Annotated in this window: 48 protein-coding genes, 1 other RNA gene and 1 pseudogene (1 of these 50 running past the window's edge); 25 read left to right on the top strand and 25 right to left on the bottom strand. The window is 65.5% G+C overall.

The genetic code is table 11. The features are described from left to right. Positions 1–155 precede the first annotated feature (155 nt). Positions 156–704 (bottom strand): hypothetical protein, encoded by a 549-nt coding sequence (locus NTV05_15775; protein MCX6545859.1) that lies wholly within the window; start codon positions 702–704, stop codon positions 156–158. A 21-nt stretch (positions 705–725) separates the two neighbouring features. Here NTV05_15775 and NTV05_15780 point away from each other — a divergent pair. Then, positions 726–1071: pseudogene (locus tag NTV05_15780) on the top strand (type II toxin-antitoxin system RelE/ParE family toxin). A 5-nt stretch (positions 1072–1076) separates the two neighbouring features. Further along, entirely contained in the window at positions 1077–1406 is a 330-nt protein-coding gene (locus tag NTV05_15785; protein MCX6545860.1) for a helix-turn-helix domain-containing protein, read from the top strand. Between the two features lie 559 nt (positions 1407–1965). Here the strand turns inward: NTV05_15785 and NTV05_15790 are convergent. The 3 genes from NTV05_15790 to NTV05_15800 are packed head-to-tail and all read right to left on the bottom strand — an operon-like array spanning position 1966 to position 3382. Beyond that, complete coding sequence (locus tag NTV05_15790) at positions 1966–2412, bottom strand: hypothetical protein (protein MCX6545861.1); 447 nt, start codon at positions 2410–2412, stop codon at positions 1966–1968. Further along, on the bottom strand, positions 2409–3044 hold the full coding sequence (locus NTV05_15795) for an RNA polymerase sigma factor (protein ID MCX6545862.1): 636 nt from the start codon (positions 3042–3044) through the stop codon (positions 2409–2411). The genes NTV05_15790 and NTV05_15795 overlap by 4 nt, the downstream gene beginning before the upstream one ends. Further along, positions 3041–3382, bottom strand: a complete 342-nt coding sequence (locus tag NTV05_15800) for a hypothetical protein (protein MCX6545863.1) — start codon at positions 3380–3382, stop codon at positions 3041–3043. Before NTV05_15800 ends, NTV05_15795 begins: the two co-directional genes overlap by 4 nt. 300 nt (positions 3383–3682) lie before the next feature. On the opposite strand from NTV05_15800, the gene NTV05_15805 reads away from it, so the two are divergent. Then, positions 3683–3919 carry a DUF433 domain-containing protein gene (locus NTV05_15805; protein MCX6545864.1) on the top strand — a complete coding sequence of 79 codons (237 nt, stop codon included), beginning with the start codon at positions 3683–3685 and terminating at the stop codon, positions 3917–3919. Continuing rightward, positions 3916–4293: a DUF5615 family PIN-like protein gene (locus tag NTV05_15810; GenBank protein ID MCX6545865.1), complete on the top strand. Its 378-nt coding sequence runs from the start codon at positions 3916–3918 to the stop codon at positions 4291–4293. The genes NTV05_15805 and NTV05_15810 overlap by 4 nt, the downstream gene beginning before the upstream one ends. A 293-nt stretch (positions 4294–4586) precedes the next feature. On the opposite strand, the gene NTV05_15815 is transcribed toward NTV05_15810, so the two are convergent. From NTV05_15815 to NTV05_15835, 5 genes are all read right to left on the bottom strand, one after another. Further along, positions 4587–5972 carry a permease prefix domain 1-containing protein gene (locus NTV05_15815; protein ID MCX6545866.1) on the bottom strand — a complete coding sequence of 462 codons (1386 nt, stop codon included), beginning with the start codon at positions 5970–5972 and terminating at the stop codon, positions 4587–4589. Next, positions 5969–6307, bottom strand: a complete 339-nt coding sequence (locus tag NTV05_15820; protein MCX6545867.1) for a helix-turn-helix transcriptional regulator — start codon at positions 6305–6307, stop codon at positions 5969–5971. The genes NTV05_15815 and NTV05_15820 overlap by 4 nt, the downstream gene beginning before the upstream one ends. 109 nt (positions 6308–6416) lie before the next feature. Then, entirely contained in the window at positions 6417–6995 is a 579-nt protein-coding gene (locus tag NTV05_15825; protein MCX6545868.1) for a hypothetical protein, read from the bottom strand. A 2-nt stretch (positions 6996–6997) separates the two neighbouring features. Beyond that, the gene (locus tag NTV05_15830) at positions 6998–7264 is read right to left on the bottom strand and encodes a hypothetical protein (GenBank protein MCX6545869.1); all 267 of its coding nucleotides are present in this window, start codon (positions 7262–7264) and stop codon (positions 6998–7000) included. Between the two features lie 152 nt (positions 7265–7416). Further along, positions 7417–8622, bottom strand: a complete 1206-nt coding sequence (locus NTV05_15835; GenBank protein ID MCX6545870.1) for a hypothetical protein — start codon at positions 8620–8622, stop codon at positions 7417–7419. Positions 8623–8731: 109 nt separating this feature from the next. On the opposite strand from NTV05_15835, the gene NTV05_15840 reads away from it, so the two are divergent. Continuing rightward, positions 8732–9100, top strand: a complete 369-nt coding sequence (locus NTV05_15840) for a hypothetical protein (protein MCX6545871.1) — start codon at positions 8732–8734, stop codon at positions 9098–9100. Positions 9101–9212: 112 nt separating this feature from the next. Here the strand turns inward: NTV05_15840 and NTV05_15845 are convergent, their stop codons facing one another. Next, entirely contained in the window at positions 9213–10358 is a 1146-nt protein-coding gene (locus NTV05_15845) for a 4Fe-4S binding protein (GenBank protein ID MCX6545872.1), read from the bottom strand. A 226-nt stretch (positions 10359–10584) separates the two neighbouring features. On the opposite strand from NTV05_15845, the gene NTV05_15850 reads away from it, so the two are divergent. From NTV05_15850 to NTV05_15880, 7 genes are all read left to right on the top strand, one after another. Next, a complete protein-coding gene (locus NTV05_15850) occupies positions 10585–11181 on the top strand; it encodes a TetR/AcrR family transcriptional regulator (GenBank protein MCX6545873.1) in 597 nt (198 codons plus the stop codon). Between the two features lie 318 nt (positions 11182–11499). After that, positions 11500–12528, top strand: a complete 1029-nt coding sequence (locus tag NTV05_15855) for an efflux RND transporter periplasmic adaptor subunit (protein MCX6545874.1) — start codon at positions 11500–11502, stop codon at positions 12526–12528. Further along, positions 12528–13484, top strand: coding sequence for an ABC transporter ATP-binding protein (locus NTV05_15860; protein MCX6545875.1), 957 nt, complete (start codon positions 12528–12530; stop codon positions 13482–13484). Before NTV05_15855 ends, NTV05_15860 begins: the two co-directional genes overlap by 1 nt. After that, on the top strand, positions 13471–14496 hold the full coding sequence (locus tag NTV05_15865; protein ID MCX6545876.1) for an ABC transporter ATP-binding protein: 1026 nt from the start codon (positions 13471–13473) through the stop codon (positions 14494–14496). The genes NTV05_15860 and NTV05_15865 overlap by 14 nt, the downstream gene beginning before the upstream one ends. Continuing rightward, the gene (locus NTV05_15870; GenBank protein MCX6545877.1) at positions 14493–15626 is read left to right on the top strand and encodes an ABC transporter permease; all 1134 of its coding nucleotides are present in this window, start codon (positions 14493–14495) and stop codon (positions 15624–15626) included. Before NTV05_15865 ends, NTV05_15870 begins: the two co-directional genes overlap by 4 nt. A gap of 2 nt (positions 15627–15628) precedes the next feature. Continuing rightward, on the top strand, positions 15629–16759 hold the full coding sequence (locus NTV05_15875; protein ID MCX6545878.1) for an ABC transporter permease: 1131 nt from the start codon (positions 15629–15631) through the stop codon (positions 16757–16759). Positions 16760–16804: 45 nt separating this feature from the next. Then, on the top strand, positions 16805–18211 hold the full coding sequence (locus NTV05_15880; protein ID MCX6545879.1) for a TolC family protein: 1407 nt from the start codon (positions 16805–16807) through the stop codon (positions 18209–18211). Between the two features lie 54 nt (positions 18212–18265). Here NTV05_15880 and NTV05_15885 read toward each other — a convergent pair whose 3' ends face one another. Both NTV05_15885 and NTV05_15890 read right to left on the bottom strand, forming a co-directional pair. Further along, positions 18266–19885, bottom strand: coding sequence for a cbb3-type cytochrome c oxidase subunit I (locus NTV05_15885; protein MCX6545880.1), 1620 nt, complete (start codon positions 19883–19885; stop codon positions 18266–18268). 30 nt (positions 19886–19915) lie between these two features. Further along, positions 19916–20482 carry a cytochrome C oxidase subunit II gene (locus NTV05_15890; GenBank protein ID MCX6545881.1) on the bottom strand — a complete coding sequence of 189 codons (567 nt, stop codon included), beginning with the start codon at positions 20480–20482 and terminating at the stop codon, positions 19916–19918. Positions 20483–20669: 187 nt separating this feature from the next. Between NTV05_15890 and NTV05_15895 the strand changes: the two genes are divergently transcribed. The 6 genes from NTV05_15895 to NTV05_15920 all read left to right on the top strand — a co-directional run bounded on the left by NTV05_15895 (position 20670) and on the right by NTV05_15920 (position 30420). Then, positions 20670–22253, top strand: a complete 1584-nt coding sequence (locus tag NTV05_15895) for an L-serine ammonia-lyase, iron-sulfur-dependent, subunit alpha (protein ID MCX6545882.1) — start codon at positions 20670–20672, stop codon at positions 22251–22253. A 126-nt stretch (positions 22254–22379) separates the two neighbouring features. Next, entirely contained in the window at positions 22380–24767 is a 2388-nt protein-coding gene (locus NTV05_15900) for a PAS domain S-box protein (GenBank protein MCX6545883.1), read from the top strand. Between the two features lie 68 nt (positions 24768–24835). Beyond that, complete coding sequence (locus tag NTV05_15905; protein ID MCX6545884.1) at positions 24836–26137, top strand: 4Fe-4S binding protein; 1302 nt, start codon at positions 24836–24838, stop codon at positions 26135–26137. Between the two features lie 198 nt (positions 26138–26335). Beyond that, the gene (locus tag NTV05_15910; protein ID MCX6545885.1) at positions 26336–26950 is read left to right on the top strand and encodes a thioredoxin family protein; all 615 of its coding nucleotides are present in this window, start codon (positions 26336–26338) and stop codon (positions 26948–26950) included. A gap of 27 nt (positions 26951–26977) precedes the next feature. Next, complete coding sequence (locus NTV05_15915) at positions 26978–27295, top strand: hypothetical protein (GenBank protein ID MCX6545886.1); 318 nt, start codon at positions 26978–26980, stop codon at positions 27293–27295. Between the two features lie 62 nt (positions 27296–27357). Continuing rightward, a complete protein-coding gene (locus NTV05_15920) occupies positions 27358–30420 on the top strand; it encodes a M14 family zinc carboxypeptidase (protein ID MCX6545887.1) in 3063 nt (1020 codons plus the stop codon). A gap of 24 nt (positions 30421–30444) precedes the next feature. Here NTV05_15920 and NTV05_15925 read toward each other — a convergent pair whose 3' ends face one another. Continuing rightward, complete coding sequence (locus NTV05_15925; protein MCX6545888.1) at positions 30445–32457, bottom strand: hypothetical protein; 2013 nt, start codon at positions 32455–32457, stop codon at positions 30445–30447. Between the two features lie 238 nt (positions 32458–32695). On the opposite strand from NTV05_15925, the gene ltaE reads away from it, so the two are divergent. Further along, complete coding sequence (ltaE, locus tag NTV05_15930; GenBank protein MCX6545889.1) at positions 32696–33745, top strand: low-specificity L-threonine aldolase; 1050 nt, start codon at positions 32696–32698, stop codon at positions 33743–33745. A 23-nt stretch (positions 33746–33768) separates the two neighbouring features. Here the strand turns inward: ltaE and NTV05_15935 are convergent, their stop codons facing one another. The 8 genes from NTV05_15935 to NTV05_15970 all read right to left on the bottom strand — a co-directional run bounded on the left by NTV05_15935 (position 33769) and on the right by NTV05_15970 (position 44232). Further along, entirely contained in the window at positions 33769–35706 is a 1938-nt protein-coding gene (locus NTV05_15935) for a heavy metal translocating P-type ATPase (protein MCX6545890.1), read from the bottom strand. 62 nt (positions 35707–35768) lie between these two features. Beyond that, entirely contained in the window at positions 35769–38873 is a 3105-nt protein-coding gene (locus NTV05_15940; GenBank protein MCX6545891.1) for a CusA/CzcA family heavy metal efflux RND transporter, read from the bottom strand. A gap of 28 nt (positions 38874–38901) precedes the next feature. Beyond that, entirely contained in the window at positions 38902–40119 is a 1218-nt protein-coding gene (locus NTV05_15945; GenBank protein MCX6545892.1) for an efflux RND transporter periplasmic adaptor subunit, read from the bottom strand. Continuing rightward, positions 40116–41411 carry a TolC family protein gene (locus NTV05_15950; GenBank protein ID MCX6545893.1) on the bottom strand — a complete coding sequence of 432 codons (1296 nt, stop codon included), beginning with the start codon at positions 41409–41411 and terminating at the stop codon, positions 40116–40118. The genes NTV05_15945 and NTV05_15950 overlap by 4 nt, the downstream gene beginning before the upstream one ends. A 70-nt stretch (positions 41412–41481) precedes the next feature. Continuing rightward, on the bottom strand, positions 41482–41820 hold the full coding sequence (locus NTV05_15955; protein MCX6545894.1) for a hypothetical protein: 339 nt from the start codon (positions 41818–41820) through the stop codon (positions 41482–41484). A 259-nt stretch (positions 41821–42079) separates the two neighbouring features. Beyond that, the gene (locus NTV05_15960) at positions 42080–42976 is read right to left on the bottom strand and encodes a hypothetical protein (GenBank protein MCX6545895.1); all 897 of its coding nucleotides are present in this window, start codon (positions 42974–42976) and stop codon (positions 42080–42082) included. Between the two features lie 112 nt (positions 42977–43088). Next, complete coding sequence (locus NTV05_15965) at positions 43089–43664, bottom strand: hypothetical protein (GenBank protein MCX6545896.1); 576 nt, start codon at positions 43662–43664, stop codon at positions 43089–43091. Then, the gene (locus NTV05_15970) at positions 43657–44232 is read right to left on the bottom strand and encodes an RNA polymerase sigma factor (GenBank protein ID MCX6545897.1); all 576 of its coding nucleotides are present in this window, start codon (positions 44230–44232) and stop codon (positions 43657–43659) included. Before NTV05_15970 ends, NTV05_15965 begins: the two co-directional genes overlap by 8 nt. A 204-nt stretch (positions 44233–44436) precedes the next feature. Between NTV05_15970 and ffs the strand changes: the two genes are divergently transcribed. From ffs to NTV05_16000, 6 genes are all read left to right on the top strand, one after another. Continuing rightward, positions 44437–44536, top strand: an RNA gene (ffs, locus tag NTV05_15975) — signal recognition particle sRNA small type. Between the two features lie 129 nt (positions 44537–44665). After that, a complete protein-coding gene (gene dnaX, locus NTV05_15980) occupies positions 44666–46471 on the top strand; it encodes a DNA polymerase III subunit gamma/tau (protein ID MCX6545898.1) in 1806 nt (601 codons plus the stop codon). Continuing rightward, positions 46468–46767: a YbaB/EbfC family nucleoid-associated protein gene (locus tag NTV05_15985; protein MCX6545899.1), complete on the top strand. Its 300-nt coding sequence runs from the start codon at positions 46468–46470 to the stop codon at positions 46765–46767. Before dnaX ends, NTV05_15985 begins: the two co-directional genes overlap by 4 nt. 177 nt (positions 46768–46944) lie before the next feature. Further along, the gene (gene recR / locus NTV05_15990; GenBank protein ID MCX6545900.1) at positions 46945–47541 is read left to right on the top strand and encodes a recombination mediator RecR; all 597 of its coding nucleotides are present in this window, start codon (positions 46945–46947) and stop codon (positions 47539–47541) included. Between the two features lies 1 nt (position 47542). After that, entirely contained in the window at positions 47543–48157 is a 615-nt protein-coding gene (locus NTV05_15995; GenBank protein MCX6545901.1) for a DUF4203 domain-containing protein, read from the top strand. Positions 48158–48165: 8 nt separating this feature from the next. Next, complete coding sequence (locus NTV05_16000; GenBank protein ID MCX6545902.1) at positions 48166–51789, top strand: glycosyl hydrolase-related protein; 3624 nt, start codon at positions 48166–48168, stop codon at positions 51787–51789. An 82-nt stretch (positions 51790–51871) separates the two neighbouring features. Here NTV05_16000 and NTV05_16005 read toward each other — a convergent pair whose 3' ends face one another. The 4 genes from NTV05_16005 to NTV05_16020 all read right to left on the bottom strand — a co-directional run. Next, positions 51872–52879 (bottom strand): response regulator, encoded by a 1008-nt coding sequence (locus tag NTV05_16005; GenBank protein MCX6545903.1) that lies wholly within the window; start codon positions 52877–52879, stop codon positions 51872–51874. A gap of 5 nt (positions 52880–52884) precedes the next feature. Then, complete coding sequence (locus tag NTV05_16010) at positions 52885–54366, bottom strand: sigma-54 dependent transcriptional regulator (GenBank protein ID MCX6545904.1); 1482 nt, start codon at positions 54364–54366, stop codon at positions 52885–52887. Beyond that, on the bottom strand, positions 54363–56054 hold the full coding sequence (locus NTV05_16015; GenBank protein MCX6545905.1) for a PAS domain S-box protein: 1692 nt from the start codon (positions 56052–56054) through the stop codon (positions 54363–54365). The genes NTV05_16010 and NTV05_16015 overlap by 4 nt, the downstream gene beginning before the upstream one ends. 97 nt (positions 56055–56151) lie before the next feature. Beyond that, positions 56152–57671: the 3' portion of a PAS domain S-box protein gene (locus tag NTV05_16020; protein MCX6545906.1), read on the bottom strand. Its footprint extends 1084 nt past the window's final position; only the last 1520 of its 2604 coding nucleotides appear in the window; the start codon falls outside the window, past its right edge — the gene reads right to left on this strand; it ends in the stop codon at positions 56152–56154.

Here is a 57671-nt window from a genome sequence, read left to right on the forward strand (position 1 = left end):
CAACCATGACGAGGACGGTCCGGAGGGTCCGAACGGTGGCTGCGGTGCAAGGTATGGGATGGAAAGAGAAACGATGGCTATTCATCGGCGCTCCCGGGTACGCTCGGAATCCTGACCAAGGGGGCACTATGGGGGGCGGCGATACTGTGCATCGATTAGCCCTTCCTGTGCAAGAGCGCAGCCACGCTGTGACGGAACTGCGCTCGAAATATTCTCTGTGCAAGAACGCTTGACACGCGCGACAGGATCCGATTGCCCACCCCCAGATCGCGCGCATGTCCGCCACGCTCGTTGTCATAGACCTTGATCTGAAAGCTCTCTTTCAAACCCTTGCCGTCGGCCGTGGCCTCCTGGGTCACCAGGTCCACCGAGAACCGCGCCCGGAAGCACACCGACAGCAACTCGCTTGTGAAGTTGCTCACCGTCGGCCCCGCCGCATCGATTTCCAACGTCTGGAGTCCGTCGCGGCCGAGTGCCTTGGCGACCAAGGTCCATTCGATCTGCTCGTCGGTCAACGTTTCGATGCGCACCGTGAGACCGTCCAGTTCCATCCGGCGGGCTTCAAACGCCAACCGCTGGCGGGTCACGTCCTGCTGTTCGGTCTGCAACGTCGCCAGTTGAGCGGTCGACTCGTCCCACCGTCGGCGGTCGACCGCGAGTTCGCCATGAAGTGCCGTGCCCTCCCAGTGTTGACAATATGTCATATATGACATAGTCTGATTACGATGCGTGAGTCTGAGAAACCTCTCGCGTGGCTGCACGGCGAAATCAAGACGCCGCCGCTGTCGACGGAGGCGAGAGTTCAGACGGGCCTGCTGCTGCGGCGACTCCAGTGCGGTGAACGGCTCGAGATGCCGCACTCTCGGCCGATGCCGACTGTCGGGTCCCGCTGTCACGAACTGCGGATCCAGGACGGGGACCTTACCTGGCGCGTTATATAGGGTCGACCCCGACGCGGTCATCATCTGCGACGTCTTCGCCAAGAAGACGCAGGCGACGCCGCGATCGGTGATTGAATCGTGCCGGCGTCGTTTGACGGTCTACGATGCCATCGCAAGCGGCAAGAGGTGAACGGGATGCACAAGAACAAGCGCGCACGGCTGGAAACACACGGCTGGCGCTTCGGCGACGCGGCGGACTTTCTCGCCCTCACGTCGGAGGAAGCGGCACTCGTCGAAACCAAGCTCGCGCTTAGCGGCAGCGTTCGCGACAGGCGGATGGCGCAGGGACTTTCTCAGGCTGAACTCGCCAAGCGGTTGAAGTCCAGCCAGTCTCGCATCGCAAAGGTCGAAGCCGCCGACCCGACGGTGTCTGCGGATCTATTGCTGCGAGCGCTCTTTGCATTGGGCGCCACGCCGGGCGATGTCGCCTCGGCCATTCGGAAGAGAAGGAAAGTGGCAGCCTGACCGCCGTCTCCAAAATGTCTCCACGACCGGGGGAGAATGCTGAGGACTGGCGGTGACTGCCGTGCACAAGTCGACGCCTGTAACTGCCTGAGACTCGAACCCTTAGAGCCAGAAGTCGCGCGCCGTCAACCATTTAGAGAGACGCATTATTAGGGTTCGAATCCCTCTCTCTCCGCCATTCGACTCGCCTGGCTTCACCAGCTCGCGAGCCGCCAGGCTCGCTCATGGCAGGCCAGCCCATGGAGAATGCCCTGAGCGAACGAAGTGCGTCGAAGGGCACCTTCGCTCACCTCCGGCTTGCCACTCTCCTCGGTGAGCTTCGGCTGGCGAGCCGACTTCTTGCGAAGGTTGTCCGCCGAAGCCCGAAGGGCGGAGGTGGACCTCCAAGCCCGGCCCCCGCGAGGATTGTCCCGCCGTAGCCCTTCGATAAACTCAGGGCGAAGGCGGACCGTTAGTATTCGTCCTGCGCAGACACGGGCGGCAGACGCTTGCGGGTGGGGTGGCGAGCTTCACGCAGAGTGGGTCTTACCTCCACACCCGCGGTACATCTACGTCGTTCTCACTCTCTCCCGGCACGTCTCGTGTTCATTCTCGCCCGATGTGCTGATTCCCGGTCGCGGAGTGGGGAGAAGAGACCTGCCAGGTAGAGCAGCAGGCCCAGGGCGAGCCACAGCACGGCGGATCCGTTGGGCGACATTCTCAGCAGGTTCGGAGGCCCGATTCGCGACGACATGAGATCGAGCAACGAACCAGCCTCTTGCCCGCCGGTGATCCACGACACGACGACGATGGCGAGGCCGGCGAATGCCGCCACCCAGACTGGCAGGTCGTTCAGATCACGGACACCACCCTCGCGCGAGTTCTCCTTCGAGGCCCGGTAGGCAAGCGAAGCAGACGCCGGCTCTTCGTCCAGGAGCGACACCCGCGCCATCACGGTCGTTACGAGTGTAGCCGGCGGCACCGGCTCCGGCAGGTGCGTCAGCTCGGATTCGACGTGCGTGTTCATTGCCCGTCCTTTCGTTGTGGCGCGGAGCCCGCCGATCGCCGCAGTCGTTGCCGCGCACGGAACAGGTACGTCTTCACCGTCCCGTTCGTCACGCCGAACGCACGCGCAATGTCGCCCACGCTCATCTCCTGCCGGTAATAGAGGATGACCGCCGCGCGCTCGCCCGACGGCAGCGCAGCGACCAATCGCCACAGCCGCCGGTCGCGCTCATCCGTGATGAGCGCCGACAGCGGATCGGTGGCGGTGGCGCTGTCGAGATCCGGAACGGGCGTGTGGCCCTCGTGCGCGACCACGCGAGCGCGCTGGGCCAGCCAGTTCTGCGCCAGCCGGACCGCGATAGTCGCGAGCCAGGGATAGAACGGACGGTGTTCATCGTAGGCGCCCAGGTGAGTGAAGGCGCGGACGAATGCGTCCTGCGCCACTTCCTCTGCCGCGGGAGGTTGGCGAGTCAGCATCAGCGCCAGGCTGAACAGCCGGCGTTGATACCGTTCCACCACAAGCGCGTAGGCCTGAGCGTCGCCCTGTCGAACTGCGCGGACTGCGTCCCGCACGGCGTTTGCATCGCGGTCGGCGTTGGTCGCCGGCTCGTCGTGTTCGAGTCGCTCGCGATCGGGAGTGTCCCGGAGACTCACCGGCCCTGTTGATCCGGGTCGTCGGCGAGCCCGAGGCCCATCGACGCATAGATGACCTTTCGGGTTCCGTAGAAGAACGGGATCAACCCGATCAGCAGCAGCGGTGGAAACAGCAGACCGAGCAGGCAGAGAACCAGTCCCTTGAGCGCGAGGTCGGCCGCATCCCGCTTTTCCTTATCGGTCTGCGGGGCCGCACGCAAATACACGGTCATTGATGGGTAACCCGCCTCCCGTGCTTTCCGTAGCCAGCTGCGAAAGAGCAGCGCGATCGTGACGCTGGCGGCGAGAACAAGTCCGACCAGAAAACCGCTGACCGGAAGGAACGGCATGATCTTCACTACACACTCCCTTTCTTCGGGTGTTCGCGCGCGACGACAGTATGCCGGCCGTCGCTACCATATATACAAGCCGAGTCTCGTGTCGGTTGACAGTCTCGCCAGTTCATTCTGATCCCAATGAACGAACGGGGGACAGGCAAAGCGCGCTCGTCACCGCGGGCGAGACTATCCGCGTCGGTGACATTGGTGCCAGGCGACGGCACTCACTGGACGAGATTCACCATATTGTGTGAGCGCGCGGCTGCGGTTTGAAAGGTCGTCGGGCAGAGCCCTGATATACTCGGCGTGGAGCACAGTCTCATGCCTGAAGCGCTCACACGTATCACACGCGACCCCGAGGTTATGGGCGGCAAGCCCTGCCTGCGTGGCCTCCGCGTCACCGTCGGCACAATCGTGGGGTTGGTCGCCGCCGGACGGTCCACCGCCGAAATCCTCGCGCTCTATCCGTACCTCGAAGAGGACGACATCCGCGAGGCGTTGGCCTACGCGGCATGGCGAGTGGAAGAAGTCGAGGTTCCGCTCCGTCGGCCGGCATGAGCTTCCCCATCCTGATCGACATGAACTTGTCCCCGGCCTGGGGGAAGTGGTTCAAGACGCACGGTTGGCCGGCTGAGCATTGGTCCGCAGTTGGCGACCCTCGCGCGACCGACCGAGTAATCCTGGCTTGGGCACGCGACCACGGCCATGTGCTATTTACCCACGACCTCGACTTCAGCGCTATTCTCGCCTCGTCGCACGCCAGCACACCGAGCGTAATTCAGCTCCGCGCCAGGGACGTGACACCGGATGGATCCGGGGCGTTGATCCTCGAGGCTTTGACGTCCTGGGAGACCGAGTTGCGGCAGGGCGCGCTCGTCACTGTGGACGAGACGAGTCGCCGCGCCCGCATTCTGCCGTTGCGGGTCGGCTGACCTCCGGCGAGCAAGCACAAGGGCCGCCGGTCTCGGTCTGCCGTCTCCAGCATGTCTCCACGACCTGGGTGGATTTGAGAGGACTCGGGGTCACCGCCGTGAACGACGGCGACCCCGCAACCGATTGAACTGGCGGGTGTTGTTCCCAGAAGTCGCGCGCCATCAACCAGTTAATAACACGCGTCATTCGGGTTCGAATCCCTCTTCTCTCTCCGCCACCCTCCTTCGCTCGCAGGTCCGCTCGGGCGAGCATAGTCAAGACTATCCGCCGATGCTCTGCCCGCCGGGGTGCATCAACGGTAGCCGAACAGGGGCGGGAACATGACAACCACCAGTGCCGCCCATACGAAGTACACGGGCAAGTAGGCGATCTGCCATCGCTCCAGGACGGCATACGACCCCCGGTGACGCACGAAGCGCGCATAGAGCCACGCCGTCCACGCCAGGTTGACGAGCAGAATGAGATTCTCGCCAAGAGCCGCCACTCGGTTGGGAGTGAAGCCAAACTCGGAGATGCGACCTGCGATGGCCGCGAGCGCCACCCCATCGACGACGAGCGCGCTGACCACGAGCATCAGTTGCAGGCCGTCGAACAAGTCGGGCGGTGCCTGCGGGTCGCGCGCGGAGGCGGCGTAGAGTACCAACCCGACGACGACCGCGAGCAGCAGATCGAAGCCGATCAGCACCTCCCGCTTCACGTTAATGGGGCTGCCTGTCCACGCCATCGTTGCCAGAAACACCAGGAGCAGAATAGTGAACAGCGGCGTGAACAGCCTGGTCAATACCGGGGCCATGTTCTCGATGACACTTTGTTTCGCCTCCACCAGCCAGGATCCGATGATGACGGCGCCCGCCGCCCCGCACGGGACCAGCCAACCCCCGATGAACCACTCAGGCTTCATCCCGATGGCGGTGAACATCATGGCCGTGAAGCCGGTGAGGACGCCCCCGCCGAGCGCGATGAGCACGTAGTAGATCGCCAACTCGCCTGAGAACCTGACGAAGTTCATGCGCCCACCATCGTCGAACCAGCGGCCCCGGACGTACGCAAAGCCGATGGCCATCCACAGGGCGATTGGCAGGTGCAGGATGGTCAGCACCTCGGTGTTACTGCTGCAGCACCCTTTGGCGCCCATGGGGAAGGGGAAGACGTTGGCGAATATGGCCCCGGCTGCGAAGGGCAGCGCGAGCCAGAGGCCGCCGGCAACGCCCCACCCACGCTTCCACACGAGATACGCCGCGAGCAGCGGGAACACGAATAGGCTGGCGTTCCTGAGGTAGAACGACTCTTCCCCAGCGTCGATCCGAAGACCGAACAGCGCCGGCACCTTGACGGCCAACGCCGCGGCGACGGCAAGGCCTAGGACGACGAGGATCTCGGCGCGTGCGGTGTTCGCCGGCTTTTCAGCGTCGGGCGCCATGACCAACTGCTTCCACAGCCGCTCGGAATGCGCGCGTGCGAACTCGCGTGACAGCGCATCGAGGCTGCCCATGCGCTTGACCGCGACCAGGAACGCTTCATCCCCAGCCAGACCGGACTCGGTGAGCGCTACCAGTTGGTCGCGCAGATGTCCCTCGAGCTCCTCCACGTCGGGACCGTGAAGGACCTGCCGGCGGCGCAAGTACTCCCGCCACTGCGTGATTTGCTCCTCGAGCGGTCGATCGGCGAACGTCGTCATACCGTGCACGCCTCCATCCAGATACCCCGCAGGGTACCGTCCACGGCCTGCCACTGCTGCCGCTGGGCTGCGAGCTGCGCCCGGCCTTCTCTCGTGATCCGGTAGTACCTACGCCTGCGGCCGTTCTCGGACCCAGACCACTTCGCCGCGACATGGCCTTGGCGCTCAAGCCGGTGCAGTACGGGATAGAGCATGCCGTCGGTCCACTGCAGGTGCCCGCCTGACAACTCGGCCACTCGCTTGATGATGGCGTAGCCGTAACTGTCGCCTTCGGCAAGGATGGCGAGCACGAGCGGCGTGGCGGAAGCCGCAACCAGGTCCTTACTCATGTCCATACGTAAGAGTCTTATACATTGTTGTTCTATGTATGTCAACAACCTGAGGTCGAACGCCTCGACTGATGGAAACAGGATTGAGGGTTCGTGAAGCAGGGCGCTCAGCGCATCAGTCCTCAGGCGGCGCTTCGCAAAACGCGCGCTCGAGCAGGTCTGAGACGCCGAGAACCCCTGCGCTCTCGCGGAGGTAGTCGCGGTCGAGTGCCTTGCCCTGGACACGGACGATGGCGGCGATGTCCCGCCACTGTCGGTCGGAAACCTGGCCGCCGCGGCGATACCAGTGAAGCTTCTGCAACAGGATGTCCTCAGGTGGGTGCACGTAGAGGCAGCGCCCATCGCCGAGATCGACGCGCAGACGGCGTCTAAGCTGGCCGGCATCCAGGGGCGTGCCGCCCGCCACAAACAGGTCCACCTTCATCTGCGTGCTCTGGTGAATCAGGTTGGCGCTCGAGCGGGTCCGAACGGCACGGCGCAGCGCATCGGCATCGACGTAGAACTCGGCCGAGAGCGCCGCCACCAACGCGTCAACATGCCGCTCCTCGAGCGCAATCACGATGTCGATGTCAACGGTCGAACGGGGCTCCCCGGCAAACGAACTGGCGATCGACCCTCCGATCGTGTGCAGGATGCCCAGAGCGTCGAGATGGCGCGCGACCAGCAGAGCGGTCTCGATCGGGTCGATCGGCATTGTCACCTGCCGATCACCCCAACCGCATCGGGGTACGCGAGGCGAGCCAGATCAGTCCCCAGCACGATGATGGCAACCCGCAGGAAGTGCTCGCGAGATGACGCGTCGGGATGACGCTGCCGCACGCCTGCGGACGTCATCGCGTAGGCCGCGCGCGTCAGACCGCTCACCATCGCGGCTTTCTGCGCAGCCGGCATCTGCCGCCACGATTCGACCAGTCGGCGCTCGATGTCCGGTGATGTATCAAGGGCAAGCGACGTCTGCGTCACGTTCGTGATTATAGCAGTGCTGGCAGGACGCGACTCCGCATCGGGCGAGTGACATTTCAAGTGACATTGCGCCCGCAAGATCGGAACACGGAACCGATCTGCCACCCTTCGCCGCCGCCCCGATGGGCAAAGCGACGAAGGGCGGCGGGCAGCTACTTGCCGATGACGAGAATCGTGAACGAGCCAGGTATCGCCGGAGCCTGACCGCCACGGCCGCCGCCTGGTGGCGGCGGCGGTGCCGGCCCACGCTCGACGCTCATCGTCAGGATGTGGTTCGTCTTGCTGTCGAGCGTCAACGTTCGGGCACCAGCCATCGTCTGCAGGTTCTGCAGCACCTCGAAGCTGGCCGGGCTCTTCTCCGTGACGATGGTCATCGTGCCGTTGCCGTGCGAACTGAACACTTCGTTCGTGGCCGGGTTGAACTGGGCGCCGTCTGAGCCGCCGGCGAGCGGTAGCGTCGTGATGATCCTGCCGTCAGGGGCGCTCAGAATCACCATCATGGGTTTGGGCGGAGCCGGTGGCTGCGCCGGCGGAGCGGACGCGGCTGGCGGTGCCCCAGTTGCCGTCTGCGCGGCCGCGGCTCCCGGCGCTGCAGGTGTGGCTGGTGGCGCGACGACCCCAGACCTGGCGCACGACGCGAACAGCACCTTGTTCTTCACATCGAGGGCAAGCCCATTGCAGCTTCCCTTGTCGATGAACGAGTAGTGCCCGGTCGCCTTCATCGTCTTGACATCAACGGCCGTGACGCTGCCGATCGGGTCCTGCATCACAACCCAGAGGTTGCCCTTGCCGTCGACCTGCCCCTGCTCCGGCACGCCGCCCAGATCAATGTTGCCAATGATCGTCCCCTCCTTCGCGTCGATCACGATCGCGTCCTTGGTGGGGTGACTGAAGACGTAGACCCGGTCGTTGAATGCGTCGAACAGAATGCCGTCGGGCTGCGCCGCGCCCACGTCAATCTTCTTGATGACCGTCAACGTCTTCGTGTCGAACATCGTCACCGGCTTACTGCTCGAGAAGCCGTGCCCTGATTTCGGGTCGACCGCGACGCCGTTGCCTCCGCTGTCGGGAATCACTCCGACTGGCTCGAGCGTATCGAGATTGAACACGGTGATTCGGCCTGGCTCCGCAGGAATGGCAGGCGCGGTGTCCGTGGCCGGAACCGCTCGCCTGCCGCCCCGTGGAATGTAGAGCCGGCGCCCGGCGACATCGGCATAGATGTAGTCAGACCCGCCTTCGCCGCCGACCTTCGCGGTCTTGAGCACTTTGTACGGACCGTCGGTTCCGGCCTGCTGGGCCAGTCCCGTGAGCGTGAACAACGCGATCGCGACTACTCCGACAACAACCAACCGTCGCATACACGGCCTCCTTGGACAACCAGGCACATTAAGACGGCGAACCTGCCGGTGAACTGAAGTTGGACCGGTGAACCCTCCCGCGATCAAAGCATACTCGCCTGAAGAATTGGTGAAGACGTTGAACAAGAGCCGGCGAACGCGCTTGACCGTCCGTTGTGCGGCGACTACTGTGGGCGGTACCGCACAGGAGGCCCGCCTGCGGTACCTGCAGCAGTACTGGACGGATCGGGTACGCGGCATGGCGAACGTGTACCTGAACACGCCGACCGGGGCACGCGCGTGCGGCATCGCGAACGTCGGCATTACGGGCAAGACTCCTGGTCAGATTGCGACGGCACTGTTCGATACCTTCAAGATCTACACGGTCGCGATCGACACGGTTCCGGTGAAGGGCGTCCGCGTGACGCCCCACCTGTATACGACAACAGGCGAGCTTGATGCGCTCGTGAAGGCGATCGGCGAACTGGCGCGGACGTGAGCGCAACAACGGCAGGGTCCCATTCGGCTCGGGTGTCCTTCGCGTTGACTGACAGTGGACTCCGCGGATGGAGGCCGGGTCTTGAGACCCGGCGTGCGGCCCTGCGGATCTGCTACTGCGGGTGCGCGAGGGCGTTGGCAGCGGGGATCAACTCCCGATAGACGGCATCGGAAACGGAGGTGTGCCAATAGCCAGCGATCCGGGCGTAGCCGACAAGTCCGACGAAGAACACGGCGATCACCGCGACCACTGCCCACGTGGGGATGGCTCGTGATCGGCCTACGGACAGACGCAGCGCGCCTCGAGCCGGACACACCGTGACGCATTCGAGGCAGCCGGTGCACTCGGCGGACATCACCGTCACGAGTTTGTCCACCGGCAGCAATGACGGGCACGCCTTCGGACACTTCGCGCAGTCAATGCAGGCGTTCACGTCGCGCCTGATCCAGGTCGGGCTGATGACCGACACGAGTCCGAGCAACGCGCCGTAGGGGCACAGGTAGCGGCACCACGGGTTCTTCAGGAATACCGATCCGACCAGCAGCGCAGCGATGACAAGAGCGGCGGTGGTGCCGAGGTGACGGAAGAAGTTCAACATCTTCACGTCGGCCACGAGGCCATACGGACTCTCGGCGAAACTCTTGATCTCGGCTGCGGACATGCCCAGCACGGCGTAGAGGAAGAAGCCCATCAGCAGGTACTTCAATCCCCGAAGCGGGATGTCGATCCAACCCGGGGGCTGGAGTGACCGGCCGAAGATCTCGCGCCCACCTCGCCACAACCACTCCGAGATCGTGCCCACGGGACACAGCCAGCTGCAGAACGCCTTGCGCGCGACGAAGGTGATCCCGAGGAATGCGATCAGCAGGAACATACCCGCCGCGTGCACCTCGGGGACGACGCCTGTCACCAGAAAGTATTTGAGATTCATCAACGCCGCGATCGGCAGCCAGCCTTCGACACCGGGCGGTCGGGGAACCCACACCGATTGACCGCCGGTTTCGTAGAACCGGACGAAGAAGTAGAAGCGGGCCCCGATCCAGAGGTTCAGTAGCAGGAAGGCGACTTGCACGGTCCGGCGGACAAACTGAGCTTGGTCGGGTTGCCGGCGAACGAATGTGACCATGACCGCTTTCGCGGCCTCCTCCTCAGGCGGAGTGCCTTGCTCGATCCGGGGGTCTCGTTCCGTCGGTGCCTGTGTGGCAGCCGGGACGCTGTTGGTCGGCGCCTCGGTGTGGATGAGTGCGTTCCGCGCCATTGGTCAAGTATAGACACTCGTGGGTGCGTTGGTGACCGAACGCTGAATGCGACGGGACCGGCAGGCCGACAAGACCGGCGAGTGAGGCTGTTCAGCTGTGGCCGTGTGATTCTCGACGGCCACGCGGCTGGCTTGGGGCGGCCGGTTCACTGGCTCTTGACAGGACTACCGACATGTCGTATATTGTGATTGTTCATTCACAATACTGAGACAAGACGAGTGACGCATGGCTGAAAAACGAGACACGGAGATTCGCCGCGAGCAGATCGCCCGGGCTGCCCTGTCGGTGGTCGCCACCAAGGGCGTGCGGGGGTTGAGCATCGTGGCTGTCGCGCGCGTCGTCGGCCTCGTCCCCTCGGCGCTGTACCGGCACTTCACGGGCAGGGATGCCATCCTCGAGGCCGTACTCGACCTCATCAGCGAGCGGCTGACCGACCACGTGACCGCTGTGACGTTAGCGCATCCCGACGCCCTCTCGCGCCTGCGCGACTTACACGGCCGGCACATGGAGCTGATTCGCAGCAGCCATGCGATTCCGCGCGTCGTGTTCTCGGAGGAGGCCTACAACGGCAATCGCCGCCACCGGGCCAAGGTGGTCGCGCTGGTCACGCGGTACCTCGCACGCGTCGCCGAGATCATCCGCCAGGGCCAACTGCAGGGCGAGATTCGGCCGGATCTTGACCCCGAGGCGATGGCCACCCTGTTTCTGGGATTGATTCAGCCTCCCGCCCTGCTCTGGCAGGTGAGCGGGGGAACGCTGGACTTGACGAAGCACAGCGACCAGACATGGACGATGTTCAGCGACGCGATTCGGCAGCGCTGAGGAGTTCCTTTTTTTGCGAGCGTAGTGAATCGTGATTCACATATCAGGACCACGCACTGGAGAGTGGCGGCCCGGGAAGAGAGGAAGGAGGCCCGAAGATGTTCAAGCAGGCAATCGTCGTCATCACGGTGCTGGCGGGCGCGCCTACGTGGCGGCCTACGTGGAGTACGTGCACTACGTCGAGAACATTCACCTGGTGGCCAGTGCGGCTCACGCGCAACACGCAGATGCCGAAACGGCTGCGACCCACGCGGCGAAGCGGAAGTAGGCCCCCCCGGGGGGGGAATCCCAGGTGACAGCAGTGCTGCGAGGTCAACCATGAAGAAGAAGTTGTTGCTTGTCGTCCTCATCCTCACCGCAGGCGGGACCGGGACGTGGTTCTACGCTCGTGGCGGCCCGCCGCCAGTCGACATGCGTATCCGGGTGTCGGGCAACCTGGAGGTGACTGACGCCGAAGTCAGTTTCAAGGTAGCTGGCCGCGTGGCCGCTCGCCTGGTGTCGGAGGGCGAGATGGTCCGGGCGGGCGCCACCGTGGCGACCCTCGACGACACCGAATTCGCGCAGGAAGTCGGCCTGCGCGAGGCAGACGTCCGCGCCGCAGAGGCGGACCTGCGGGACCTCGTAGCCGGCTCCCGGCCAGAGGAGATTGCCCAGGGCGAGGCGGCGCTCGCGCTGGCGACGGCCGAGGCCGAGCGCTGGCGCCTCGAGGCGGCGCGCCAGCAGGACCTGTTCAGCAAGGACGTGGTCTCGGCGCGCGATCACGAAACGGCGGCCACGGCGCACACCGTCGCCCAGGCGCGCGTGCGCGAGGCCCAGCAGCAACTCGCGCTGCTCCGGCAAGGACCCAGGATCGAGAAGATCCTCCAGGCGAGAGCCCGGCTCGCCAAGGCCACGCAGGCCCTCGGCGTCGCGCGCACGCGACTGGGCTATGCAACCCTCCAGTCGCCGCTCTCGGGTTTCGTGCTCGCCGAGCACGTCGAACCCGGGGAGTTCGTGAACCCCGGCACGCCGGTCGTTACCATTGGCGACCTCGAACGGGTCTGGCTGCGCGCGTACATCAACGAAACAGACCTCGGCCGGGTCGCGCTCGGCCAGCGCGTGCGCCTCACGACCGATGGCGACCCGAACACGGCGTACTGGGGGCAGATCTCGTTCATCTCCCCCGAGGCCGAGTTCACGCCGAAGAACGTCCAGACCCAGCAGGAGCGGGTCAAGCTCGTGTACCGGATCAAAGTGCTGGTACCCAATCCGACCCTCACGCTGAAACCCGGGATGCCCGCCGACGCGGAGATCGTCACCGACCGACCGGCGGCCGGCAAGACTGGACCGGGCAAAGGCGGCGCGTGATGGAGGCCATCAGGGCGACGAATCTCACACGACGCTTCGGCGAGGTGACGGCCGTCGACCGCCTCTCGCTCGAGGTCGCCGAGGGCGAGATCTTCGCCCTCGTGGGACCCGACGGTGCCGGGAAGACGACGACGATGCGGCTCTTGACGGCGATTCTGGACCCGACCTCCGGTGACGCCTGGGTCGCCGGCCACCACGTCGTCAGCGACGGCGAGCCTCTGAAGCACGAGATTGGTTACATGAGCCAGCGCTTCGGCCTCTATCCCGACCTCACCGTGGCCGAGAACCTCGAGTTCTATGCCGACATCTACGGGGTTCCGCGCAAGGGCCGGGCGGAGAAGGTCGCGCGCCTGCTCGGCTTCAGCAACCTCACGCCCTTCACGACACGGCTGGCGGGCAACCTGTCGGGCGGCATGAAACAGAAACTGGGCCTCGCCTGCGCCCTCGTGCACACGCCGAAGGTGCTGTTTCTCGACGAACCGACCAACGGCGTCGATCCGGTATCGCGGCGCGACTTCTGGCGCATCCTCTACCAGCTCGTCCGAGAGCGCGTCACGATCTTCGTGTCCACGGCTTATCTGGACGAAGCGGAGCGCGCCAGCCGGGTCGCGCTCATTCATCAGGGCCGCCTGCTGACCGTCGGCGCGCCGGCCGAACTCAAGCGCCTGATGCCCGGCGCCATTCTCGAGATCCGCGCGGCGGAGCCGCGGCAAGCCGCAGCGGTACTCCGGGAGCATCTCGTTGCCGACTCGGTGGGCCTCTTCGGCGACCGCATCCACGTGGTGTCGCGCCATCCGGATCGCACGCTCGCCGAGGTCGGCGCCATCCTTCGAGAGGCCAGGCTGACGCTCACCGGCAGCCGGCCGATCGAGCCGCAGCTCGAAGACGTCTTCATTGCGCTGGTGGCCGGTGCCGGGAACCGGCCCGCCGCAGGAGCATCCGATGCCCAGGCATGACAACGCCGGCGCCTTGTTGACGCCGCCACGGGACGCGCTCGTCCGGAACACGAAATCGGCCGCGGTCGTCGCGCACGACCTGGAGCGCCGCTTCGGCTCGTTCGTCGCCGTCAACAAGGTCAGCTTCGAAGTGGCGCGCGGCGAAATCTTCGGCTTCCTCGGGCCGAACGGCGCAGGCAAGTCGACCACCATCCGCATGCTCAGCGGGATTCTGGCGCCAACCGGCGGTTCCGGCACCGTCGCAGGCTTCGACATCCGCACCGAGACCGAGAGGATCAAGGCGCGCATCGGCTACATGAGCCAGAAGTTCTCGCTCTACGAGGATCTCACGGTCGAAGAGAACATCGACTTCTACAGCGGCATCTACCAGGTACCCGCCAGGCTGAAAGCCGATCGCAAGGCGTGGGTGCTGCGGATGGCCGGCCTCACCGAACATCGCCGATCGCGAACCGGTCTGCTGTCGGCGGGCTGGAAGCAGCGCCTGGCGCTGGGGTGCGCGGTCGTGCACGAACCGGAGATCGTCTTTCTCGACGAGCCAACTTCCGGCGTCGACCCGATCAGCCGCCGCCAGTTTTGGGACCTGATCTACGACCTGACCGCCAAGGGCGTCACCGTGTTCGTGACGACGCACTATATGGACGAAGCCGAGTACTGCGATCGGCTGGCGCTCGTCTACCGCGGCGAGATTATCGCGATGGACACGCCCGAGGCGCTCAAGACCCGTCTCATGCGCGAGGACGTGCTCGAGGTCCTGTGCGATGCGCCCCAGGACGTGATGAGCGACATCGAAGCGCTCCCCGGCGTGAAGGAGACGGCGCTCTTCGGGAGGGGTCTGCACGTCGTCGCGGCCGACGGCGCGTCCGCCGCCGCGGAGATCCGCAGTCTCTTCGCCAGCCGGGGCCGCGGGGACGCCGCCGTCGAGCGGATCGTGCCCTCGCTCGAAGACGTCTTCGTCTCGCTCATCGAGGCCCGCGACGAGGCGGATCGCCGCCGTCAGGAGAACCGGCCATGAACGCGATGCGGACCTGGGCCGTCGCCCGCAAGGAAATCCTCCACATCCGGCGGGACCCGCGGAGCCTCGCGATGGCGATCGCCATTCCGATGCTGCTGCTCCTGTTGTTCGGCTACGCGCTGACGCTCGACGTGGACAACGTCCCGATGGTCGTCTGGGACCAGAGCGGATCGCCGGCCAGCCGGACGCTTCTCAGCCATTTCACGGGTTCCCGGTACTTCTCCGTGCGGGGACCGGCCACCAGCTACCACGAACTCGAACGGGCCATCGATACCCGCGAGGCGCTGATCGCCCTGGTGATTCCCGCCGACTTCGCCGCTCGTGTCACGAACCCGACTGCGCCGCCCGTCCAGATCATCGTCGACGGGAGCGATTCCAACACGGCGACGATGGCCATCGGGTACGCCAACCAGGCCGTGCAGGCCTACGCCCAGGACCTCACGATCCGGGAGATCCGCCGGACGACCGGCCGCACGGTGTCCGTCCCGCTCGACGTCCGTCCGCGGGTGTGGTTCAACACCGACATGGAGTCGAAGAACTACATCATTCCGGGCCTGATCGCCGTGATCATGATGGTGATTGCGGCGTTGCTCACCTCGCTGACCATCGCCCGGGAATGGGAGCGCGGGACGATGGAGCAGATCATCTCGACGCCGATCAAGGGACAGGAACTGATCGCCGGAAAGCTCCTGCCGTACTTCGCGCTGGGGATGCTCGACGTCCTGCTCGCCGTGCTAATGGGACAGTTCCTGTTTCACGTGCCGCTGCGGGGCAATGTGCCCCTGCTCTTCGGGGTCGCCGCCATCTTCCTGGCGGGCTCCCTCTCTCTGGGGATGCTGATCAGCATCGCCACGAAGAACCAGTTGCTGGCGAGCCAGCTGGCGATGGTGCTCACGTTCCTGCCGTCGTTCCTCCTGTCGGGGTTCATGTACGCCATCGCCAACATGCCGCCGGCGATACAGGCGGTCACCTACCTCGTCCCGTCCCGGTACTTCGTCGAACTGCTCAAGGGCATCTATCTCAAGGGTGTCGGCCTCGACGTCCTCGGCCTCGACGTGGTCCTGCTGACGGTCTTCGGGATCGCCATGGCGGGCCTGGCCAACGTGAAGTTCAGGAAGAAGCTGGTGTAGCGATGCTCGAGCGAATCTGGCGGATGCTCGTGAAGGAATTCATCCAGATCCTCCGGGATCCTCGGATGAAGGGCGTGATCTTTCTCATGCCGATCGTTCAGTCCCTGGTGTTCGGGTATGCCGTCACCACCGATGTCCGGGACGTCAAGACCGCCGTGTACGACCTCGACAGCAGCGCGGCCAGCCGCGACCTCGTCAGCCGGTTCGTAAGGTCCGGTTACTTCCAGGTCGTTGCCCGCGTCGGGAACGACCATGCCGCCCAGGAACTGGTCGACCGCGGCGAGGTGTCGACCGTGCTGAGGATTAACCGCGGATTCGAAGACGGCCTGCGGGCCGGCCGGACCGAAGAGCTTCAGGTCATCGTCGACGGCACGGACTCGAACACGGCCGGCATCGTGCTCGTCTACGCCGGCCGGATCGCCGGGGAGTTCTCGAACCAGGTGCTGGCGGCCCGCCTGAGCCGCGCCGGCGGCGGGCGGGCCGACACCCGTCGGGTGGAGGCGGAGACGCGCGCCTGGTTCAACGAGAACCTCGAGAGCCGGAACTTCTACGTGCCTGGCGTCATCGCCATCATCGTGATGCTCGTCACCCTGATGCTGACCAGCATGGCCGTCGTCCGCGAAAAGGAGATCGGGACGATGGAGCAGATCATCGTGACGCCGATCACGCCTGTCGAGTTCATCCTCGGCAAGACCGTCCCGTTCGCCCTCGTCGGGTTCGCCGACGTGCTGCTGGTGACCCTGATCGGTGTCGGCTGGTTCGGCATTCCGATTCGCGGGTCCCTGCCGCTGCTGCTGCTGGCCACAGCCCTGTACCTGATGACGACGCTGGGCATCGGGCTCTTTGTCTCGACCGTCAGCGAGACGCAGCAACAGGCCATGATGACCACGTTCTTCTTCTACCTGCCGGCCGTGCTCCTGTCGGGCTTCATGTTTCCCATCGCGAACATGCCGGTGGTCGTGCAGTGGCTCACGTATCTCAACCCGCTGCGGTACTTCCTCGTCGTCATCCGCGGCGTGTTCCTGAAGGGCGTCGGCGTCGACATCCTGTGGCCGCAACTGGTCGGCCTCGCCGTGATGGGCGTGCTGACGCTGTGGATGGCGTCGACGCGGTTCAAGAAGACCGTGGCCTGATCAACGCGAGCCTGGCGCAGGCCCGCTCGTTATTCGAGGTGACCGATGCTACAGAGAAACATACGCCGGCCGCGTTCTCGGCGGGCCGGCGCGGCGATGGTGGTGATGATCTGCGGCATGGCGACAGCCGTGCCCTCGAGGTCCGCGGCTCAAGAGCCCGGCGGCCCGCTCACGCTCGAGGCCGCCACCAGGATTGCGCTGGACCGGAACCCGGCCGACCGCGCCGCCCGGGAGGGCGTGGCCATCGCCCGGGAAGCGGTCGGCGAGGCGCGCGCCCCGTACTATCCGGAAGTGGGCGTGGCTTCCGGGTACGCCCGCTGGGAACGCCACGCGTATCTGCCCAGCGGGTTCTCCAGTCCCAATCTCGCATCGACCATCGGTCCGACCAACGACTGGTTTGCCGGGCTGACCGGGAGCTACCTGCTGTTCGACGGCGGCCAGCGGGCGGCTGAACTGCGCGCGGCAATGGCGCGGCAGGCCGGTGCGACCGACGAGGCGGCCCGGATTCGCCAGGACCTCGTGCTGGCCGTGCACCGGGCGTATTTTGGCCTCGGTGGCGCCCTTGACGCACGCGTGGTGGCGGATGAGAACCTGGCGAGGGCGGAAGACCACCTGCGGCTGGCGCGTGAGCGGCGCGCCGCGGGAGCCGTCGCCGGGGCGGATGTCATCCGGGCGCAGGTGGACGTCGCCGACGCGCGGCTGCGCCTGGTCCGGGCGCAAAGCCTGATTCGGGTTGGGGCCGGACAGCTCAACAGCGTCATGGGACTCCCCGTCGAGACGCCCGTCACCCTGACCGCCGACAGGGAACCCGTTGCTCCGCCAGACGATGTCGATCTGCCGGCGGCGTTGCGCGACGCGATTCAAGCCCGGCCCGTGCTCGAAGCCGCCCGTCAGCGGGTCAGCGCGGCCGCGTCCGCGGTCGAGGCCACCCAGAGCGTCTTTCGGCCGAAGATCCGTACCGATTGGGGCTACGGCCTGCGCGACAGCGAGTTCTTCCCGCGGGATCCCGACTGGTCGGTCGGCGTCAGCGTGCGGTGGTCCCTGTTCAACGGCTACGCGACAGAGCATCGCGTGGCGCGCGCCCGCCTGGAACAGGCGAAGGACCAGGCCGAACTCGCGGGCCTGGAACTCATCGTCCGCAACGAGGCGTGGTCGGCGTACTGGAAGTTGAAGGAGTCGTTCGAGGCCATCGAGGCGGCAGCTGTTCTCGTGACGGGCGCTCGCGACAGTGTGCGGGTGGCGACCGAACGCTACGCCGCCGGCGCCGGGACCGTGACCGAGATGCTCGATGCCGAGGCGGCCCTCGCCCGGGCTGAAGCTGCGCGCGTCGAGGCGCAGTGGGGCCACCGCGTGGCGCGGTCGACCTTCGCATGGGCGACCGGCCATTTGGCCGTCCCGGCCACGCCGGACAACGCGCCGCCGACCAGCGCGCGTGGCCGGTCTTGGCAATAGACCCTCGGACGCCGCCCGATGCAGCGTCCGAGATGGGCGCGGAGCACGGACCGTTCAGTTGACCGGCACGGGCTCCTTGGTGTCGAGCTTCGATGGCGTGAATATCAAGAGGACACCCTTCAGCCCGAGGCTCATGACAATGTTGTAGAAGAACGCCAGGAACGCGAGCAGCAACAGCGATCCGGAGAGCGCCGCGAGGACCATGTAGACGTTGAACTCGCCGTTCACGTACAGCGAACGTCGCAGCATGCCCTGCAATCCCGCCATGCCCATGAACGCGCCCATGCCGACGCCGCCGATCAGGTGGGCCCAGAAATGGAACACGGCGAGCTTGTCGCTGTAGAGTTTCGCGCCGTTGGTCACGATTGGGAAGAGCAGGTAGATGGCCGAATAGAGGGTCATCGTCAATCCGACGAGCACGGCGACGTGCACGTGCGGACCCACGATCCACTGCGTGTTGTGGAGGATCCGGTTCAATCCCAGGTCCGCCTGCATGATGCCCGCTGGAACAGCCAGCGCGAAACCAAGCAGACCGCCCAGTAGGAACTTGAGCGGGTGCGTCATCTTCAGCGGCCTGGCGCTCCACAACGTGACGAGCGTGATGAAGAAGGCGAGCCCCTGCGTGATCAGTTCGAACGCCGTCACCATCTCGCCGGACACCGTCTTGAGCATCTCGGGCTGCGCCTGGTCCGACATCAGGTGATGGGACCAGACGGTCCACGACACCACCAGTTCAACGAACAGGGCAGCACGGGCGACATTCTCCATGTAGAGCTTCTTGCCCGTGATGAGCGTGGCGAGGAGGTACCACGTGCCCGCCACGAAGATCAGCACGAGGCCGTCCGCAACAAGGTCCAGCCCCCACCAGAACCAGTTCTTGTAGAGCAGCGCGTCGATCGCGCTGTGTTTCAGATCGTAGCCGAACACGGCGGCGATCATGTACACGAGAATGAGCACGCCGGTGAACAAGATGACGGCGGCGTTGAGCGCGGTGTCGACGGTTCCGCGCGCGATCGCGGCAACCGGGAGCGAGACCAGATGTTCCGTCTTCTTCCTGGAGAAGAACGCCTGCAGCCCGCTCAGGCCGAGAGCCGATCCGAGGAGCGCGCCGACGGGCTGCTTGTCCCATCCGTCCGGGGTGTAGGTGATCGTCTTGAAGATGTTGACGACGAAGCACGAGGTCCCGACCATGACGAGCGCGATGCCGGTAATGAAGAAGATCCCGCCCCAGAGGCTGAACTGCGTGAAGTCCGCCGGGAGCGGCCAGTACAGCGTGTAGAGCGGCGCGTAGTGGGTCAGGAAGCCGGCGAACCAGAAGGTGAAGGTCCCGACGGCCAGGAGTCCGCACGTCCAGTTGGCCAGCGGGATGCTCCACAGGGGCTTCTTCATCAGGAAGGGCACGAGGAAGAGGAACGCGCCGAATACAATCGAGTAGCTTGACCCGAAGATCCCGACCAGGGGATGGGCCGTCATGATGGCGAAGAACTGCTCGGTCGACACCGTCGGGACCGGTCCGACCTCGTACAGCCGCATGATCATCCCTTCGACGACCGCGAAGCCGTAGTACACGAGGCCGACGACAATGAAGCGGAGAATCATCTTCTGCATCGGCGTGAGCGTGGCGGGTTTGAACGACGCCTGCTCGCCGTGGACGAGGGTATGAATGAAGCTCATGATGTGTCTCGCAAATTGATGGAGATTCGCTCAGTTGGCGCCGTTGTGGTCGCACGACACGACGACGACGTCCTTCAGGATCATGTTGATCCCCGCGGGGCCGGAGTACTCCGTGGAACGGATGGTGTACACACCGGGCCTATCGAACTGCCACAGGATGTCATTCCGGTGTCCTGGCACCACCTGCATCTGAAACAGCATCGAGTGGTCCTGGCGGAACAGGCCGAATCCGTACGTCAAGTCGTTCGACGTGACATTGAAGAGCACCTTGTCGTTGCAGGCGATAAGGAGCTTCTCCGATGGCAACTGGAACGCGTGTGACGCCACATCGATGTTAAACACCTTGTCCGGCGTGATGGTCGCCCGGTGCATGTCCATCGACTTCCACGGAATGGTGTAGTAGGTGATCAGATGCAGCGAGAAGCCAACGACGACGAGGAAGGCGACGAACGAATAAAAGAGCACAGGCTTCACGCCGCTGCTCTTCCCTTCCTGCGTCACTCGGTTCGCGAACCAGGCCATCACCAGCGTCATGGCGAGGACATAGAACGTGTAGGCCAGCGTCTGCCCCCAGAGGACGGTCGACGAATCAACCATGTCCATCTCTCCTTCAGAAGGTGGGGGCGCGAGTATCATAACTCCGGAGGCGCCCGAGCCGGCGCGAATGCTGCTCATCATGTTGCGGGATGCAGCAATTCCCTGGGACGCTTCCGCGGCGCCGCTCGTCGACGATGACAGAATCGTGAGTGTATGGGAGCCGGCAACGACGCCGATGGAGATCCCGATGCGTGCAGGTCCTCGTGTCAGTCGCGTCAGCATCCTCAACGATGTGCTCGGCCCGGTGATGCGCGGGCCGTCGAGCTCACATACCGCCGGCTCGTATCACATTGCGAAACTGGCGGCCGCGCTGCTGGGCGCGGTGCCAGCGGCGGTCGAATTCGCCTTCGACCCAGACGGGTCGTACGCGCAGGTCTACCGGCAGCAGGGCGTCGACCGGGCACTGGCCGTTGGTGTGATGGGCTGGAGCCTGACCGACGATCGGTACTTTGCGGCGCTCGACCTGGCCGCCGCGGGCGGCATCGAGATCCGGTTCGCCGTCCGGCCCCTCGCAACGCCCGATCACCCGAACACGATCGAGATCGCGATGCGCGGCGCGGACGGGGGGCGGCTGGCCGCGCGCGCCCGCTCGATTGGCGGAGGCGCCATTGAGATCGTCGAACTGGATGGATGGCCGGTTCGGCTGACCGGAGACGCCCACGAGGTCCTGGTAGACAGCCGACTCGCGGTTGCCGGCGCTGTCGTTGCGACGCTCGTGGCCGATGGGCAAGGAGCCGGTGATCCCGAGATCCTGGAGCGGGACGGGCGTGCGCTGGTCGTCGCGCACAGGCTCGCCGCGATCGACCAGCACACACGGGCGGCGCTGGCGGAGCTTGGCAGAGACGTGCGCGTGCGTGAGGCGCCGCCCCTCGCGTTCGTCAAACGGGGCCAGCAGTTGTTCGAGAGCGCGGCCGGAATGCTGACGCTGGCTGAGTCGAAGGGCTGGTCGCTTGGTCAGGCCGCGCTGGCCTACGAAACAGCATTGCTGGGGCTTCAAGAACAGGACATCGTCGACGAGGTCCTCCGCCGATTCGACATCATGCAGGCCGCGGTGCACCTTGGCCTCGACAAGGACGCGCCGCCGATGCAGGTGCTCGCCCCAAGCGCCCGCGCGATCTTCGACGCCGACGCCGCCGGGCGGTTGCCTCTTGGCGGCCTGCACACGCGGGCGGCGGCGCGGGCCATGGCCGTGATGCACGTCAACGGCGCGATGGGCGTCGTCTGCGCCGCGCCAACCGGAGGATCAGCGGGAGCGGTTCCGGGCGTCGTGGTGACCCTGGCAGAGGAGCGCGGGCTATCGAGGGATCGGGTTGCGATGGCGCTGCTGGCCGCTTCGGCCATCGGTGTCATCCTCGCGACGCGTGCCACGTTCGCCGCGGAAGTCGCCGGCTGCCAGGTGGAGATTGGCGCGGCCGGCGCCATGGCGGCCGCCGCGGTGGTCGAGGCGGCGGGCGGCACGGCAGCCCAGGCAGCCAACGCTGCGGCGATCGCGTTTCAGAATTCCATGGGATCGGTCTGCGATCTGGTGGGCGGGATAGTGGAAATTCCCTGTCACACGCGCAACGCGGTGGCCGCCTCCAGCGCCTTTGTCTGCGCGGACCTGGTCGTAGGCGGCTACGTGAATCCCATTCCCCTCGACGACACCATCGATGCGGTGTATTCGGTGGGGCAGATGATGCCGAGCGAACTGCGATGCACCGCGAAGGGCGGCCTGGCGGTCACGCCTTCGGCCTTGCGACTTGTCAGCACCGCCCGCGCCGTGCAACAGTAGCGGGGACATTCGCTTCAACACGTGAAACCTCCAGAGACAAAACTTCCCGTTCTGTCCCCACGCGGGTGGGTAGGGCGCCTCCTCATCCCCCAACCCCTCGCCGGCCTCGATCTCGCCGCGGTTGGGGTGGGCCTGCAGATCCTCACGGTCCTCGCCATCCTGATCCCGATCTCGCTCGCGCTGGTGATGCCCGACACGTACGGGCGCCGGGCCGTGGTGATCGCGCTCATCGCGACGGCGGCAGGCATTCCGATCATTGTGATGAGCCGGCGCGGACACGTCGTCGGCGCGGGAACCTTCGCGCTCACCGCCATGTGGTGCATCCTGACCGGAGCCTGCGTGACGGCCGCGGGGATCCACAACCCGGCGTTCAACGGCTACATCATCGTGATTGCCGCGTTCGGCCTGTTGCTTGGACGGCGCGCTGCCTACACCGCCGTCGCTGCCAGTCTGGTGTCTGGGCTTGTGCTGCTCCTGCTCGACGCCAACGGCTTTATTCCCGAGCGCGTCTACACGCCCGCCGCGGTCTGGGTCTTCAACGCCATCTTCTTCATCATGGCGGCCGGCGTCCTCGACCTGGCGACCAGGCAGGTCACGTCATCATCGGAGCAGGCAGAGCGCGAGAGCACGGAGCGGCAACAGACCGAGATCCAGTTGCTCGAGAGTGAGGAACGGTTCCACCGGCTTGCCGACGCCACCCACGAAGGGATTGTCTTCAGCGAACATGGCATCGTGATCGACGCGAACCAGCAGTTTGCGGCGCTGCTCGGCTACCAACTACGCGAGATCGTCGGAAAGCGGGTGACGGACACGGTCGCGCCGGAATCGTTCGACGCGGTGAGCGCCGGCATCCTCGCGGGTTCCGAAAAGACCCACGAAGCCATGCTCGTACGCAAGGACGGATCCAAGATTGACGTCGAGGCGTGCCCCCGCATGGTGCCCTTCGAGGGGCGCCAGATTCGCGTCACCGCGGTTCGCGACATCACCGACCAGAAGCGGGCAGGAGAGGAACGACTCCGGCTGCTGTCGGCGATTGAACAGGCCGGAGAGATGTTCGTGATCTGCGACCCCCGCGCCCTGGTCCAGTACGTCAATCGCGCGGTCGAGCACTGCACCGGGTATCGAAGAAGCGCGATTGTCGGACACAACGTGGGCCTGATGCTGGGCGCACACGAGGACGACGCGGTCTATCAGACCCTGCGGAGACAGGTCGCCGCGGGACAGCCGTGGATCGGTCGCCTGACGTGCCGGCGCAGGGACGGGTCGCCGTACCAGGCCGACGTGTCAATCGCTTCAGTGCGGTCCGCCTCAGGGGAGATCGTGGCGGTGGTGGGGGTGGGGCGTGATGTCACAGACGACCTGGTGAAGGAGGAAGAACGCCGGCAGGCGCAGAAGATGGAGACCATCGGCCGGCTGGCCGGCGGCGTCGCGCACGACTTCAATAACCTGCTGTCACCCATCCTCGGATACGCGGAGCTCCTGCTGACGGAGCTTCCTGCCGATCACCCGCACCGCGAGCCGGTGTCCATCATCCATGCCGCCGCCGACCGGGCCAGACATCTCACGCAGCAACTGCTCGCCTTCGGCCGGAAGCAGATCATCGAGGTGTCTCCGGTCGATCTGGCCCAGGTCGTGCATGATTTCGAGCCGATCCTCCGGCGCACGATCCGCGAGGACATCGACATCATTCTCCGCCTGTCGCCGGAGCCGACGATCATCGAGGGCGACACGAGGCAGGTCGAGCAGATCCTGATGAACCTCGCCATCAACGCGCAGGACGCGATGCCACACGGCGGACATCTTTCGATCGAAACGGCGGGGGTGACACTGCCAGAGTCGGGGCCAGGGGCGCATCCGGACTCTCCCCAGGGCGCCTACGTCAAGCTCAGCGTGGGTGACACGGGATCCGGAATCGATCCTTCCATCATCCCGCACATCTTCGAGCCGTTCTTCACGACAAAGGAAACGGGCCGGGGGACAGGGCTTGGTCTGTCCACCGTGCACGGGATCGTCACGCAACTCCACGGACACATTCGCGTCGAAAGCACCGTCGGCGTGGGAACGCGTTTCCACGCCTTGCTGCCGCGGATCGAAGGGGTGGTCGCGCCGGTCCTTGAACGGACTGGCGCGACCGCCGCTCAGGCCGGCCACGAAACCATCGTCGTGGCCGAAGACGACGACATGGTGCGCGGGCTGGTCTGCGGCGCGCTGAGGCGGCGCGGATACAAAGTGATCGAGATCGCGCAGCCGGAACAATGCCTGGCGTTGCTCGAAGCGCACGAGGCCGTCCCCGATCTGCTGCTGACCGACGTCGTGATGCCGAAAGTGAACGGCCGGGAACTTCACCTCAGGCTCTCGGCCCGATATCCTGGCCTGAAGGCGGTCTACATGTCAGGGTACCTGGACGACGTAATCGGCGACCACGGCGTGCTCGAGGAGGACGTGAGCTTCATCCAGAAGCCGTTCTCGATTGAGGCGCTCACGGCGAAAGTCCGAAACAGGCTCGAACACTAGCGACAGCGATCGCGGCGGGCCGCGGGTCACTCGCAGCGGCGCGCCGAGGCCGGGCGAAGGAAAGCACGATGGGCCATCTGGTCGGCAAGGACGTCTATCGGGCGCTTGGCAGGAAGATCGACGGCCTGACGCTCAGGGCTCCCTGGAACGACACCTTCCACGCACTCCTGAAGGAACTGTACTCGGCCGAGGAAGCAGACCTCGTCGTCCGCATGCCGTACCGCCCCGCCACCATTGAGCACCTCGAACGCACGACCGGCTACCCGCGCGCCACGCTGGAGCGTCTGCTGGAAGGCCTGTGCATGAAGGGGCTGATCATTGACGCGCACCTGGGGGGCCAGTACCGGTACATCGTGTCGCCGCTGGCTGTCGGGATCTTCGAGTTCACGATGATGCGGAGCGGGGAAGGGGTCGACCACAAGGCCTGCGCCAGGCTGTTCCACGACTACATCTCGAACGGCGGAGTATGGGCGGCCAATCTCAGCGCAGGACAGCAGTTGCAGTTGATGAGGACGGTGCCGCACGAGCAGACCGTGGCATCAGCCGATCACGTCGAGGTGCTCGATTACGAAAAGGCCGTATCCATCGTCGAGTCGCAGAAGCAGTTCGCCGTCGGCATCTGTTCGTGCCGTCACGAGAAGTCGCATCTGGGACTCAAGCGGTGTGAGGTGCCGCTGGAGACCTGCACGTCGCTGGGAAGCGGGGCCGACTACCTGGTGCGCCGCAAGCTGGCCCGCCCGATCGACAAGAGCGAGATGCTCGACCGGCTGAGCCAGGCGCGCGACATGCGGCTGGTGATGAACGCGGACAACGTGCGGAGCCATGTCGGCTTCATGTGCCTGTGTTGCCGGTGCTGCTGCAATATGCTGCTCGGCGTCAGCCAGTTCGGCTACCCGCACATGCTGGTGACCTCCAACTATCTGGCGACGTCGGACGACAGCACCTGTGACGGCTGCCTGAAGTGCAAGAAGGCCTGCCCGATCAACGCGATTTCCATCGAGCGGCTGGCCAAGCCGGCGGGCAAGAAAAAGGCGCGGCCCGTGGTCGACGAATCGATCTGTCTCGGGTGCGGCGTGTGTGCGCTCGCCTGCAGCACGCAGGCGATGAAGCTCCGCGCCCGACCGCAGCGGATCCTCTACCCGGAAGCCACGTTCGAAAAGATCATTCTGCAGGCCCTGGAAGTCGGCACGCTGCAGAACCTGCTGTTTGCCGAGCCTGAACGGCTGACGCACCAGTTCCTGCGCGCCTTCGTCGGGGCCTTTCTGCGTCTGCCCCCGGTCAAGAAGGCGCTGGTTGGCAAGACGCTGCGGTCGCGGTTCCTTGGTGCGTTGGCATCGGGGGGCAACGGGGTGGAGGCTCGCCCGTCGTAGGCGCGCGTCCAGTCCGGGTGATCCTCGATTGGGCGGTGTCGTTCCCTAGCAGCCCGTGGTGCAAGTCAGTCTGCATTCGACCGACTTCCACCACGGGCTGCTAGGGCCTGCACCGGTGCACTCGGCGACACCCCAATCCGCCCGCTGTGTTATGCTGCGCCCCATCCGGAACACCTGCGCACCGTGATGAGGAGTCCCATGACCCTACCCCTGTTATCGCTGTTGCTGGCGATGAGCGGTCAGACCCCGCCGCCGCCCCAGCAGCCACCGCCGACCGTGGCGCCGGCCGTGGTCCAGAAGGCCCCGCCCGCGCCGCGCAAGGTATACAACGAGACCGCCGACGCGAAGGCGCAGATTTCCACCGCACTCAAAGCCGCTGCCGAGGACGACATCCGGGTACTCATCAACTGGGGATCGAACGACGATGAGTTGTGCGCGAAATTTACCGAGGCGCGGCGTGCCCCGGAAGTGTCGAAGCAATTCACGGACCACTACAAGCTGGTCTACGTCGATGTCGGCCACGTGGACAAGAACCTGGACCTTGCGAAGTCGTTCGGCGTGACGCTGGCCGCGGGCGCGCTGCCTCATCTCACGGTGCTCGACGCGAAGGGCAGAGTGCTCGCGCAGGCGTCGGGCAAGGGATTGGTCAGCGATGCTGAACCTGTCGGATTCGACGCGAAGAAGACGGTGGCGTTTCTGACGAAGAACCAGGCACCGCCTCCGCCCGACGCGGTGGCGACGTTCGCAGCGGCGCTGGCCCAGGCCACACGCGAGACCAAAGAGGTGTTCCTCTGGTTTGCGGCCCCGTGGTGAACGTGGTGCCACAGGCTGGGCGCCTGGATGGCGTCCCCGGACGTTGCACCGCTGCTGGCAAAGGAATTTGTCAGCGTCAAGATTGACCTGGATCGCGCGCCTCGCGCCAGCGATCTTGCGAAGCGCTACCAGACAAAAGAGGAAGGGCTGCCGTGGATCGCCATCATCGACGCCGATGGCAGGGAGATCGCCAACGCCACCGGCCCTGAGGGCAATGTCGGGTTCCCGGCCAAGGCGAGCGAGTACGCACACTTCAAGACGATGCTCGATAAGGCGAAACGGTACCTGACCGACGCAGACATCGCTGCTCTCATCGCGTCGCTCGAGGCCGCCAACAAGAAGTAGGCGAGACCCGGGTGGGCCGGTCGGTTTGATGGGCATGACGGGAGGCTGATTCGATGAACGGAATGCGTAGAACTTTCGGAATCGTCGTGATGGGGCTCGTCGCCGGCGTGCTGACGCTGGGAGCGAGCGGGCAGTCGGCGGCTCCCCAGAGCCGGCCCGCCGCGGCACCGGTCCAGAAGAACGATGACGACTACACAAAGCGGATTCTGGACAACACCCCGGACAAGCGGATCCTGACCGAACTGGTCGATCACATGCCCGTGTCGGCCAATGTGCCGTCCCCGCTGAAGTTCCTCGGCTACGTGCCCGGCGAGAACAGCCGCCTGACGTATCACAAGGACATCGTCGCGTACTACCAGGCCCTGGTGAAGAGCACCGGGCGGGCAACGATGTGGGAGATTGGCAAGACCGACGAGGGACGCCCGATGGTTGCGCTGGCGATCGCCGATGAGGCGACCATCAAGGCGCTCGGCAAGTACAAGCAGATCACCGCGCAGTTGTCCGACCCGCGCAAGCTGTCCGAAGCTCAGGCGAAACTGCTCATCCAGACCGGCAAGCCGATCTACTACACGACGGGCAGCCTCCATTCGGGTGAAACCGGCAGCCCGGAGATGCTGACCGAACTGGCGTTCCGGCTGGTGGTGGAAGAAACGCCGTTCATCAAGCAGATTCGCAACAACATGATCGTCGTCATCACGCCGGTGGCCGAGGTCGATGGCCACGAGCGGCAGGTTGACAACCGGCGGGCGTCGGACGCGGGCCAGCCGCAGCCGGGAATGACGTACTGGGGCCGGTACGTCGCACACGATAACAACCGGGACGGCATCGGCAAAGGGCTCGTCCTCACCCAGAACATCCTCAAGGCGTTTCTCGATCTGCATCCGCAGGTCATGCACGATCTGCACGAATCGGTGACGCTGCTTTACACCTCGACCGGCACCGGCCCGTACTATCCGGAGGTGGCCCCGATCCAGGTCAGCGAATGGTGGTGGCTCGCCGAGACCGAGATCATGGAGATGACCAAGCGCGGCGTGCCGGGCGTGTGGACGTACAACTACTACGACGGCTGGGTACCCAATTACATGTTCTGGATTGGCGTCACCCACAACTCGATTGGCCGGTTCTACGAAACGCAAAGCTACGGCGGCGGCGGGCGGGGAGGCGCGCCGGCTGCGGCCCTCGGCCAGACGATGGCGGGCGCGGCGCCGGCGGGTGGACGGGCGGCTGGTGCGGCCGTTTCGGCAGTTCAGGCACCAGGTACTCCGGCTGCGGCCGGCGGACGGGCTGTCGGCGGCGGCCAGAGCCGCGAATGGTACCGCCCGTTCCCTGTGCCGCCAGAGGGCGTGCAGTGGAGCGGCCGGGCCAACATCAACATGCAGGAGTCGGCCATTCTGATCGCGATGAACGCGGTGGCGAAGAACCGCGAGATGTTCCTCGAGAACTACTACCTCAAGAACAAAATGATGGTGGAGCAGGGCCGGACGCGCGCGCCTCATGCGTACGTGATTCCCGCGCAGCAGCGCCGGCGCATTGACGCGGCGGACTTCATGAACTTCCTGCGCCGCGAAGCGGTCGAGATCCACACGGCCACCGCGCCGTTTGCTATCGGCAAGGTCCAGGTCGCCGCCGGCGACTACATCATCAGGCTCGATCAGCCGTACGGAGGGCTGGTCAACACACTGCTTGGCGTGCAGTGGTATCCGGAGGCGAATCCCCGGCCGTACGACGACACCGGCTGGTCGCTGCCGCTGCTGCGCAACGTGCAGATGTTCAAGGTGGACGACAAAGCCATCTTTGACAAGCCGATGACGCTCGCGACGTCAGACTTCAAGGCGGCGGGCACGATCACGGGCACCGGCGGCACCATCGTCATCGACCACACGACAGACAGCGCACTGGCGACCTTCAGATTCGCCAATCCGAAGATCAGGATGGCGGCCGCCGAACAGCCGTTCGATCTGGCCGGCCATCACTTCGCCGCGGGAGCCTTCATCGTGGCCGGTTCCAATCGGGCGGTGCTCGAACCGCAGATTCGTGACTACGGCCTGCTGGCGTGGGCCACCGACCGACCGCCCAGCGTGCCGACGCACGACCTCGATGTGCCGCGCATCGGGTACGTCCATTCGTGGTCCAGCACGCAGGACGAAGGCTGGGTGCGGATGGTATTCGACAAGCTCAAGGTGCCCTACACGTACTTCGGCGACAACCAGCTGCGGCAGGGCAATCTGCGTGCGAAGTACGACGTGATCGTCTATCCCAACGGCCCGGTAACCGTGGATGGCGGAGAGATTCCCGCCGGCGGGACACCGCTGCCGTACAAGAAGACCGATCTCACGCCGAACATCGGCACCGCGCCCGATCAGACCGACGACCGGCGCGGCAGCCTCGGACGCGACGGGCTGAAGGCGCTGGAAGCCTTCGTGCAGGAAGGCGGCGTGCTGATTGCCGAAGGCACCGCGGCGACGGTGTTTCCGGAATATCGTCTCGTTCCCGGCGTGACGATTGAACAACCCTCCGGTCTCTATGCGCCCGGCTCCGTGCTCAAGGCGCTCATCGGCGACAGGACCAGCCCTATCCTCTACGGTTACGACCAGAACGCAATCGGCGTCATGTACAAGGGCGGGCCGGTGCTTGCGCTCGGCGGTGGCGGCGGGCGGGGTGATGGCGGCGGTCGCGGCGGGACGTTGCCGGCCGGCGTGGGTGGCGGCAATCTGCAGCCGATGGCGGCGCCGCCGAGGTTGACGACGCTCGACGCGCCGCCTTCCGCGGCAGCGGCCATGGCCGAGGGTCGCGGCGGCCGTGGTGGCGGCCGCGGTGGTGGCGGTGGACGCGGCGGGTTCGGCGGGGCCGCAGCGGTCGCACTTCCGCGAGTGCTGCTGTCGTTTCCAGCCGATCCGAACGACCTGCTGCTCTCAGGCGAGTTGGTCGGCGGCGACAACCTCACGGGGCACCCGGCGCTCGTCGATGCGCCGCTTGGCAAGGGGCACCTCGTGCTGTTCGGCGTGCGGCCGTTCTGGCGCTACGAGACGCACGGCAGCTTCTTCTTCGCCCTGAATGCGATGCTCAACTGGAACGACCTCGACGCCGGGCGGAAGGCCGCTGGCGCGCCAACAGGGGATCGCTGAACTTCGTCGATCGTCGCGGGAGTGTCAGCGGCTGATGGTACCGTCGGGGTCGGCGGTGCTGGCAAACCAGCCCTCGCCGGCCGTCCGGCGAGGGCGGTACAGGATGCGCGTGTCCCCCTCCGCGACAAGTTCGAGATCAAGCATGCGAATCGCATTGGCAATCAGCGCGGGGGAGGCCCGGCCCCGGCGAACGACCACGTAGCCGAGCCGGGCGCGCTTGACAAATCCGCGAGCGCCCTTTCGGGCTGCCTGTTCAAGTTCCGGCGAAATCGGCTGGCCCTGACTGAGCTGCATCAAGGCGTTCAGCACGGGAAATCTGCGAATGGAATCGACCCTCCTAATCGACACCCGAGAGAGGTACCCGCCGATGAGCCGCTTGTGATGACGCGTCTGATGAAACTGCGCGGAGGCGCTGAAGTTTCCCACCGACGATAATCCGTCCCGCACCCCGAACGGAAGTTCCAGGACCCGGATCCCTCGCGGATCGTGCGCAATGATGTCGTAGACGGGCGACGGGATGGCTGCGTAGAGCTGGCGCGGCGCCGGAATCAGTTCAAACACAAGCAGCGCGGCGACCCCCGTGAGGATCACGCGTCGCCGTGCCGGGTACTTGCGGCCGATGGCGTCGAGTGCGATCGCCAACAACACCGCAACTGCCATCATGATCAGAACCGTGAACCTGGCCGGGGCCCTGGCGCTGCCGAGGACGGGGAGGTATCGCAGAATCGTCCACGGCGTCGGAATGCTGAGATTGATGCCAGCCACGTGCACGAACGGCCCGAGCGCCAGCAGGCTCGAACCAACCGCCAGACCCAGCCAGTATCTGGGCACTCGATGACGCACCGCCCAGGCAGCAAACCCGATCACCGCGAGCGCGACCAGCGGGATGGCGGCGACGTTCTCGACAAACCCGCCGTCGCGTGCCGCCAGCCACGTGGCGAACCACGGCCCGAAGATCGGGTGATTGGGATTCGGCATGAAATAGGCGAGCAGGTCGACGCCCGGCGTGCTGGATCGCCAATAGATGTGCGGCGTCACGTACCGCCCGTCGTAAATCCGGAAGGCCAGGGCGGTGAGCAGAGGCGACAACAACAGCGCGGACACGATGATGCCGTATGGTGACAACCGGATCAGAGTCGAGATATCCGCGGGCACGTGCCATCGGATCGTGGGCCGATACGTCGCAGCTACCCGCGCCAGGACGAGCACCGTCAGGAGCAGCACCGGCGTGTGCAGCGACATCAGGCCCACAGTCCGGCCGGCCACCGACAACGTCGTGCCGCCGGTCACCGCAATCCCAAGAACCACGGCACTGACGATGGTGATCAAGACGTCCAGCGCTCGGAGGGTCCGCTGTGGCCGATTTCCCGCCGGCCCCCGTCTCACGTCGAGCAGATTTGCTGCCAGGTGCCACGCACCAAGCAGCAGGCAGTACACGCCATAGTACGGATCGCAGTAGGTGGCCCAGGCCAGCGTGGCCCCGAGGGCGGCCATATCGCGCCGGCGCCCCGTGCGCCCGGTTCGGCGCAGCAGGAGCACGAAGATCGGCAGCGGCGCCGCCGCGACCAGACTGAAATGCGCGGAGCCTCTCGCGATCATCACAGGGCAGCCGGCAAATAGCAGGCCTCCAAGCCAGGCCCCAATCCCGTCTCCGACCACGTCGCGAGCGAGCAGGTACATCGCATACGCGGTCAGCACGATCAGCATGACGTAGACCAGATTGAAGGCGGCGACCACGCCCACCAGCCGAAGCAGGGGCAGCGCGAGCAGATCGGCAAACGGCGTGTAGTTGTGGAGCGTGAGATCCGCGTAGGCATCGAGCGAGAAGATCGTGGACGTAAACCACGGGAAGCTCATATTCTCGAGCAACTCGTGGTGAAACACCCAGAGGTTCCAGACATAGACGCCCGTGTCGCCTGATGGAGGCCCCGTCAGATGGGTCCCCAGATGCATGGGAAGGGGCCACGTGAAGACCAGGGCGGCCAAGATGTACGCTGCGAGCGCCAGGGCGCGCCGGTGCCCTGCGCGGCGCGTCACGCGGCGGTCGGCTGAGGCGACATCGTCGGATGGCTCAGAGCGAACGACCGGGGGGGCAGTTGGAGTCATTGGCCTGCGGCGCCGACAGTCTAGCAAATGCACCCTCGTCGTTCCAAACGCGCGTGTTGCGACGTGTCGCGCGAAGCATCGGGCCTGACTCCGGACACGGCCTGACGTATCATGAATACCCGCAGCGCGGACTCCGGCCCCGAGGGCGCTGCCACCACGCCGAGGACATATGCCAATCGATTTGCGAAGTGACACCGTAACGAAGCCGTCGCCAGCGATGCGGCAGGCGATGCTGACCGCCGAGGTCGGTGATGATGTGTTCGGCGAAGATCCGACCGTCAAGCGACTGGAGCATCTGGCGGCCGAAATCAGCGGAAAGGCGGCGGCAGTGTTTGTGACGAGCGGCACCCAGGGGAACCTGGCGTCGCTGCTTGCCCACTGTGAGCGCGGCCGCGAAGTGATTGTCGGCGACGAGTCGCACATCTATCACTACGAGAACGGCTCGGCGTCAGCGGTTGGCGGCCTGGTTCTCAAGCCGGTCCGGACCAATCCGGACGGCACGATGCCGCTCGATGCGCTCGAGGCGGCGATCCACCTTCCGGCGCACAACTACCACTTCTACCATTACGCGCCGCCCGGAGTGATCTGCCTCGAAAACACCCACAACCGCTGCGGGGGATCGGTGCTCCCGCCCGAGTACTTTGCCCAGGTGGCTGCGATTGCCGCGCGCCATGGGCTGCCGATCCATCTCGACGGCGCCCGCCTGTTCAATGCGTCGGTCGCGGCAGGTCAGCCGGTGACGGCGTGGACGAAGCACGTGTCATCCGTGCAGTTATGCCTCTCGAAGGGGCTGGCCGCGCCGGTCGGCTCGATGATCTGCGGCTCCGCGGAGTTCGTCGATCGGGCGCGCCGCATGCGCAAAGTCCTCGGAGGCGGGATGCGGCAGGCGGGCGTGATTGCGGCGCCGGGGATCGTCGGATTGACTGAGATGGTGGGGCGGCTCGAGGAGGATCACCGGAACGCCCGCATCCTCGCCGACGGGATCGCCGCGCTGCCTGGCGTGGTCCTCGATCCGCCGCGCGTCGACACCAACATCGTCGTCTTCCGCCTGCCCAGTGTGCCGCGCGCCGAGGAGTTCGCCGCCGCGCTCGAGGGCCGGGGCGTGCTGGTGTCGAATTTCGGCGGCGGGCGCCTTCGGGTGGTGACGCATTACGGCATCAGCGATGCTGATTGCCGGACGGCCGTTGAGGTGATGCGGGAACTGTGCGCCGTCCCGTGATCGCGTCGGTCACGAGGACACGCTCATGCGTGAATCTTCAAGAGACGCAGGGCGTTGGCAATTACCAGCAGCGACACGCCCATGTCGGACGCGATGGCTGCCCACAGCGACGCGGCCCCGAACAGCGTCAGAACGACGAAGACGGCCTTGACCCCCAGCGACAGCGTGATGTTCTGGCGGATGATCGCCAGGGTGCGGCGCGAATGCCGGATCACCCACGGGACTTTCGCGAGATCGTCGGACATGAGCGCGATATCCGCCGTCTCGATGGCGACGTCGCTGCCGACGGCACCCATCGCAATCCCGAGCGTCGCCCGCGCCATCGCGGGCGCGTCGTTGACTCCGTCTCCGATCATGGCGACGCTGCCGTACTTCGCGGCCAGGCTCTCCACGGCCCTGACCTTGTCCTCCGGCAGCAGCTCCGCCATCACCTCGAGGATGCCCGCGTCTGTCGCAATCGCCTCTGCCGTCGGACGGTTGTCGCCGGTCAGCATCACTATGTGCCGGACGCCGAGCGCTCTCAGACGTGAGATGGCGTCGCGCGTCGCCGGGCGAATGGTATCCGCCAGGGCAATCATGCCGCAGACGTGGCCGGCGTTACCGATCACAACGACACTTCGGCCTGCGCTCGACAGTCGCTCGAGATCGGCGTGAATCGCCGCCGTCTCCTGAGCGCGCTCCTCGAGGTAGCGATGCGATCCGAGCCAGTACTGCGTCCCGTCGATGACGCCGGTGGCGCCCTTCCCGGGCAGGATCGTGAAGTCCGTCACCTGGGCTGGGGCCACATCCCTGCGCTTTGCATGGGCCAGGATGGCGAGAGCCAGCGGATGATTGCTGTGCATTTCGAGTCCCGCCGCGATCGCAAGAAGCTCCTGTTCGGTGTGCCCACTGTCGGGGAGGACGGCGACGACGGCGGGCCGTCCCGTTGTCACGGTCCCGGTCTTGTCGAGCGCAATGGCCTGGATCGTCGCGGGCGCTTCGACGAACGCTCCACCCTTGATCAGCACACCATTGTGCGCGGCGGCGGCGAGCGAAGCCACCACGCTCACCGGGGTGGAGATGACCAGCGCACAGGGACACCCGATGACGAGCAGGACCAGGGCGCTGTAGAACCACCCGCTCCAGTCACCGGCGACGAGCGGTCCGGTCAGTGCGATGGCTGTCGCGGCCGCGAGCACGACAGGCGTGTAGATGCGCGCAAACCGTTCGACCCACTGCTCGGCGGGGGCACGGTGGCTCTGAGCGGAGTCGATGAGGCGTCGAATGTGCGCGAGCGTGGAGTCGCCGGCGGGCCTGGTCGCCTCGACCTCGATGGCGCCTTCGCCATTGATCGTACCGGCGAAGACGTCGATGCCAGGCTCCTTGAGAATCGGCACGCTTTCGCCCGTAATGGGCGCCTGGTTCACGCTGCTCGTGCCGGCGACCACCCTCCCGTCGAGAGGAATCCGCTCGCCGGGCCGAACGGCAAAGCGTGCCCCCACCACCGCCTGAGAAGCCGGCACGTCCGAGTAACCGCCAGACACCACGAGACGGACCATGTCCGGGGCCAGTTCCATCAACTTCTCGACGGCTCGCCTCGCTCGACCGACGCTCCAGGATTCGAGTGCGAGCGAGACCGCGAAGAGGAACGACACGGTGGCGGCTTCGAACCATTGGCCGATGGCGATCGCTCCGATGACGGCAATCGTCATCAGCAGGTTCATGTCAGGGCGGAAGGTCCGGATCGCGAACCAGGCGCGAGGCAGGATGCGCCAGACACCGGCTGCGATCGCAAGAGCGTAGATGACCTGGACCGGCGCTGGCACGGTGTGAGTGAGTCGCGCGCCTTCTGAGCCCAGCGCGGCGCTGACGCTTCCGGCGAGCGCCGCATGAAGGCCGAAACCCACGGCCGTGAACAACCCGCTTGCTGCGGTCAGCACCATGCGGCTCGTGCTGCGGCGTGCGCCACTGTCGACGGACACGTGTCAGCCTCCGATCGGACGAGCGGGAGTAATTATCCCACCCTCGGGACTTGCGCCACGGGCTACTGGAGTTCCGTTTCCACCCGCTCCCGGGCAAACCACTGATACAGCGCCGGCAGCACCAGGAGGGTCAGCGCCGTCGAGGTCACCAGGCCGCCGATGACGACGATGGCCAGCGGACGTTGCACCTCGGAGCCCGGCCCCGTCGCGAAGACCATCGGAATGAGGCTGAGAATGGCGATACTGGCCGTCATCAGCACCGGCCGGAGCCGCGCCTCGCAGCCGACCCTCACCGCGTCAACCACGCTGGCGCCCTTGGCTCGAAGGTCCGAGATATACGAGATGAGCACGACGCCGTTCAGCACGGCGACGCCGAAGAGCACGATAAATCCCACCGAGGCCGGGACCGACAGGTAGAGTCCGGTGAGGAACAGCGCGAACACGCCGCCGACCATGGCGAACGGCAGGTTCACGAGGACAAGGCCTGCCAGCCAGACCGAATCGAAGGTGAAGAACAGCAGCAGGAAGATCAGCCCGACGACCACCGGCGTGATGACCATCAGCCGGCTCATCGCCTGTTGCTGGTTCTCGAACTGTCCGCCCCAGTTCAGGTAGTACCCGGGAGGCAGATCGATCGACTTCGCAATCCGCGCCTGCGCTTCTTTGACAAAGCCGCCGATGTCGCGGCCGACCACGTTCAGCTCAATCCCGATCCGCCGCTGGCCGTTCTCGCGGCTGATCTGCGTCGGCCCCTCGACCGTCTTCAGGTCGGCGAGCTGATTCAATGACACCCGATATCCGCCAGGCACGTCGACCAGGAGGCCGCCCAGGCCCTCAACCGATTGCCGGCGCTCGTCGGGAAGGCGCAGGGCGATGTCGAATGCGCGGTTCTGCTCGTACACCCGCGACAACGGCTTGCCGGCGACGGCGACGTCGATGACACTGAGCACGTCGCCCGTGTTGACGCCGTAGCGCGCGACCTTGTCTCGATCCACGGTCACCGTCAGGTAGGGCTGCCCGGCGAGCCGCTCCACCACCAGATCGGCGGCGCCGGGAATGCTCCCGAGGATCGTCCCGAGCTCTCCCGCTTTTCGCCTCAGCACGTCGGTGTCGTCGCCAAAGAGCTTGACGATGATCTGGGCGCGCGTCCCGGCGACCAGTTCGTCGATTCGGCATTGAATCGGCTGGCTGAACGTGAACACCATCCCGGGGATGTCCGCCAGCGAGTCGCGCATCTTCTCGATCAGCTCCTCCCTGGAGTGGGCGCTGGTCCACTGATCGCGGGGCTTGAGCACGCCGACAAATCCGGTCTTGTCCACGCCGCGCGCCTCGATGGCCACGCCGGTCTGCCCGGTGCGCGACACAATCGTCTCCAACTCCGGGAAGCGCTTCAGACGCTGTTCGACGTCGCCTATCGTCTTCATCGCCTGCTCGAGCGAGACGCCCGGAATCAGCTGAACATCCATGTCGAAGGCGCCCTCGTCCATCACGGGCATGAATTCGGTGCCGAGGCGCGGGATGAGCATGATCGCGCCCACCAACGCCATACCGGCTGCCGCGATCACGACAACACGCCGGCGCAGCGCGAATCCCAGCATCGACAGATAGAGACGCCTGGCCACGCCCATCACCGGGCTCTCCTTGTGCACGGGCTTGAGCACGACCAGGCAGAGCACCGGAGTGACGAAGATCGCGAAGACCACGGACGACAGGAGCGCGAGGGCCACAGTGTAGGCAAGCGGCGAGAACATCTTGCCTTCCATCCCCTGCAGGGTGGCGATGGGAATGAAGGTCAACGCGATGATCAACTCGCCAAAGACGCTCGGCTTCTGCACCTCGACCGCGGCGCGGAGCACGGTGTCAAGCCTCGACTCGGTGTCGGGGCTCATCGCGAGGTGACGCTGGACATTCTCGACCTGGATGATCGTGGCGTCGACGACCATGCCGATCGAGATGGCGAGCCCCCCGAGCGACATCAGGTTCGCGTTTAGTCCCGTCCAGCGCATGATGATGAAGGTGAGGAGCCCCGACAGCGGCAGGGCGAGGATCACGACCAGCGCGCCCCTCGCGCTCCACAGGAACAGGACGAGCACCACGAGGACCAGGACGGACCCCTCGGCCAGCGCCTTCAGCACCGTACTGGTGCTCGCGTCGACGATGGACGAACGGTCGTAGAAGGAGACGATCTGCAGACCCTCGGGCAGCACGCGGCTCTGGTTGATCTCCCGGACCTTCGCTTCGACGTTCTTCACGACTTCGCGGCTGTTCTCGCCGCGGAGCATCATCACAATGCCGCCCACCACCTCGCGTTGGCCGTCCTTCTGTGCGGCGCCCTGTCGAATCGCATGATCGATGCGCACGTCTCCGATGTCGCGGATTGACACCGGCGTCCCCTTCTCGGCCTTGAGCACGATCCGGCGAATGTCCTCCTCTGATCGGATCAGGCCCACGCCGCGGATGATGTACTGCTCCGACCCCTGCGACACGACGTTGCCGCCGACGTTCGAGTTGTTGTTGCGGACCGCGTTGGCGACCGCATCCACCGAGAGGTCGTACTTCTGCAGCTTGTCCGGGTCCACCAGGATCTGGTACTGCTGCAGGTATCCCCCGAACGAGTTGATTTCGGTGACGCCGGGAATGCCCTTGAGCAGCGGCGTGACCATCCAGTCCTGGATCGTCCGGAGCCGGGTGAGGGTGGCCACCTGGTCCGCGGCCGCGGCGGTCTGACTGCTCTCGAGCGTGTACTGATAGATCTCTCCCATCGCCGTCGCGATGGGCCCCATCTCGGTCTCGACGCCCTCCGGCAATGATCGCTCTATGGCGCCCACGCGCTCGTGGACCTGCTGGCGCGCGAAGTACACATCCACATCGTCGTGAAACACGAGCGTCACGACCGAGAGGCCGTACTTCGTGACCGACCGCATCATTACAAGACCCGGCAGGCCGCGCATCGCGTTCTCGAGTGGATACGTCACGAACTGCTCGATCTCGAGCGGCGACATGCCGGCCGCCGTGCTGACCACCTCGACCTGGATGTTGGTGACGTCCGGGAAGGCGTCGATCGGAATGGTGCGAACCGCGTAGGCGCCGAGGCCGATCATCACCAGGACCGCCAGGCCTACGACCAGGCGTTTCCGGAGCGAGAAGGCCATCAACCGTTCCAGCATGTGCAAATATCCTCTGCCAGGGTCGCGGCTACTCGCCGGCCAGCGTCGATTTCAGGAGTTCCGCCTTGAGGTTGAAGGCTCCGGCGATGACCACCATTTCCGATCCATCCAGCCCGCGTCGCATCGCGCGCCGCGCGCCGACACGGTCGCCGGTTTCCACCAGGCGCGCCACAAACCTGTCCGCGCCTTCGCGCACGAACACCACCGACTCGCCGCCGATCGTCTGGATGGCTTCCTGAGGAAGCGTCAGCACGTCGCGCGTGCTCACCGCGTTTGGCAATTCGCCCTGGATGTACATGTTCGGCTTGAGGAGCCGCCCGTCATTGCGCACGATCACCCGGACTTTGACCGTGCGGGTCTTCTCGTCCACGATGTCGCCCACGTGATCCACCCGGCCCTGCCAGACGCGGTCGGGGTAGATGCTCGTCGTGATGCGCACCTCACGGCCGCGCGCCACGAGCGGCAGGTCGGTCTCGCGCGCGTCGAGAAGCGCCCAGAGCGTGGAGAGATCGGAGACCGTCAGCAGCATCTTCTGGGGCTCGATGTGCTGCCCATTGATCACGTCCCGCTCGACGACATGGCCCGCGATCGGGGCCGTCAGCGTGAGGTATGGCTCGGCGAGGTCGTCCATCGCCGCGGTGCCGTTGTTCGGCCGGCGCGCCTGGCGGAGCAACTGTTCGACAGCCGCCTGCTCGAGGCCGTAGGAGTGCAGATTCGATTCGGCCACGGCGAATTCACTCGAGGCATTCTCGAATTCGGTCCGTCGTCTGAGGTGTTCCCTCTGATCGATGGCTTCCTGCTTCAGGAGAATCTCCGCCCGCTCGAACTCGCGCCGCGCCAGTTCGAGCCTGGAGCCAGCCTGCAGGTAAGCGGTCTTGGCCTGCGCCAGCGCAGGCGCGTGCACCGTGACCAGCGCCTGGTGCTGACGGACCTCGTCGCCCACCTGAGCGTCGACCAATATCACCTTGCCGTCGAGCAGCGAGGTGATCTGCGCCGTGTGCTGCAGGTCGAGGCTCAGCACGCCGGGAAGCGCGATCGCACCGGCGACCGTGGTGCGCGCCGCCTGGGCGACCTCGATGCCCCACTTCTTCTGAATCTCGGCGGACGCGCGAACGGTGTTCCGATCCGCGGCCTGATCGGATCTGGATTGCTGCGTCTCCGGCGGCTGACTGACGGCGCTGGCAGCCTTGCATCCTCCGCACGCGACCACACCGGCGAGCGTCAGGCCGATCCACGAGCTCTTCATCGCATCTCCTTTCCCTGGGCCGCTGCGGGTGTCCCCACGGCCGCCTCGTACTGAAACAGGCTGATCCGGTAGTCGAAGCGCGCACGGTTCTCGGTGCGCAGGGCCTCTCGAAGCGCTCGCTGGGCGTCGAGGTAGTCGATCAGCGTGGCAGCGCCGCTGCGGTACGACGCCAGCACGATGTCGCGCGCCTCGCGCGCGCTCTTCAGGTACTCTCCCTCGACATACCTGACACGGCGACGCGTCACATCAATCGCGTTCAGCGCCTCCTGCACGTCGAGCGACACCTGGATCTCGGCAGCCGCCAGTCGCGCCGTCGCCTGTTGTTGCTCGGCGCTCGCCCGGGCCACCGCCGCTTCGTTTCGGTTGAAGATCGGCAGCGGCACGCCGAACGAGAAGATCAACCCGTTCGCGCCGAAGTCCCGCTTGACGCCGGCTTCGACGAAGATGGACGGGGTTCGGAGCGCTCGCTGCAGGCGAAACCCGGCCTCCGCGCGTTCACGTTCGCGGCGGGCTGCGTCCAGGTCGGGCCGGCTGGCCAGCGCCAGGCTGATCGGCGCGTCCGTCGCCGCTGGCTGCGGCTCAATGGTCGCGGCGATCGGCGGCGGCAGCAGATCGTCTACCGTGTCGAACGGCTGATCGAGCGGTCTCAGGTCGAGAAGCGCGAGCAAGGCGCTGCGGCTGTTCTTCAGCGCGAGTTCCGCCACGAAGGCATCGTCTGCGAAGCGGAACCGCTCCACCTGGAGACGGCGCAACTCGACGCCGGACAGTTCGCCCTGCTCGTATCGGACCCGGTTCAGCGCCAGCACCTTGTCGATTTCCTCGAGCGTCGTGCGCGCCACCTCGTCGTCTACCTTGGCAAGCACGACCTGCATGTACGCGCGACGGACCTCGAAGCGCAACTGGCGGAGCGCGTCGCGCGAGACGGCCCGGGCGACGTCAGCCCCGCGCTGCGCCTGCTCGGTCCGAAACCGCCGGCGTCCGCCCGGTTCGAGTTCCTGCTGAACGTTGAAAGCCAGCTCCTGGTTGTCGAAGAACGGCGGCCGATTCTGCTCCGATAGCGGAATCCCCTCGGAGCTGAGCGTGAAGACCGGGTTCGGCCGCTTGCCGGCGCCCATCACGTCGGCGTCCGACGCCACGACGCCTTGTTGGGCGACCACGAGCTGGGGATTGCGCGCTTCGGCAATGCGAAGCGCGTCGTCGAGCGAAAGCCTGGCAGGCACCACCGAGCTCTGGGCCAGCAGGCTGCCGGCGCCGGCCAGGAGCAGTCCACACACGAGAAACGCTCGATTCATGACACAACCATGGCGTAGGGCACGCCAGCTACACGAGATGAACGACGAGAAGGGCAGTCGTGTCGAGTGGCTAGCGAGAATGCTGTGGCGGGTGATAGAGCTGGGCGATCGAGGCGGCGGGGATAAAATCAAGGCAGAACGGATCGACGGCCGACGATCGCGGCGGTTCGACAATCAGAACGCCTGCCGAAAGCGTGATTGAATGCGCGTGACAGAAGCAGTGATCAGGATGCAGCAGCCCGGAGTGGTTCGGGGGACTCGTGTTGTGGTGCGACAGGCAAGATGCCGGACAGTCGCCGGAGAAGACATCCGCCGCGCAGAAATCCGGCCAGGCGAGATCGACGCTGATCCACGCCAGCAGAAACAGCGTGGCGCAACGAATCCAGCCGTGTCGTGTCAGCGAACGCATCGGTGCGTCGCATCATAGCAGGAGTGGAAGCGGGGGCAAAACGGGGAGCGGGCTGGGGCCCACGAGAGGACGGTTCCTCCGCGTCCCCGCTCACTCAAGCCGGCAAAACATGCCTTACCGGGACGGGTCGCCGACCTGACGGTTGCGCTCTTCGCGCAGCCCGTCTCGGCCCTATCGGCACGTTTTGCAGACTGGCGCTGTCGGCTTGGTTCGAGGGGCCGCTTCGGAAGCCGTCCCCTCGACGGCCTAGCCCGCCTCATTACTTGACGATCGTCGCCTTCACCTCGAGCGTGACCTTGCGATCGGTCAGCGGGTCGGCCGACTGGCTGAGGATGGTCTGCACGCCGTCGCTCAGAATCGACGTCACACTTTGAGTAATCGCCGTCGTTCTTGAGGCATCGTCCGATCCCGCATCAGCCAGCAACTGGTATTCCAGAGACGCGCGAAGACGAATCCTGTTGCCCTCCAACTCAGGCGAGGCATCAATCGACAGCGGCATGCTGATGTAACTCATGGAGCCCTTTTGTTGGGGCAACCGCGCGTTCGAGCGAATGCGCCCCGACTCGCCATCAGCCACGTTCATCGTGACCATCTTCTTCACGGGCGTTGCCGAGCCGATCTGATCAGTGATCGTGAACTCCAGCCGCAGGTTGACCAGCTGTCCCTTGACCATTCGCGTAGCTTGCACCTTTGGCAGCTCGATCCTGGAAGTCGCCGGTGGCGCCGGCGCTTGAGGTGCTCTGGCGGCACGTGGAGCCGGAGGTGGAACCGGTGGGGCGGGTGGCGGCGGCGGTGCCTGCACGTCGTCGCCAACCGTGTCCAGCGTCACCTTGGGAGAGGCGGCAGTGGGTCTGACCACCTTCGGGCTCGGCGGTCGTGTGGCGGCAACGACTTTCGGCGACTGCACCGTCTGCGCTTCGGCTGCAGCCAGCGCTTCCACGGCAGTCAGTGTGCTGATGGCGGCGACCGGGGCCACTTGTGCCACCGGCGCCGTGACCCGGCTCACGCCGGGAACCGGTGATGTGGCGGCCACCGGCGCAACCGCTGCAATGGCCGGCGCGGCGGGCACAGGACGTGTTGGTGTTTGCGCGGAGGCAAGGGCGGCGACGGTCAGCAGGGCCGCCGATGTCGTGACAAGAGTCAATCTGACGTTCATCGTTCGATTCTCCTTTGTGCTTCGACTCGCAACTACGATTGCGTGTTCTTGTGTGATGATCCGGTCCAAACGCGCCCTCGGCGCGAAGTCCTGAGGGAACGGGTTCGTCTTCCTATCTCTGAATCGAAGGATTGTGTGGCTCACCGGAGCCGACGGAAATGTCCGGAATCGTGATGGGTTTGAGATCTCCAAGCGGTTCGATGTCGATGTCCGGAATGTGGATGGCCTCTGGCCCGAGCTCCGGAATGACGATGGGATCCAGTCGCGCGAGCGCGGTCGGACCCATCTCCGGCGTAGGTATCACGTTCTCGTCAGGCTGCACGGCGGCCACGCCGCGCGCCACAGGCTTGGCGGTCCCGCCTGTCTCCAGCCCCGCGCTGACGAGATTCCCGGAGGGCTGCGGTTGCGACGGTGTCGTGACCGCGGCGGGTGTCGATGATGTGTCGTGTCTCGCGGTGGCTGACTCGGGCCGATCCCCGGGACGCGCGACCCACAGGGCCGTCGCCACCGTCAGAACCAGAACCGCCACCCCGGCAGCCAGAGCCCAACGAGGCAGAACGGCCGAACCGGGGCGCGGGGCGCTTTCGATACGCGCCAGTACTTCGGCGCGCATTCCGGCGGGTGCATCGAGCGCCGTCATCTCGCGCGCGACGGCATCGATCGCTTGATCGAGTGGCGTCTCAGACATGTCCGTACCCCAGCGCGGCCAGCTTGACCTTCAATTGCCGTCTCGACTCGGCCATCCGCCACTTGACGGTGCCCAGCGGGATTCCCAACATCCCGGCGACCTCGTCATAGGTGTGCTCGCCCGACGTCGTCAACAGAAGGACATCCCGCAGCTTTGGTGACAGTCTCGAAATCAGACGCGTCAGGTGCGCGCCAAGCTCAGCATCGATGAGGGCCCGTTCCTGCCCACGAGACGCGTCCGGAAAGTCCCACTGTGCGCCCTCGGCGGGCGCCACGAACCGGCGGAGCAGAGCCTTTACGCTCCGGCGTCTGGTGAGGGCCTTCCGCCACGCAATTGACAGCAGCCACGTCTTGAAACTGGCTTGTTCGCGAAAGCCGGGGAGCGCTCGAAAAGCCGCCACGAATGCCTCCTGCGTCACCTCTTCGGCATCCTCTGCGGACCCCAGCGCGGCCAGCGCCGTCCTGAAGGCCGCTGTCCGGTGCCGGTCAACCAGGACCCCGAACGCGGCGTGATCGCCGCGTCGGGCCCGTTCGACCAGCTCCGAATCGCTCACACCAGTAGTAGACACAGGCAGTCCGTGGTTGGTTGGGTGGAATGTACAGTACACTGACTATCCCGGTGCCGTTGCGGCCTGGTCGGGGTCCAATTACTCCCGGAGTGATTCTGACGACCTAATTACTCCCGGAGTAATTACAAAACTGTAATTACTCCGGGAGTGATTGTGGCGTGATGGCAGTCGGGGCGGGTACAGCATCTCGTGCGTCGCACTGCGGCTCGGACCCTGTGCAATCCCAGCCTGTGAACCGTGTCAGGGCCGGAAGGCAGCAGCACTAAGCGGATCCTGTGATGTGCCGCAGGACAACCCGGGCCGCAGTGGGGCGCACGAGCCGCTAATCACTCCCGGAGTGATTCTTTCGGAGTTAATTACTCCGGGAGTGATTACGAAACTGTAATTACTCCGGGAGTGATTGGCTCGGCATTATTAGGTTGCAGTTTCTGCAATGTCCTACACCGTGATTGCCCGCCGCTGGCGGCCGCAGAAGCTTGACGAAGTGGTCGGCCAGCGTGCCGTCACCCAGACGCTGCGCAACGCGATGGCGAGCAACCGGGTGGCGCAGGCCTTCGTGTTTGCCGGACCGCGAGGCGTCGGCAAGACGACCACCGCCCGCATCCTCGCGCGGATGCTCAACTGCGTGAACGGCCCGACAGCCGACCCGTGCGGCCAGTGCGATCCTTGCCGCGAAATCGCGGAAGGCCGCGACATGGACGTGCTCGAGATCGATGCGGCCACGCACACGGGCGTCGACAACGTCCGCGAAGTCATCATCTCGGGACTGGCCATCATGCCGGTCCGCGACGCGCACAAGATCTTCATCATCGACGAGGTCCATCAGCTCTCCCCCTCGTCATTCAACGCCCTGCTCAAGTCGATTGAAGAGCCGCCGCCCCATGTGACCTTCATCATGGCGACTACGGCTCTCGACAAGATTCCCGAGACGATCGCGTCGCGTTCACAGGTCTTCGAGTTCAAGACCATCTCGAGCCGCGCGATTGGCGACCAGCTGAAGAAGATCGCGGCGGCCGACGGCATCACGGTGTCCGATCAGGCCGTCGCGCTGGTTGCGCGAGCGGCCGAAGGCAGCATGCGCGACGCCCAGACCGCGTTCGATCAGGTGCTGGCGTTTGCCGGCACCACGGTGGGCGCCGACGATGTCGCGCTGGTGCTGGGCCTGGTCGGGCGCGACCTGCTGTTCGACGTGCTGACCGCGGTTGCCGACGAGAACGGCGCCGCGGCGTTTGAGCTGGCCGGCCGCGCGGTCGAAGCCGGTTACGATTTGAAGCTGCTGTGCCGCGAACTGGCGCGGCTGGTTCGCGACCTGCTCGTGCTGTCGATCGACGAGACGCGTTTTACCGACACGGACATCGCGCCCGAACAGGACCACGAGCGGCTGAAGCTGCTGCTGCCGCGGTTCTCGAGAGAGGACCTGCTGCGCGCCTTCGATGTGCTCGCCCGGGCCGAAAGCGAGATCCGATTGGCCGCAGAGCCGCGCTACCACCTGGAGATGGCGCTGTTGCGCTGGATCCATCTCCGCAAACTGACACCGCTCTCCGATCTGATCGATCAGCTGCAGGGCCGATCGCCTGCGGCCGCCTCTTTGCCGCGCGTGACCGCTCCTCCCTCGCCGGGTCGTCCATCGGCGCCGCCATTCCCGTCGCGGTCGGCCCCGGCGTCATCCGGCGCGTCACAGTCTTCGTCGGCGGCGGTCGCCCGCCGGGTGGCGAGCCAGACGTCGAGGCCGCCGGCTGCGTCCGGGTCATCTGCGCCACCGCCTCCGCCACAGCCACCGCCTGCCGCGGCTTTCGAGTCCCCCGCTTCGCAGCCCGGCCAGTCTGCGGGTGCGGGTCGCAGCGTCAAGGACACGTATCTCGACGAGATTCGCAAGTCGAAAGGGGCGTTCCACGGAGCCGTGGCGATGCGGGCGCAGCAGATTGACTTCGAATCCGACCGCATCGTGTTTCGCTTTACCGATTCGCAGCCGTTCCTGGCCGATCAAGTGTGGCAGTACAAGGAGTTTCTCGAGAAGCTGGCGCTGGAGGTGTGTGGCCGCAAGCTCGCCGTCGCCGCGGAGTTCGTCAAATCCGAGACGTCCAGGCACGCGGCCGCCGCGCCCGGTAGCAGCGCGGCTCAGGCGAAGCAGGCCGCCGATCTCAAGGCCGAGGCGCTGGCGAATCCGACGGTTCAAACGCTGCTTGGAATCTTCCCGGCCGACATCACCGATGTGACGGAGCTCAAGAAGAAGTCATGAACATTCAGCAGATGATGAAGCAGGCGCAGCAGATGCAGGAGAAGATGCAGCGCCAGATGGCCGAGATGCGCATCGAAGCCAGCGCCGGCGGCGGCATGGTGACCGTCGTCGTCAACGGCCTCAAACAACTCCAGTCGCTGAAACTCGATCCCGAGGTCGTCAACAAGGATGACGTCGAGATGCTGCAGGACCTGATTCTCGCCGCGATCAACGACGCCAGCCGGAAGGCCGACGACGCGATGTCGCAGCAGCTTGGCGGCATGATGGGCGGGATGAAGATCCCGGGATTGTCCTGAGTCCTTCGATTCATAAGTTCGGCAACGAACTTATTCCCTCATCCCTCGACCTGGCTCGGGATGACCCTGAGCCTGTCGAAGGGTCAGGACTCAGTGCTGAGCGAGTACCTTTGCCGAGTTGCCCGTCGGGAACACGTAGCCGTGATTGCGAGTCGACGCACTGAGGCACTACCTAGCATGTCCCAGCCGGAACCCCTGACACGCCTGATCGACCACCTGCAGCGGCTGCCGGGTATCGGCCGCAAGAGCGCGCAACGCCTCGCGTTTCACGTGTTGAAGAGCACGCGCGAAGATGCCGAGCGGCTGGCTGAGGCCATCCGCGATGTGAAGGATCGCATCAGTTATTGCTCGGCCTGCAACAACGTGACCGACATCGACCCGTGCCCCCTCTGCTCGGATTCGTCCCGGAACACGCGCGTCATCTGCGTGGTGGAAGAGCCGCAGAACGTGATGGTGATCGAGCGCGCCCGCGACTACAACGGGCTGTATCATGTGCTGATGGGCGCGCTGTCGCCGCTCCAGGGCATCGGGCCAGGCGACCTGCGCATCATGGGTCTGCTTGCGCGGGTGGAGGCAGGCGGCGTGGAAGAAGTCATCCTGGCGACCAACCCGAACGTCGAGGGCGAAGCGACGGCGATCTACCTGGCGCGGCTGCTCAAGCCGCTGGGCGTGCGGGTGACGAGGATCGCGATGGGCGTGCCCGTCGGGAGCGACCTCGAGTACGCCGACGATGTCACGATGCACAAGGCAATGGAAGGACGCCGGGAGGTCTGACATGCTCCCCCTCTCGTATCAGATTCCCGCGGCAGTTGCCCTGATGGCCGGTGGCGTCGTGACCTGCTTTGCGGGGTATCGGCTGTTCCGTTTCGTTCTCGGCGCGTACGGCTTTCTCCTGGGCGCGATGGTGGCCAGCTCGATGGTCGGCACCTCCGGCACCTGGGCGATCGTCGTGTCTGCTATTGCCGGGGGAGTGGCGGGCGCGCTGATCCTGACGGTCGGCTACTTCGTCGGTGTGGCGCTGGTCGGCGCCGGCACGGCGGTGTTTCTGCTGAATGCCATCTGGACGCCCCTGCGCGGCGAGCCACATTGGGTGCTGGTCGTAGTGACGGCCGTGGTCGGCGCGTTCCTGGCGATTCGGTTCCAGCGATACGTCATCGTGGCCGCCACGGCCTTTGGCGGCGCGTGGACGCTGCTGGTGGGGCTGGCGGCGCTGATGGCCGGGAAGGCCGCCAAAGCGGCGTCGGCCTCGACCGACGTCTGGGTCGTGTATCCGAACGCCGCCGTGCTGCCGACTTCGTGGGTGTACGCCGCCTGCGCGGTGATCGGCCTGATCGGCATGTACGTGCAGTTCCATACCGGCGGAAAGCGGAAACAGAAACGGAAGAGCTGAAGGCTGAAATGGCGGAAAGCGAAGTGATGCCCATGTGTCTACGATCGAGGCTCGTGTCGTCGCTGTTTCTGGCATGGATGGCAATGTTCGCTGCAGTGCAGGGGCAGGCAGGCCAGGCGGCCAAGCCGGCACCGGCTGCAGTGGCCGCGGCACCCGTGCCCGCCGCGCCCGGACAGGCCGCGGCCCAGTCCTCACCGGCAGCCCAGCCTCGCACCGCGCCCGGCAAGCAGCCGCCGTTCTTTGATCTGGCCAAGCAGCCGACGCTGTTTGTCGTCGGCTACGCGCACCTCGACACGCAGTGGCGCTGGGACTATCCGACCACCATTCGCGAGTATCTGCCAAAGACCATCCGCGACAACTTTGCGCTGTTCGAAAAATATCCGAATTATGTGTTCAACTTCAGCGGGTCGAACCGCTATCGGATGATCAAGGAGTATTACCCCGCCGACTACGAGCGAGTGAAGAAGGCGATTGCCGCCGGCCGGTGGTTCCCGTCGGGATCGTCGGTCGAAGAGAACGACGTCAACTCGCCGTCGGCCGAGTCGATCATCCGCCAGATTCTCTATGGCACGCAGTATTTCAAACGCGAGTTCGGCAAGACCAGCGCGGAGTTCATGCTGCCGGATTGCTTCGGCTTCCCCGCGTCGCTGCCGACGCTGCTTGCGCATGCAGGCATCAAGGGGTTCTCCACGCAGAAGCTGTCGTCGAGCTGGCAGCCGGCTGCCCGGGTGGGCGGACCGGATTCGCCGGAGAAGACGCCGGACGGCATTCCGTTCAACGTCGGGATCTGGGAAGGGCCCGACGGCAAGACGGTTCTTGCGGCGCTCAATCCCGGCAGTTACGGCGGGTCGGTGACCTACGACCTGAGCAAGACGCCGCCGCCTCCACCGCTGGCTGCAGCGAGCGCATCGGGGACTCCGCAACAGGCGCCCCGGCCGCTGGTTGACTGGCCCGCGCGTATCGCGTTCAACGGGCAGGTGACCGGTGTCTTTACCGACTACATGTATTACGGCACCGGCGACACCGGCGGCACGCCCACCGAGCCGTCAGTCAAGTTGATGGACGCGATCGTGACGAAGCAGAAGACCGTGTTGCCGCCCGCGTTCTCTACTCGAGGCGGGAGCGGATCGCAGTCCAGCCAGCCCCAGCCCCCGCCGCCGCCCGGCGTTGAGACGCTGGTGGGCGACGGTCCGGTCCACGTCGTGTCGGCGACCGCGGAGCAGATGTTTCTGAACATCAAGCCCGGGCAGACGGCGAAGCTGCCCCGCTACAAGGGTGATCTCGAACTCATCAACCACTCGGCCGGATCGATCACGTCGCAGGCGTATCTCAAGCGATGGAACCGGATGAACGAAGTGCTCGCCGACAACGCCGAGCGGGCCTCGGTCGCTGCCGCGTGGCTGGGCGGCCGGCCGTATCCGCAGCAGCGGCTGAACGATGCGTGGACGCTCGTGATGGGCGGACAGTTTCACGACATCATTCCAGGCACCAGCATCCCGAAGGCGTACGAGTATTCGTGGAACGACGAAGTGCTGGCGATGAACCAGTTTGCCGGCGTGCTGACGAGCGCCGTCGACGCGGTGGCCTCTGCGATGAACACCCAGGTTGCCGGCACGCCCATCATCGTCTACAACCCGCTCAACATCGCGCGCGAGGACATCGTCGAGGCGCACGTCCCGTTTGCTGGTGGTGTGCCCAAGGCGGTCCACGTGGTCGGGCCGGACGGCAAGGATGTGCCGGCGCAGTTGACCGCGCGCAACACCGTGCTGTTTGTCGCGCGCGTGCCGTCGGTCGGGTACGCGGTGTTCGACGTGCAGGCGGCTGACGTGGCAGAACCGTCGGCGCTCACTGCCACCACATCCGCGCTTGAGAACGCGCGCTATCGCGTGACGCTCGACCAGAACGGCGATATCGCGAGCCTCTTCGACAAGGTGGCCAACAAGGAACTGCTCGCCGCGCCGGCGCGGCTCGAGATCAAGACCGACAACCCGCGCAACTGGCCGGCGTGGAACATGGACTTCGAGGATCAGATGCGCGCGCCGCGGGCGTACGTGCAGGGCATCCCGCGAGTCCGTATCGTCGAGAACGGGCCGGTTCGCGTCGCCCTCGAAGTGACGCGCGAGACCGAGGGGTCGACATTCGTCCAGACCATCCGGCTGTCGGCTGGCGATGCGGGGAACCGCGTCGAGTTTGCCAACGCCATCGACTGGAATACGAAGGAAGCGCACCTCAAGGCCGTGTTTCCCCTGACTGCCGCGAACACGGTGGCGACCTACAACTGGGATGTCGGCACCATCGAGCGCACGCCCGACGACGAGCGGCAGTTCGAGGTGGCCTCGCACCAGTGGTTTGATCTGACCGACAAGAGCGGCGCCTTTGGCGTCACGGTGCTGTCGGACGCCAAGATCGCGTCCGACAGACCCGACGACCACACGCTCCGGCTGACGCTCATCCGCACGCCCGGCACGCGCGGCGGGTACGAAGACCAGGGCACGCAGGACCTCGGTCATCACGAGTTCGTGTACGGGCTTGCCGGTCATGCGGGCGGCTGGCGCCAGGCGCAGACCGACTGGCAGGGTCAGCGGCTCAATCAGCCGCTGGTCGCCTTCGAGAGCGCGAAGCACGCCGGAGGGCTCGGCAAGAGCTTCTCGCTGCTCACGCTCAACAACTCCCGCGTCCGCGTCCTCGCGGTGAAGAAGGCCGAACAGAGCGACGAGGTTGTTGTGCGCCTGGTCGAACTCGATGGCCAGAGGGCCGATAACGTGCGCCTGACGTTTGCCGCGCCGCTGGTGGCGGCCCGCGAGGTCAACGGTGTGGAATCGCCGGTTGGGACCGCCACGATTGCGGGTGGCGAACTGGTGACCAGCTTCGGGCCGTATCAGCCCCGCACGTTTGCCGTGAAGCTCGGCGTGTCGACCACGCGAGTCGCGCAGCCAGTGTCGCGTCCCGTGGCACTGCCGTACAACCAGGCCGTCGCCAGCCGTGACGGATCGGTTTCCGGGGGGCGGTTCGATTCCTCGGGTCGGAGCCTGCCAGCCGAGATGCTGCCTCGCGAGATCACGGTCGGCGCGATTCGCTTCACCCTTGGGGCGCCTGACAAGATGAACGCCGTCATTCCGCGCGGCCAGGCCGTCGCACTGCCGGCCGGATCGTTCACGCGGCTGTACGTGCTGGCTGCCGCGTCGGACGGCGACCAGCGTGCGATCGTGAAGATCGGCGAAACGCCGGTCGAGTTGACAATCCGGGATTGGTCTGGCTACGTCGGACAATGGGACAACCGGATCTGGAAAGCCCGTGAAGAGCCGGTTCCACTGCGGCAGGGCGCACCAGTGCCGCCGCCGGGCACGCCGCCTCGAATGCGCACGGTGATGGATTTTGCGGGCCTGACGCCCGGCTTCATCAAGCCCACGCCGGTCGCCTGGTTCTCGTCGCACCGGCACGCGACCGACGGCAGCAACGACGTGTACGCGTACGCGTATCTGTATGTTTATGCGATCGACGTCCCAGCCGGCGCGAAGACATTGACACTGCCGGTGTCGGAACGGGTGAGGATCCTGGCGATGTCGGTGGTCAACGAGGGCGTCCCGACACGTCCCGCACAGCCGCTGTACGACACCCTGGATCGGAAGTAGTCGGTAGTCGGGATTGGGAATTCGGTCGGAATCAGTAGGGGCACGGCATGCCGTGCCCGGACAGCAGCAAGGCGGGCGGCCGTCAGCCGCCCGCGTTCATCAGCGCGATAAACGCATCAACGACATCCGGATCGAACTGGGTTCCCCGGCATCCCCGGATCTCATCGATCGCCGCTGCCGAGGAATGCTCGTCGTCGTACGGGCGGTCATTGGTGATCGCATCGTAGGTATCCGCCACCGTCACAATTCTCGCGCCGAGGGGAATCTCGGTCCCACGCAGCTTGTTCGGGTATCCCTCGCCGTCCCACCGCTCGTGGTGAGCGGCGATGATTGCGGCTGCGGTCTTCATGAAGGGGACGTGTGAGATGATCTCGGCGCCCAGCTCCGGGTGGCGCACCATCAGCTCTCTCTCGGCGGGCGACAGGCGTTCCGGCTTGGTCAGGACGCGAACACCAACGGCGATCTTCCCGAGGTCGTGCAGCAGCGCGCCGACCTCGACGTGCGTGACGATGGCCGGGTCGACGCCGAGCGCGGCGGCCAGGCGTGTCGACAGGCCGGCGACGCGCGTTGCGTGGTCGTACGCGGGCGCATCATGCAGTGTCAGCAGCCGCAACAGTGCGTCAACTGCGGCCGCCGAGGTCACCTGCAGACTGGCGATGGTCTCACTCAGCTGGTTCTGGCGCGCGTGGATCTCGTCCTCGAGCCGCTGATGTTCCCGCTGCCGCTCGACTTCGCGATTGTGCCACTGCAGCCCCCGTTCAATCGCTTCCATCAGGGCCTGGCGCTCGATGGGCTTGACCAGGTAGTCCTGCACGCCCAGACGCAATGTGCGGATCGCGGTGTCGAGGCCGCCCAGGCCGGTGACGATGATGATGGCCGTCGTCGGGTGCTGGAGCCTGATGCGGCCCGCGAGCCACACGCCGTCATGACCCGGCATGTCCACATCACTCACGACCAGATCCGGCGCGCGCTGACGGGCCGATTCGACCGCCTCGTCGGCGCCCGATGCTTCGCTGACGTCGAAACCGGCGGCGGTCAACCATCGCGCTATCAAAGCGCGGATCGCCGGTTCGTCATCGACAACGAGCATCGAGTTCACGGAATCTCCTCGATCTCAGCGGGATCGTCGGCGGCCGGATCGTCGGGCGAAGCCGCGGAATCGCCCGAGCCATCGGTCTTTCGCCCCTGGACCATGTGCGCCAGGCCGTGAATCTCAATCAGCCGGTACAGCGTTCGCCGGCTGATCCCGAGCAGCACGGCCGCTCGCGACTTGTTTCCGCCCGCCCGTTCGAGCGTTCGGACGACGTGCTCGCGCTCGACCGACACCAGCGACGGGTCATCGTCGGTGGCGGCAGCCGGAACTGGACGCTGGCCGGGTGCGGCCGCCGTCTCGGCCGGGCCGGGCGCGTGGTCCACCGTGATGCCGACCAGATCGCGATCGGTGATCCACTCGCCGTCGGCCAGCATGCAGGCCCGCTCGACCGCGTGCCGCAGTTCACGGACATTGCCGTCCCACCGGGCCGATCTCAGCAGGCGCAGGGCTTCAGGCGTCAGGCCGGCGAGCGGCTTGCCGAAGCGCGCCATGAACTGCCGGACGAATGCCGAGGCCAGACTGGGAATGTCCTCGCGCCGCTCACGCAGAGGCGGCACTCGCACGTCGATCAGATTGAGTCGAAAGTAGAGATCCTGGCGAAAGCGGCCCGATGCGCAATCGGCCCGCAGATCGCGATTGGTCGCCGCCAGAATACGGACGTTCACCCGCCGCGTGTCGAGGGAGCCCACGCGCTGCACCTCGCCGGTTTCGAGCACCCGCAGCAGCGCCGCCTGCACCGCGAGCGGCAATTCGCCGATCTCGTCGAGGAAGATCGTCCCGCCATCGGCGTGTTCGAATAATCCGACCTTGGCTTCGGCGGCACCGGTGAACGAGCCTCGCGCGTGGCCGAACAGCTCGCTTTCGAACAGCGTCGGTACGATCGCCGAGCAGTTGACCGTCACCAGCCGGCGGCTGCTTCGCGGCCCAACCGCGTGGAACGCGCGTGCCACCAGTTCCTTGCCGGCGCCGGTCTCGCCCGTGATCAGCGCGATACCCGCATAGGGCGCCAGGCGCGTCACCAGATTGAACAAGTCCGTCATGGCCCGGCCGCGGCCGATCATGCCATGGAACTCGACGCCGTGGTCCTCGCCGCCTTCGAGGGCGGCCTCACGGCGGTGCGCTTCTTCACGAACCATCACGAACAGGCGCGTGAGGCGGTCGTAGTCGAACGGCTTGCTGAGGAAGTCAATCGCGCCAAGCTTGATGGCTTTGACGGCCGTGTCCACCGCGGCGTACCCCGTCATCAGGGCGACCGCGCAGGCCGGCGCGACGTCGCGGATGACCCGCAGCACTTCGAGCCCGTTGATGTTCGGCATGCGGACATCGATCAGCGCCATGTCCGCCGTGTGATGGCCGAGGTAGTCGAGCGCAGGCTGCCCCCCTTCACACCGGACCACGTCAAACCCCTGTTCGGCGGCAAACCGGCCGAGCATGTCGAGAATGGCGGGTTCGTCGTCAACGACGAGCAGGGTGGGGCGGGTCATTGCTCCGAAGCCCCCAGCACCTCGCGGACCTTCTCAGCCAGTCCTTGCCACGTGTAGGGCTTCTGCAGGAAGTGCACTTCTCCATTGATCACGCCGCGGTCCGCGATCACGTCGGCGCTGTAGGCGGAGGTAAACAGGCACTTGAGGCCGGGCCGCAGGTCGTCCACCCGCTGCTGGAGTGTTCGGCCGCTCATTTCCGGCATCACGACGTCGGTCAACAACAGGTGGATGTCGCCGGAGTAGTCTCGGAGCAGCTCGATCGCGCGGCTGGGGCTGGTGGTCGCCAGCACCCGATAGCCCAGACGTTCGAGCGTTCTCTTGCCAAGTTCGAGCAGCGTGGCCTCGTCCTCGACCAGCAGGACCGTCTCCCAGCCCATCACCGACTCGATCGACACGGGAGGCACCGCGTCGGCCGCCCCAGCCGATTCGTAGGCAGGCAGATAGACATGAAATGTCGTACCCTGGCCGGGCTCGCTCGAGAAATCGATGAACCCGAGATTCTGCTTCACGATGCCGTAGACCGTCGCCAGCCCAAGGCCTGTGCCACGTCCCTGGGCCTTGGTGGTGAAGAACGGCTCGAAGACCTTGGCCTGCGTATCTGCATCCATCCCGCACCCGTCGTCGCTCATTGCCAGCAGCACGTATCTGCCTGGAACCGAGCCCGGATGCGTCCCGCAGTAGACATCATCCAGCACGGCGTTGCTCGACTCGATCGTCACTTTGCCGGTGCCCGCGATCGCGTCGCGCGCATTGGCCGACAGGTTGGCCAGAATCTGGTCGATCTGGGTCGGGTCCATCTTCAACGGCCACAGGTTCTCGCCCGGCTTCCAGACCAGGTCGATATCCTCGCCGAGCAGCCGTTCGACCAGCTTCAGCATGTTCCTGACGGTCTCGTTGATGTCGAGGATCCTGGGCTTGATAGCCTGCTTGCGGGCGAAGGCGAGCAACTGTCGGACCAGTTCGGCCGACCGCCTGGCGGCCTTTGTGACCTCCTGGAGATCGGCATACAGCGGTCCCGCCGGATCGAGCTTCATCATCACCAGGTCCGCATACCCGCTGATGATGGCCAGCATATTGTTGAAGTCGTGGGCGACACCGCCGGCGAGCCGGCCGATCGACTCCATCTTCTGCGCCTGGCGGTACTGGGCCTCCAGCCTCGCCTTTTCGGCCTCAGTCTGCTTGCGGGCCGTAATGTCGTGGACGACTCCGGTGAAGTGGCGGCCTGCCGGTGTCGACCATTCCGACAGCGACAGTTCGACCGGAAATTCACTTCCGTCCTTGCGCCGGCCTTCCCACTCCGTCCGTGTGTTCAAGGGAGAAGAACTGGCCCCGCCCCGCCGGCGCTCGAAAGCCTCGAGGTGACGGCTTCGCAGCTGTTCAGGCACGAGCATGGTGACCGGCTGTCCCGTCGCTTCCTTCTTGCTGTAGCCGAACATCCGCTGCGCGGCCGGATTCCAGTCCTCGATGATCCCGTCGCTGTCAGTTGTGATGACGGCGTCATTGGCCGACTCCATCACCGCACGGAAATGGGCGTCGCTCTCGCGCAGCGCCGATTCACTCTGCTTGCGATCCGCGATCTCGAGCAGCAGTCCCTGGTTTGCGGCTTCCAGCTGGCGTCTTGCGCCCATCGCGTCGTCAATCAGCTTCAACGCCGCGAGTCGAACGGCTTCAGATTCTTGTTTTGCCATGAGATCAACTGATCCATTCTATCGGAACGGGCTGCTAGGATGGTCGCCAGACCGCAACCCGATTCCGGCCCGCGCGCGTCCCTTCATCGCGGCGCTCCTAGGCCGACCCGGCGGGGGCAGATGCGTCAGGCCCCGTCGTGGCCTTGCTCAAGGCACGACGGAGCAGGTCAAGTGTATAAGGCTTCTGAATGACGCCGCACAGTCCCTTGTTGGCGAATCGTTCGGAGATGTCGGCCGTACTGTATCCGCTCGCCAGCACGACGCGCACGTCGGGGTTGATCAGGCGCAACTGGTCGAAGACCTCGGCCCCGTCCATCTCCGGCATCGTCAGGTCGAGGATCACGACGTCGATGGCGCTGTGCTGCGTGCGGTACGTGGCTATCGCCTCAGAGCCGCCGGCCGCCGTCAGCACCGTGTATCCCAGCCGGCTGAGCATCCGCGAGCCGAGCGTGCGCAGCTGCTCCTCGTCGTCTACAAGCAGTACCGTGCCGCGCGTCTGGCCGTCAGCTCGCGGAGCCGCCGGGCCGTGGTCTGCGGCCCGAACCGCGTCCTGCCGCGCGCCAGCGGCTGGAGGGGCCGTCGAGTCGCCGGATCGGGCATCGTCTTGCGGCTTCGCGGCCGGAAAGAGGACCGTGAAGGTCGATCCCCGGCCCGGTGCGCTCTCGAACCTGATGACGCCCTTGTGGGCGCGAACGATGCCCAGCACGGCCGCGAGCCCCAGACCGCGGCCCGTGAACTTCGTCGTGAAGAACGGGTCGAAGATTCGCGACTGCGTCTCGGCATCCATCCCGCAGCCCGTGTCCTTGACCGTCAACTCGGCGTAGGTGCCTGGCGGGCGATCGTCGTGGACGACTGCGGTCTGCAGATCCGCCGCCGTGCACCGGCACATTCGCGTGCTGACCGTGATCACGCCGGGCGTCTCGCTCATGGCCTCCGACGCGTTGACGATGAGGCTCAACACGATCTGCCGGATCTGGCTCGGGTCCGCATGAATCGCCGGGAGGTCGCGATTCAGCTGCAGGTCGAGTTGCGCCTTGCTCGAGATCGTCGTGCGCAGCAGATGCTGCATCCCATCCAGGATCGGATTGAGGTTCAGGCGTTCCCGGGTAAACGACGCGGCGCCAGAATAGGCGAGCATCTGCTGGGACAATTCTGCGGCCCGACGTGCGGCCGTGCTGATTTCATTGAGGCTCGATCGCGCGGCGGAAGTCGGACCGAGGGCGGTCAAGGCCAGATCCGCGTGCCCGAGCACCGCCGTGAGAATGTTGTTGAAGTCGTGCGCGATGCCCCCCGCCAGCACGCCGAGGCTCTCCACCTTCTGCGCTTGCTGGATTTGCTGCTCCAGTTGGCGCCGCTCGGATTCAGCCTGCCGCTGCTCGGTGATGTCGCGCACCACGCCCACCCCGTACCACCCGTCATGCAGACGAACGGACGACAACGACAGTTGGACGGCGACGTCCTGGCCGTCCTTCGTGCGGGCCTCCAGATCGAGCGTGCGACCCACGGCGACGCCCTGTCCGGTCTGCTGGAATACTGGAAACGCCGCGGAGAATGCCGGGCGATACTGCGGGGACACAATCAGCTCGTGGATGTGGCGCCGGAGGGCTTCGTCACTCG

The sequence above is a fragment of the Acidobacteriota bacterium genome, assembly GCA_026393755.1.
Classification (GTDB): Bacteria; Acidobacteriota; Vicinamibacteria; order Vicinamibacterales; family JAKQTR01; genus JBAXOX01.

What these genes read in the sequence shown, in the direction of transcription:
- NTV05_15775 (MCX6545859.1), bottom strand. Translation starts at nt 704, where the DNA reads ATGACATATTGTCAACACTGGGAGGGCACGGCACTTCATGGCGAACTC.
- NTV05_15785 (MCX6545860.1), top strand. Translation starts at nt 1,077, where the DNA reads ATGCACAAGAACAAGCGCGCACGGCTGGAAACACACGGCTGGCGCTTC.
- NTV05_15790 (MCX6545861.1), bottom strand. Translation starts at nt 2,412, where the DNA reads ATGAACACGCACGTCGAATCCGAGCTGACGCACCTGCCGGAGCCGGTG.
- NTV05_15805 (MCX6545864.1), top strand. Translation starts at nt 3,683, where the DNA reads ATGCCTGAAGCGCTCACACGTATCACACGCGACCCCGAGGTTATGGGC.
- NTV05_15810 (MCX6545865.1), top strand. Translation starts at nt 3,916, where the DNA reads ATGAGCTTCCCCATCCTGATCGACATGAACTTGTCCCCGGCCTGGGGG.
- NTV05_15815 (MCX6545866.1), bottom strand. Translation starts at nt 5,972, where the DNA reads ATGACGACGTTCGCCGATCGACCGCTCGAGGAGCAAATCACGCAGTGG.
- NTV05_15820 (MCX6545867.1), bottom strand. Translation starts at nt 6,307, where the DNA reads ATGGACATGAGTAAGGACCTGGTTGCGGCTTCCGCCACGCCGCTCGTG.
- NTV05_15825 (MCX6545868.1), bottom strand. Translation starts at nt 6,995, where the DNA reads ATGCCGATCGACCCGATCGAGACCGCTCTGCTGGTCGCGCGCCATCTC.
- NTV05_15835 (MCX6545870.1), bottom strand. Translation starts at nt 8,622, where the DNA reads ATGCGACGGTTGGTTGTTGTCGGAGTAGTCGCGATCGCGTTGTTCACG.
- NTV05_15845 (MCX6545872.1), bottom strand. Translation starts at nt 10,358, where the DNA reads ATGGCGCGGAACGCACTCATCCACACCGAGGCGCCGACCAACAGCGTC.
- NTV05_15850 (MCX6545873.1), top strand. Translation starts at nt 10,585, where the DNA reads ATGGCTGAAAAACGAGACACGGAGATTCGCCGCGAGCAGATCGCCCGG.
- NTV05_15855 (MCX6545874.1), top strand. Translation starts at nt 11,500, where the DNA reads ATGAAGAAGAAGTTGTTGCTTGTCGTCCTCATCCTCACCGCAGGCGGG.
- NTV05_15860 (MCX6545875.1), top strand. Translation starts at nt 12,528, where the DNA reads ATGGAGGCCATCAGGGCGACGAATCTCACACGACGCTTCGGCGAGGTG.
- NTV05_15865 (MCX6545876.1), top strand. Translation starts at nt 13,471, where the DNA reads ATGCCCAGGCATGACAACGCCGGCGCCTTGTTGACGCCGCCACGGGAC.
- NTV05_15870 (MCX6545877.1), top strand. Translation starts at nt 14,493, where the DNA reads ATGAACGCGATGCGGACCTGGGCCGTCGCCCGCAAGGAAATCCTCCAC.
- NTV05_15875 (MCX6545878.1), top strand. Translation starts at nt 15,629, where the DNA reads ATGCTCGAGCGAATCTGGCGGATGCTCGTGAAGGAATTCATCCAGATC.
- NTV05_15880 (MCX6545879.1), top strand. Translation starts at nt 16,805, where the DNA reads ATGCTACAGAGAAACATACGCCGGCCGCGTTCTCGGCGGGCCGGCGCG.
- NTV05_15885 (MCX6545880.1), bottom strand. Translation starts at nt 19,885, where the DNA reads ATGAGCTTCATTCATACCCTCGTCCACGGCGAGCAGGCGTCGTTCAAA.
- NTV05_15890 (MCX6545881.1), bottom strand. Translation starts at nt 20,482, where the DNA reads ATGGTTGATTCGTCGACCGTCCTCTGGGGGCAGACGCTGGCCTACACG.
- NTV05_15895 (MCX6545882.1), top strand. Translation starts at nt 20,670, where the DNA reads ATGCGTGCAGGTCCTCGTGTCAGTCGCGTCAGCATCCTCAACGATGTG.
- NTV05_15905 (MCX6545884.1), top strand. Translation starts at nt 24,836, where the DNA reads ATGGGCCATCTGGTCGGCAAGGACGTCTATCGGGCGCTTGGCAGGAAG.
- NTV05_15910 (MCX6545885.1), top strand. Translation starts at nt 26,336, where the DNA reads ATGACCCTACCCCTGTTATCGCTGTTGCTGGCGATGAGCGGTCAGACC.
- NTV05_15915 (MCX6545886.1), top strand. Translation starts at nt 26,978, where the DNA reads ATGGCGTCCCCGGACGTTGCACCGCTGCTGGCAAAGGAATTTGTCAGC.
- NTV05_15920 (MCX6545887.1), top strand. Translation starts at nt 27,358, where the DNA reads ATGCGTAGAACTTTCGGAATCGTCGTGATGGGGCTCGTCGCCGGCGTG.
- ltaE (MCX6545889.1), top strand. Translation starts at nt 32,696, where the DNA reads ATGCCAATCGATTTGCGAAGTGACACCGTAACGAAGCCGTCGCCAGCG.
- NTV05_15940 (MCX6545891.1), bottom strand. Translation starts at nt 38,873, where the DNA reads ATGCTGGAACGGTTGATGGCCTTCTCGCTCCGGAAACGCCTGGTCGTA.
- NTV05_15945 (MCX6545892.1), bottom strand. Translation starts at nt 40,119, where the DNA reads ATGAAGAGCTCGTGGATCGGCCTGACGCTCGCCGGTGTGGTCGCGTGC.
- NTV05_15950 (MCX6545893.1), bottom strand. Translation starts at nt 41,411, where the DNA reads ATGAATCGAGCGTTTCTCGTGTGTGGACTGCTCCTGGCCGGCGCCGGC.
- NTV05_15955 (MCX6545894.1), bottom strand. Translation starts at nt 41,820, where the DNA reads ATGCGTTCGCTGACACGACACGGCTGGATTCGTTGCGCCACGCTGTTT.
- NTV05_15960 (MCX6545895.1), bottom strand. Translation starts at nt 42,976, where the DNA reads ATGAACGTCAGATTGACTCTTGTCACGACATCGGCGGCCCTGCTGACC.
- NTV05_15965 (MCX6545896.1), bottom strand. Translation starts at nt 43,664, where the DNA reads ATGTCTGAGACGCCACTCGATCAAGCGATCGATGCCGTCGCGCGCGAG.
- dnaX (MCX6545898.1), top strand. Translation starts at nt 44,666, where the DNA reads ATGTCCTACACCGTGATTGCCCGCCGCTGGCGGCCGCAGAAGCTTGAC.
- NTV05_15985 (MCX6545899.1), top strand. Translation starts at nt 46,468, where the DNA reads ATGAACATTCAGCAGATGATGAAGCAGGCGCAGCAGATGCAGGAGAAG.
- recR (MCX6545900.1), top strand. Translation starts at nt 46,945, where the DNA reads ATGTCCCAGCCGGAACCCCTGACACGCCTGATCGACCACCTGCAGCGG.
- NTV05_15995 (MCX6545901.1), top strand. Translation starts at nt 47,543, where the DNA reads ATGCTCCCCCTCTCGTATCAGATTCCCGCGGCAGTTGCCCTGATGGCC.
- NTV05_16000 (MCX6545902.1), top strand. Translation starts at nt 48,166, where the DNA reads ATGGCGGAAAGCGAAGTGATGCCCATGTGTCTACGATCGAGGCTCGTG.
- NTV05_16005 (MCX6545903.1), bottom strand. Translation starts at nt 52,879, where the DNA reads ATGCTCGTTGTCGATGACGAACCGGCGATCCGCGCTTTGATAGCGCGA.
- NTV05_16010 (MCX6545904.1), bottom strand. Translation starts at nt 54,366, where the DNA reads ATGACCCGCCCCACCCTGCTCGTCGTTGACGACGAACCCGCCATTCTC.
- NTV05_16015 (MCX6545905.1), bottom strand. Translation starts at nt 56,054, where the DNA reads ATGGCAAAACAAGAATCTGAAGCCGTTCGACTCGCGGCGTTGAAGCTG.